Consider the following 56743-nt stretch of genomic DNA (forward strand, 5'->3'; position numbering starts at 1 on the left):
CCGGCGGCGCTGACGTACGACCCGGCCTTCGCCTACGAGGTCGCGACCATCGTCAAGGAGGGTCTGCGCCGGATGTACGGCGAGGCCGCCGAGGGCGAGGACCAGGACGTCTTCTACTACCTCACCGTCTACAACGAGCCGATGCCGCAGCCGGCCAAGCCGTCCGGCATCGACGAGGGCATCATCAAGGGCCTGTACCGCTTCAACACCGCGGAGTCGGCCGGTCTCGACCTGCCCGCGAACGCCTCGCGGATCCAGCTGCTCTCCTCCGGCACGGCGATCCACTGGGCCCTGGAGGCGCAGAAGCTGCTCGCCGCCGAGTGGGGCGTGGCCGCCGACGTGTGGTCCGCGACCTCCTGGACGGAGCTGCGGCGCGACGCCCTGGACGCCGACGCGGCGCTCCTGCGCGGCGAGGAGCAGGTGCCGTACATCCGCAAGGCCCTGGACGGCATCACCTCCCCGGTCCTCGCGGTCTCCGACTACATGCGCCAGGTCCCCGACCAGATCGCGCAGTGGGTCGAGCAGGACTGGTCCTCGCTGGGCGCCGACGGCTTCGGCCTCTCGGACACCCGCGACGCGGCCCGCCGCCACTTCGGCGTCGACGCCCAGTCGATCGTCGTCGCGGCGCTCGCGCAGCTGGCGCGACGCGGCGAGGTCCAGGCGACGGCCGTGAAGGAGGCGCGCGAGCGCTACGGCCTGTAGTCCGGCCGGCTTGATCGGTCCGAGGGGCCGCGCCTGTACTTCTCGTACGGGGGCGGCCCCTCGGCGTACCTGTACTTCTCGTACGGGGGCGGCCCCTCGGCGTACCTGTACTTCTCGTACGGGGGCGGCCCCTCGGCGTGCCCGTACTTCTCGTACGGGGGCGGCCCCTCGGCGTGCCCGTACTTCTCGTACGGGGGCGGCCCCTCGGCGTACCCGCGAAATAGGCTCCTTCCATGCGTGCCGCCCGCCTCATCAAGTTGGTCCTGCTGCTCCAGTCGCGTCCGTCGATGACGGCGGCCGAGCTCGCCGCGGAGCTGGAGGTGTCGGAACGGACCATCACCCGTGACGCCCTCGCCCTCTCCGAGGCGGGGGTTCCCGTGTACGCGGACCGGGGGCGGGCGGGTGGATACCGGCTGATCGGCGGCTACCGGACGCGGCTCACGGGGCTCGCGCGCGGTGAGGCGGAGGCGCTGTTCCTCTCCGGGCTGCCGGGCGCGCTGCGCGATCTGGGGCTGGCGGACGCGGCGTCGGCGGCCCGGCTCAAGGTGTCGGCGGCGCTGCTGCCCTCGCTGCGGGACGCCCCCGACGCGGTGGGCCGGCGCTTCCACCTGGACGCGCCCGGCTGGTACCAGGAGCCGGAGACGCCGGAGCTGCTCGCCCCGATCGCGGAGGCGGTCTGGGACGACCGGTGGGTCTCGGCCCGCTATCGGCGCGGGGACGGCGAGGAGGTGGAGCGGGAGCTGTGCCCGTACGGCCTCGTCCTGAAGGCGGGCGTCTGGTACGTGTGCGCCCGGGCCGACTCCTCGTTCCGTACGTATCGCGTGGACCGGTTCACGGCGGTGGCCGTGGGCGAGGAGCGGTTCGTCCGGGACGAGGGCTTCGAGCTCTCGGCCTTCTGGGAGGAGCGGGCGGCGGAGTTCGCCCGCTCGCTTCTGCGGGCCGAGGTCGTGGTGCGTCTTTCGGAGGCGGGTGCTCGCAGACTCCCGTACGTGACGGACCGGGCGGCCGCCGAGGAGGCCCTCGCTGCGGGGACGCGGGACGAGGAGACGGGCGGCCGGGTGACGGTGACGCTCCGGGTGGAGAGCGAGGAGGTCGCCTTCTCGCAGCTGCTCGGTCTGGGCGCGGAGGCCGAGGTGCTGGCCCCGGACTCCCTCCGCGCCCGTTTCGAGGCGGCGGCCCGCGCGCTCGGCGAGCTGTACTCCTGACGTGACCGGCGGCTACCGGTAGTCGTTCACGTCCGGCTCGCCCGTCTCGCCGGCGACGATGAAGCCCCAGGCGTCCGGCCGCGAGCCGTCCGCGTCGGTGAAGCCGTACTCCTGGGCCAGCCCGCCGCTGGAGAGCGACCGCCCGTTCCAGCGGTGCCGGTCGGGGTCGGCGGCGAGGGCGGCGACGGCCCGTCCGACGTACGCCGGGGACTCGGCGACGGCGAAGCCGGGGACCTTCTCGACGGCGTCGCGCCAGTTCTCCTCCGTGACACCGAAGGCGGCGAGCATCTGCTCGGACCTGAGCCAGCCGGGGGTGAGGGCGACCGCCGTCGCGCCGTGCTCCTCCAGTTCCCTGCCGAGGCCGAAGGCCATCCGGAGCGGGGCGTTCTTGGCGAGGTCGTAGAAGAGGTTCTCGCGGAACCGGGTGCCGTTGTACTCGGTGGTGCCGTCCGTGACCTCGACGACGAGTCCGCCGGGGTTCCGGATGAGGAGCGGCAGGGCCGTGTGCGAGGTGACGAGGTGTGTCCGCACCCCCAGTTCGAGCATCCTGAGGCCGCCGGTGAGGTCGTTCTCCCAGGTCTTCTTCCCGAAGACGAGGAGGTGCTCGCCGCCCCACACGTCGTTGACGAGGACGTCGAGGCGGCCCCGCTCCCGGTCGATCCGGTCGATGAGCGCCCGGACCTGGTCCTGCTCCAGATGGTCGGTCGGCACGGCGATGCCCTCGCCGCCGGCCGCCGTCACCAGTTCGGCGGTCTCCTCGATGGTCTCGGTGGCCCGGCCGACCTCGCTGACCTGCTCGCGGGTGGTGCGCCCGGTGACGTACACGGTGGCCCCGGCGGCCCCGAGCTGGACGGCGATCCCCCGTCCGGCGCCCCGGGTCGCTCCCGCGACCAGGCAGATCCGTCCGTGCAGCGGCTTCGATTCGGTCGTCTCAGTCGTCATGGGCATCAGACTGGCAGGAAAGCACGCCATCTTCTGTCCGGATTCATTTCGGGCATTCCGGGTGCGTGGCGCTCCGCGAGCCGTGATGCTGGTCCCGTGATGGACGAGACCGAGTTCTGGGAGATCATCGACGCCACCCGCGAGGCCGCCGAGGGCGACCCCGAGGATCACGCCGATCTGCTCGTGGAACGGCTGACCAAGCTGGATCCCGACTCCGTGCTCGACTACGCACGCCATTTCGAGGCCCGCTACAACCGCGCGTACCTCTGGGATCTGTGGGGCGCGGCCGCCGTGCTCTTCGACGGGGCGGGCGACGAGACCTTCGACTCCTTCCGCTGCTGGCTCATCGGCCAGGGCCGGGAGGTCTTCGAGGGCGCGGTGCACGATCCGGACGCGCTCGCCGAGCTGCTCGGCGACTTCGACCTGGAGATCGACGGGGACGGCGAGGAGATCGGCTTCGCGGCGGACGAGGCGTACGAGCAGCTCACCGGCGCCGAAACGCCCGACCTGGGCATTCCCATGCCGGGCGGGGAGCCGCTGGGCGCGCCCTTCGACCTGGAGGACGACGACGTGCTCGCGGCCCGCTTCCCCCGGCTGTGGGAGCGCTTCGGGGCGGGTTAGCCGACCGACCTGGAGTCGACCGGTACGGGCCCCTGGGGAAACCCCCAGGGGCCCGTACCGGTCGACCGCGCCGAAGCGGGTGTACGCGTGGTCGATGGGGGTGTCCCGTCAGAAGTGCGTCCCGCCGTCGATGCGGACCTCGGTGCCGGTGATGAACCTGCCGTCCTCGCTCGCGAGCATCGCCACGACGCCGGCGACGGTCTCGGGGCCGGCGAAGCCCTGGCCGAGGGCGGGGGCGAGCTTCATGAAGAGGGAGAAGTCGGCGTCCTCGGGGAGGCCGGGGCCGACGCTCTGGCGGCTGGCGCCGGTGCCGTCGGTCATGCCGGAGGAGATGGAGCCGGGCTGGACGGCGGTGAAGCGGATGCCCTGCTTGGCGTACTCGGCGGCGAGCGCGTGGGTCATGGACTGGATGCCGCCCTTGCTGGCCGCGTAGGCCGCCATGTAGGGGTGGGCGAACATCGCGGAGGTGGAGGAGAAGTTCACGACGGCGGAGCCGTTGCCCTCCAGGAGGGCGGGTATCGCCTCGCGGATCACGAGGAAGGTGCCGGTGAGGTTGATCCGGATGACCTGCTCGAAGGAGTCGAGGCTCGTCTCGTGGGTGTGCGAGGAGCGCAGGATGCCGGCCGCGTTGACCAGGACGTCCAGTCCGCCGAGCGCCTCGACGGCGGCGGCGACGCCGGCCCGTACGGAGGCCTCGTCGGCGACGTTCACGACGACCGTGGTGAGGCGGTCGGCGGCGTCGCCGGCCTTGGCGACGGTGTCCTTGAGACCGTCCTCGCTGATGTCGGCGGCGACGACCCGGCCGCCCTCCGCGAGCACGCGGAGCACGGTGGCCTGGCCGATGCCGGAGCCACCGCCGGTGATGAGGGCGCGGCGTCCTTCGTAACGGGTCAGCTGGTTCATGGCGGCAACCTCTCGATGTCAAGCTTTCCGTGGAACGCCGCCACCGTACGCCCAAGTGGCACGTTTTGCCATAGTTGCACTTCACGCACTTCCGGCAGGTGCGGGCGTACGCTTCGTACGGTGAGCACCAAGCCCCCCTCCCTGACGCTGACGGAGCGCCGCAAGGCCGCGACCCAGCTGGACATCGCCCGCGCCGCCGCCGAGCTCTTCACCGAGCACGGCCCCGACGGCACCACGGCCGAGGACATCGCCCAGCGGGCCGGGGTCGCCCTGCGCACCTTCTACCGGTACTTCCGCTCCAAGCAGGACGCCGTGGCCCCGCTCCTCGCGGGCGGCGCCGACCGCTGGCGCGAGCGGCTGGCGGCGGCCGCCCCCGGTACGGAGGCCGGGCTCCCCGAGGCGCTGGAGCGCTCGATCGCCGAGTCGCTTGCGGCGGAGGACGAGACGGCTGCCGAGGGGCTGCGCTGGACGCGCGGACTGCTGCGGGCGGCCGCGGAGGACCCCGCCCTCCGGGCCGTCTGGTACCGGGTCAACCAGGAGTCCGAGGAGAAGCTGCGCGAGGTCCTGGCCGGGCTCGCCGGGCCGGGGGCCGACCCCCTGGAGGTACGGCTCGCGGCGGCGGCGGCCACCGACGCCATCCGGATCGCCCTGGAAAGCTGGGCGGAGTCGGACGCGCCGGTGCGCGGCGGGGGCTCACCGGCCGAACTCGCGGTCCGCTGCCTGCGCGAGCTGATGGGCGGGATGCGGTTGCTGGGGGACACGCCGGCGGAGTGACGCCTTGACAGAGTGACGTCTGGCCCGAGCGACGCCTTGGACGAGTGACGTCTCGCCCGAGTGACGTCTTGGCCGAGCGACGCCCGGCCCGAGTGACGCCCGGCCCGAGTGACGCCTCGCCCGAGTGACGTCTCAGTCGAGCAGCGAGCGGCCCATGAGGACGTCGTCCACGTACTCCCCGGCGATCAGGAGCTCGCCCGGCAGGACGCCCTCGACCACGAACCCCTCCGAGGCGTAGAGCGCGCGGGCCGGCGCGTTGTGCGCGAGGACCCGCAGGGTGATCCGGCGGGCGCCCTCCGCGCGGGCCCGGTCCGCCGCGGCCCGCAGCAGCGCCCGCGCCACGCCCCGGCCCCGGGCGGACTCGGCGACGACCAGGCCCTGGATCTGGCGCACGTGGGCGGTGGCGGCCAGCGGGGTCGGCAGCACGAGCCGTACGTAGCCGACGACCTCGCCGCCACCGACGACCTCGCCGCCGACGACGCGCTCTCCGCCGACGACCGCGACGAGGTAGTCCTCGGGCCGGTGGCGGGCGTCGAAGAAGGGCTCGTACGGCTCCGTCGGGGCGGGCAGCACCGCGTGCACGGGCGACCAGCTCGCCCGGTCGAGCTCGGCGAGGGCGCCCTCGTCCCCGGCGTCGGCGATACGAATCTGCGTCTCCGGCACGATCATGGCGGCCACTGTGTCACGCGCGGGGCCGGGAGGGCAGGATGGGCCCATGCAGCGTTCCGCCCCCCGCAAGCGCGTCGCCGTCACCGGCGCCTCCGGACTCATCGGCCGGGCCCTCGTCCGCTCCCTGCGCGCCGACGGCCACGACGTCCTCCGCCTCGTCCGGCGGCCCGCCGCGACCGCCGACGAGGTCGAGTGGGACCCGAAACGGCTGTACGTGGACGCCGCCGGACTCGTCGGCGTGGACGCCGTCGTGCACCTGGCGGGCGCCGGGGTCGGCGAGCGCCGCTGGACCGAGGCGTACAAGCGGGAGATCCGGGACAGCCGGGTCCTCGGCACGACCGCGATCTCCCAGGCGCTCGCCTCGCTCGCCGAGCCGCCGGAGGCCCTGGTCTGCGGCACGGCGCTCGGCTGGTACGGGGACACCGGAAACCGCGCCGTCGACGAGAGCGCGCCCGCCGGGGCGGGCTTCCTGCCGTCGGTGTGCGTGGAGTGGGAGGCCGCCGCGGCCCCCGCCGAGGAGGCCGGCATCCGCGTCACCTACGCCCGCACCGGCCTGGTGGTGGCGCGCGAGGGCGGGGCCTGGGGGCGGCTCTTCCCCGTCTTCCGCGCCGGGCTCGGCGGGCGGATGGGCGACGGTCGCCAGTACTGGTCCCACATCTCCCTCCACGACGAGGTGGCCGCCCTGCGCCATCTGGTCGACACCCCGTCCCTGTCGGGCCCGGTGAACCTCACGGCCCCCGAGCCGGTCACCAACCGGGAGGTGACGGCCGCGATGGGCCGGGTCCTGCGGCGGCCGACGCTCTGCGCGGTGCCCGCGCCCGCCCTGAAGCTGATGCTCGGGGACTTCGCCCAGGACGTGCTGGGCAGTCAGCGTGTGCTGCCGGGGCGGCTGTTGGAGTCCGGCTTCGACTTCGCCTTCCCGACGATCGACGACGCGATCCGGGCCGCCGCGCGCTGAGCCGCACCCGGCCTCCGGGCGCGCGGTCTCCGGGCGGGCGCGGTCTCCGGGCACGCGCGGTCTCCGGGCACGCACGGTCTCCTGGCACGCACGGTCTCCGGTGCACCTGTGGTCGGGCGCGCACGGTCTCCTGTGCGCCCGACCTCTGGTGCGCCCGGCTTCTGGTGCGCCCGGCTTTTGGTGCGCCCGGCCTCCCGTGCACCCGGCCTCCCTTGCGCCCGAACTCCGGTGCACCCGGCCACAGGTACTCCCGCCGCCCCCGGCGCACCGGCCCTCACCTGCGCTCCCCCTGTCCCGCCTCCCCCTGCCCTTCCCCTTCCCTTGCCCTTGCCCTCCCTCTGCGCTCCCCCGTGCTGCGCGCGCACCGGTGCGCGCGGGCCGACTTCCGTGGGAGCGCTGCCTAGGATCGTGGCGAACTCGGGCATTCCGGGGGCCTGTTGGGGGCATGAGCCTCCCACCAGCCGCGCCGACCTGGGGAGGGGCACGTGCTCAGCAGCTCAAATACCGCACAGCGAACGGACGTCGTGGAGACCGTCGACGTCGTCATCGTGGGGGCCGGGATCGCGGGGCTCGCGGCCGCCCACCGGCTGACCGGGGCCGGGCTCTCCGTCGCCGTCCTGGAGGCGGAGCCGCGGGTCGGAGGCCGGATGGCCACCGAGTCCGTCGACGGCTTCCTGCTCGACCGGGTCGGACCGCTGCTCACCCTGTCGTCCGAGGAACTGCGGGCCGTACCGGGGCTCGACGGCCTCGTGCTGCGCCCCTTCGCACCGGGCGTCCTCGTGCACAGCGACGGCCGGTACGCACGGTGGGGCGCCCCCCACCCGCGCCGGACGGCCGGCGCGCACCGGGGCACCGGTCACCGGAGCGTGGGGGGAGCGTTCAGCGTGGCACGCGCCCTCGCGAGCGCCCCCCGTCGCCCGGCCGCCTCGCTCGACCAGGCGCGGCTCGGCGCGTCACTGGTCCGGCTCGCCGCGACGCCGGCGCAGCGCCTGCTCACCCGCCCCGAGCGGACCGCACGCGAGGCCCTGACCGCCCGGCTGCCCGCCCGGACCGTGCAGGGGGTGCTGCGGCCGCTGCTCGCGGCGCTCCTCGCCGACCCGGACCTCGGCACGTCGAGCCGCCGGGCGGACCTGGCGCTGCGCGCCTTCGCCCGGGGCAGGCTCTCCGTACCGGAGGGCGGCTCGGCGGCCCTGCCGGAGCGGCTCGCGGCCACGCTGCCGCCCGGCACGGTCCGTACCGGCGTCCGGGTGACGGAGACGTCCGTCACCCGGGTCGCGACCGCCGCGCACGGGGTGTTCGGCTGCCGCTCGGTGCTGCTCGCGACGGGGGCGCGAACGGCGGCCGAGCTCCTGCCCGGCCTGCGGACGCCCGCCTTCCACGCGGTGACGGTGCTCCACCACACGGCGCCCGTGGCGCCCACCGGGGAGCCGGCGCTGCTCCTGGAGTCCGACCCGGGCGGGCCGGTGGCGCACACGGCCGTGATGAGCGCGGTCGACCCGCGCCGCGCCCCGGACGGCCGGGCCCTGATCACCTCGACGGTGCTCGGGACTCCCCCGGACGACACGGAGCGCCGGGTCCGCAAGCACCTCGCCACGCTGTACGGCACGTCGACCGACGAGTGGGAGCTGCTGGCCCTGCACCACACCCCGGACGCCGTACCGGCGATGCCGCCCCCGCACGACGCGCGCCGCCCGGTCCGGCTGCTCGCGGGCCTCTACGTGTGCGGCGACCACCGGGACACCGGCACCCCGCACGGCGCCCTCACCTCCGGTACCCGCGCGGCCCGCGCCCTCCTCGGCGACCTCGGCGTGCGGCTCCTCGCGGAGGAGCCGCCGGAGTCGGAGGAGGAGGCCGCCTGACCCCGCCCGACCTGGCCTCGCCCGGCCCCGCCTGACCTGACGCCGCCCGGGGCCCCGCCGGGGCCCGCCCGGCCCCGCCCGGCCTCGCTCCGGCGGGGTCAGCCGATGGCGGCGACGCGGTCGCGGTAGGTACGGGCGGCCGCGGCGTCGCGGTACGGCTCCAGGCGGCGCTCGAAGTCGCGCACGTACTCCACGGCGCGCGCCGAGCGCATCTCGGAGGCCTGCTGGGCGGCCTCGGCGCCCAGCGCACAGGCCTGGTCGAGCTCGCCGAGGGCGAGGCGGGAGGTGGCGAGGACGACCCGGCAGAAGAGCCGGCTGCGGGCGAAGCCGGGGGCGCGGAGCTGGAGGGCGCGCTCGGCGTGCTGGGCCGCGGGCCGGTACTGCTGGAGGTCGCGGTGGCAGTGCCCGAGCTCGTCGGCGAGCTGGGCCTCGTCGAACATCCGGGCCCAGTAGGGCACCTCGTCGCCGGGCCTCGCAGCTTCGAGGGCCCGCTCGGCCCTGACCAGGGAGGCGCTGCACGCGCGGGCCTCGCCGAGGACCGCGTGCCCGCGGGCCTCGATGGCGTGCAGCATCGCCTGGACGACGGGCGGCGCGGCGGGGCCGACGCCCTGCTGGGCGACCCGGGCGAGCTGCACGGCCTCCCGCCCGTGGCCGAGGTAGACGGCCTGACAGCTCATGGTGAGGAGTACGTACGAGCCGTAGGCCCGGTCCCCGGCCGCCTGCGCGAGGCGCAGCGCCTGGACGAAGTACCGCTGGGCGAGGCCGTGGGCGGCGATGTCGTACGAGGTCCAGCCGGCGAGCCGGGTGAGGTCGGCCGCGGCGGCGAAGAGGCGGCGTCCGACGGACTCTCCGTAGGTGCCGCGGAGCATGGGTTCGGTCTCGTGCTCCAGGTAGCGGACGAGGGCCTGGCGCGCGTGGCCGCCGCCGTAGGCGTGGTCGAGGGTGCGGAAGAGCTCGCCGACCGAGCGGAGGGCGGCGACGTCACCGCTGGAGACCCGCTGGCCGGGCCCCCGGTCCGTACCCCGCTGCCGGGGCACGGAGAAACGGCCCTGGGACGGGACCCGGGGGTCCTGCGGGATGCGGGGGTCGTGCGGGGCACGGAGGTCGTGCGGGGCCCGAGGGTCGTGCGGGGCACGGGCGTCGTGCGGGGCACGGGGGTCTCCGTGGGTCGCGCCGGGGGAACGGGAGGCGGACGGCCCCGGGGCGAGCTCGCCGCGGGCCACCCGGTCGTCGGCGCGCCCGATGAGCCAGTCACGGCTGGGGACGACGAGCCCCGCCGGGGTGAAGGCGATCTTGCGGAGCTCGGCGTGGCTGCCGGAGTCCTTGCGCCAGAGCCCGCTGACGATGTCGACGGCCTCCTCGGGGGTCGCCGCGAACTCCAGGCCCGCGTAGACCGGCGCGCAGGCGTCGAGGCCGAGGTCCTGCGCGGAGAGCCGGCGGCCGAGGCGCCGGGTGAAGACCTCGGCGATGAGGGCGGGGGTGGTGCCGCGCGGCTGCTGGCCGCGGAGCCAGCGGGTCACGGAGGTCTTGTCGTACCGCAGGTCGAGGCCGTGCTCCAGACCGAGCTGGTCCACCCGTCTCGCGAGACCCGCATTGGAGAACCCGGCTTCGGCGATGAGCGCGGCGAGCTGGCGGTTCGGGATGCGCTGCGGTGGTCGTTCCGTCATCAGCTGTGCGGTCTCCTGCCTTCCGGGCCCACGTGCAGCCCGTTCGGACCTCATGGAACGGCGTGAATTTAGCGGTCCTCACGGCCCGCACCGCCAGCTTCGCCCCACATTCATCCGATCGTGTGAGGATTGACGGCATCGCTGACGTAGGCGCCGTGGGCCCGCTGCCGGAGAAGGGCGTCACGGCACCGCCGTACAGGTGTCCACGGCACCGCCGTACAGTGGCATGGGCGCAAATGACGCACGGTGCCGCGCCGGCCCGGGATGATCCCCGGAACCCGGCCCCGGCACCCAGGAGGAGGCATGGCCGTGAGTGAGCTGCGATTCGTCCGGCTGGGGTTCGGAGCGGACGCCGTCGACTACCAGGTGGCCTGGGACAAGCAGCGCGAGGTGCACGCCGCCCGGTTCGCCGACGAGACCGCCGACACCTGTCTGCTCCTGGAGCACCCGCCGGTCTACACGGCCGGCCGGCGCACGGCGGAGAGCGAGCGCCCGCTGGACGGGACGCCGGTCGTGGACGTGGACCGCGGCGGCAAGATCACCTGGCACGGCCCCGGCCAGCTGGTCGGCTACCCGATCATGAAGCTGCCCCGCCCGGTGGACGTCGTCGCGCACGTCCGCCGCCTGGAGGAGGCCCTGATCCGCACGGCCGCCGAGTTCGGCGTGGAGACGAGCCGGGTCGAGGGCCGCAGTGGCGTGTGGGTCCTGGGCGATCCCGTGGAGGAGCGGTCGTCGCTCGGCGGCCTCTCCCTCGACTTCGACCCCCGGCTCACCGACGAGGAGTTCGACCCCCGGCTGAACGGCCCGGAGTACGCCCCGTCCAACGCCGGGCAGCGCCGCGAGGACCGCAAGCTCGCCGCCATCGGCATCCGCGTCGCCAAGGGCGTCACCATGCACGGCTTCGCCCTCAACGTGAACCCGGACAACACCTGGTTCGACCGGATCATCCCGTGCGGCATCCGAGACGCCGGTGTGGCCTCGCTCGCCAACGAGCTGGGCCGTGACGTCACGATCGAGGAGGTGCTCCCGGTGGTGGAGCGCCACCTGCTGGAGGTCCTGGAGCAGGCGGAGCTGAAGCCGCGCGAGATCGAGCGTCCGGCGGAGCCGGCCTCGGTCTGAGGACGACCGGAAGGAATGCAGGGCCCTGGCCAGAGGTTGGCCAGAGGTAGTAAGGCATGGGAACCAACGGCGTACCCTGGTGTGCGCCGAAGAATCGAAGCTACAGGAGCCGATGTGTCCGCAGTCGCCCCCGACGGACGCAAGATGCTGCGCCTGGAGGTCCGGAACGCCCAGACCCCCATCGAGCGCAAGCCCGAGTGGATCAAGACCCGCGCGAAGATGGGTCCGGAGTACACGAAGATGCAGAGCCTCGTGAAGAGCGAGGGCCTGCACACGGTCTGCCAGGAGGCGGGCTGTCCCAACATCTTCGAGTGCTGGGAGGACCGCGAGGCGACCTTCCTCATCGGCGGTGACCAGTGCACCCGGCGCTGCGACTTCTGCCAGATCGACACGGGCAAGCCCGAGGCGCTGGACCGTGACGAGCCGCGCCGCGTGGGCGAGTCCGTCGTCACCATGGACCTGAACTACGCCACCATCACGGGCGTCGCGCGCGACGACCTGGAGGACGGCGGCGCCTGGCTGTACGCGGAGACCGTGCGCCAGATCCACCAGCAGACGGCGGAGCGCGCCGACGGCCGCACCAAGGTCGAGCTGCTCGCCCCCGACTTCAACGCGGTGCCGGAGCTCCTGGCCGAGGTCTTCGCCTCCCGCCCCGAGGTCTTCGCGCACAACGTGGAGACGGTGCCGCGGATCTTCAAGCGGATCCGTCCGGGCTTCCGCTACGAGCGCTCGCTCGACGTCATCACCGCGGCGCGTGACTACGGTCTGGTCACGAAGTCCAACCTGATCCTCGGCATGGGCGAGACCCGCGAGGAGATCAGCGAGGCGCTCCAGCAGCTGCACGACGCGGGCTGCGAGCTCATCACGATCACGCAGTACCTGCGCCCCTCGGTCCGGCACCACCCCGTCGAGCGCTGGGTGAAGCCGCAGGAGTTCGTGGAGCTGAAGGAGGAGGCCGACGAGATCGGCTTCTCCGGCGTGATGTCGGGCCCGCTGGTCCGTTCCTCGTACCGGGCGGGGCGTCTGTTCCAGCAGGCGATCGAGAAGCGTGGCGCCGTTGACAACGCCACTCAGGCTGTGTGAATCGGAGCACAAGTAGTTACCGGTCGGTAGTGGCCGGATTCGACGCGGTTCGTACACCCCCGCAGCTCAGCGGGGACGTACGGGCCGCGTCGGCGTTTCTCCCGTCCCACGAGTGGCCGCATCAACGTTTCATCAGTGTTTGACCACCGGGTCACGCCCTGGTAACACCAATCTGTGAGCCTGGTTTCACTCACCGCACTCACCGCCACCATCCGCTCGCTCCCCCCACCTCGTCTCATCCGCAATCGAGAGAGGACCCCGCCATGTCGGCCGCATCGACGCACGTCCGCGTCACCGCGATCCCGTCCGTCACCGACGCCCTGAAGGCCGTGGAGGCCCTGCTGCTCGGCGCCGGACAGCGCACCGCCCGGCGCAACGCCTGGACCTCCGTCCTGGAGGACCGCCGCCACGCCAGGGACCGGGTCGAGGCCCAGCATGTGATGGAGGCCGCGTCGGGCCACGCCTCGCGGGCCACGTAAACTTCAGGACATGGCGAGGAAGGCAAACACTGGCAGCGCTGACGCTGCGAACCAGGGGCGGCTCAAGCAGATCGCCCTCACGTACAAGATGACCCGAAAGGCTGACCCGAAGGTCGGACTTGTCGTCGCAGGCGTGGGCATCGTCGTACTCGGTGTCCTCCTCGCGATCGGCTTCCTCATCGGTCATCCGGTCTATCTGGGCATCCTGGGCTTCGTCCTGGCGCTCCTGGCGGCGGCCATCGTGTTCGGGCGGCGCGCCGAGCGCGCGGCCTTCGGACAGATGGAGGGCCAGCCGGGCGCGGCGGCGGCGGTGCTGCAGAACGTCGGACGCGGCTGGACGACGACCCCCGCGGTCGCGATGAACCGCAGCCAGGACGTCGTGCACCGCGCGGTCGGCCGGGCCGGCATCGTGCTCGTGGCGGAGGGCAACCCGAACCGGGTGAAGCCTCTGCTCGCGGCCGAGAAGAAGCGCATGAGCCGCGTCGTGGTGGACGTGCCGGTGCACGACCTCATCGTCGGCGACGGCGAGGGCCAGGTGCCGCTGAAGAAGCTCCGTACGACCATGCTCAAGATGCCCCGCGTGCTCACCGGCCCGCAGGTGACCGCGGCCAACGACCGGCTGCGGGCCATGGGCGACCTGATGAGCAACATGCCGCTGCCGAAGGGTCCGATGCCGAAGGGCATGCGGATGCCGCGCGGCGGAAAGATGCGCTGACGCGCCCGACCGAACGACCGCCTCGACGGACTCGACGGAGAAGGGCCCCGGACCACACGGTCCGGGGCCCTTCTCTCGTGCTCGGGTCTCGCGTGCCCGGGTCTCGCGTGCTCGGGTCTCGCGTGCCGGGTCTCGCGCTCAGGAGATCAGATACGGACCTGGACGGCGCCGGAGAGGCGGTCGTGGAGGCCGCGGCCGTCGCGGTCCCAGATGAGGGCCGGGATGGCGAGGCAGACGAGCACGGAGCGGATCACGACGCGCGGGAAGCTCAGCCGCCCCCCGTTCGCCGAGACGACGCGCAGTCCGAGGAGGCGCTTGCCGGGCGTCGAGCCGATGGTGCCCACGGTCAGCACGCTCAGGACGAGCAGGATGACGAGGGCCCAGTTGCCGGTGGCCTGGCTGTAGCCGTCGGTGATCAGGCCGTATGCGATCAGGAGACAGAGGGCCCAGTCGGTGGCGAGGGCGCCGAGCCGACGCCCCGGGCGGGCGATCGAGCCGGGCCCCTCCTCGGGGAGTCCCAGCTGCTGACCCCGGTAACCGAAGTCCACGCCTGCTTGCTCCGCCGCGGCACGGGGGCCGGAGAGCCACGATCCGAGTGCTTGCCTGTTGTCCACCCGACCACGGTACTGCGCCCGTTTTCGATCACTTCGGTCCGGGTCGGTGTAGGCACGCCACGATGCGGCACACACCCGCTCCGGTTAACTTCGACGAAACAAATGGGTCATGCTTGAGAAATCCCGTCTGCCTATGGTCGGGTCCAGCGTGTGCCACCGCACTGGCCGCACGACCGAGCTGCAACCCCGCCCCTCCCCGGGCCGGGAGTAGGAGGAGTTGGATGTCCGAGAAGCACGGGTTCCAGAACGCCGACGAGGTCCAGAAGTTCATCAAGGACAACGACGTCAAGATGGTCGACGTCCGGTTCTGCGACCTTCCGGGCGTGATGCAGCACTTCACGATCCCGGCGACGGCCTTCGACCCGGCGGAGGAGCTCGCCTTCGACGGCTCGTCGATCCGCGGCTTCCAGGCGATCCACGAGTCCGACATGGCGCTCCGCGCCGACCTGTCGACGGCCCGCGTGGATCCCTTCCGCCGCGACAAGACGCTGAACATCAACTTCTTCATCCACGACCCGATCACGGGCGAGCAGTACAGCCGTGACCCGCGCAACATCGCGAAGAAGGCCGAGGCGTACCTCGCCTCCACCGGCATCGCCGACACCGCCTACTTCGGCCCCGAGGCGGAGTTCTACGTCTTCGACTCGGTGCGCTTCGAGACCTCGGCGAACCAGGGCTTCTACCACATCGACTCCGAGGCCGGCGCCTGGAACACCGGTGCGGAGGAGAACAACCGCGGCTACAAGGTCCGCTACAAGGGCGGCTACTTCCCGGCCCCGCCGGTCGACCACTTCGCCGACCTGCGTTCGGAGATCTCCCTGGAGCTGGAGAACGTCGGCCTCCAGGTCGAGCGCCAGCACCACGAGGTCGGCACCGCCGGCCAGGCCGAGATCAACTACAAGTTCAACACGCTGCTCGCCGCGGCCGACGACCTGATGCTCTTCAAGTACATCGTGAAGAACGTCGCCTGGCGCAACGGCAAGACCGCGACCTTCATGCCGAAGCCGATCTTCGGCGACAACGGCTCGGGCATGCACGTCCACCAGTCGCTGTGGGCGAACGGCGACCCGCTGTTCTACGACGAGACGGGCTACGCGGGCCTCTCGGACACCGCCCGCTACTACATCGGCGGCATCCTCAAGCACGCGCCGTCGCTGCTCGCCTTCACCAACCCGACGGTGAACTCGTACCACCGTCTGGTCCCGGGCTTCGAGGCCCCGGTCAACATGGTGTACTCGCAGCGCAACCGCTCCGCCGCCATGCGCATCCCGATCACGGGCTCGAACCCGAAGGCCAAGCGCGTCGAGTTCCGCGCGCCGGACCCGTCCTCGAACCCGTACCTCGCCTTCTCGGCGCTGCTCCTCGCGGGCCTCGACGGCGTCAAGAACAAGATCGAGCCGATGGAGCCGATCGACAAGGACCTGTACGAGCTGGCTCCGGAGGAGCACGCCAACGTCCCGCAGGTCCCGACCAACCTCGAGGCCGTCCTCTCCGCCCTGGAGGAGGACAACGAGTACCTGCAGGCCGGCGGCGTCTTCACCTCCGACCTGATCGAGACCTGGATCGACTACAAGCGCACCAACGAGATCGCCCCGATCCAGCTGCGCCCGCACCCGCACGAGTTCGAGCTCTACTTCGACCTCTAAGCCGGACGCGCCACACGTGGCGTACGAACGAAGGCCGTCGCACCCGGAACTCCGGGTGCGACGGCCTTCGCCGTCTCCTCGGTCCAGCCCGGGATCAGCGGCCGTAGCGGATCAGGGCGCGGACCATGCGGCAGGTGGTGTCGGAGGGCGGGTGGATACCGATGCCGGCGGCCGTCGTGCGTATCGTCGCGTTCGTGGCCTTCGACGGGACGTAGACGCCGGCGTCGAGGAGGGCGATCGCGAGACGCATGGCCTTCAGGCGGCGGTTGTGCGTCACGTACCACTCGCGGGGGCGGCCCGCGGGGAGCGGCTTCCTCTGGAGCGGCTTCCAGGGTTCGAGGGACGGTGTCCGGATCACGGCGAGAGCCATGGGCAACCTCCTGGCGAACGGTGGGGTGCGGGCCCTCCCCGGGACCCTCACCTTCACCCCCTATTTTAGAGGCCCCCACTGACAATCGCCCCTGGCCAGACAGGGTTTGGGGGGTACTGGAGCGGGGGCTGGGGGGTACCGTGGACGGCATGGAGATCTGGATCAATCCCGCCTGTTCCAAGTGCCGCAGCGCCCTCACCCTGCTCGACGCGGAGGGCGCCGACTACACCGTGCGGCGCTACCTGGAGGACGTGCCCTCACCGGACGAGATCCGGCAGGTACTCGACCGGCTTGGACTCGAACCCTGGGACATCACGCGGACCCAGGAGGCCGTCGCCAAGGAACTCGGCGTGAAGGAGTGGCCCCGGGACGCGGCCCACCGCGACCGGTGGATCGAGGCGCTCGCCGGGCACCCCAAGCTGATCCAGCGGCCCATCATCACCGCGGAGGACGGCACGGCCGTCGTGGCCCGGTCGGAGGAGGCCGTGCGGGACGCCCTGTCCCGCTGAGACGACTGAGACGCCTGAGACGCCGGTGGGAGGAGACAGGGTGAGCGGGGCGGTGAGCCGGGTGGGCAGAGACGGTTCGGAGGGGTCTGACGGGTCCGCGGCGGCTGTCGGGCGGGGTGTCGGCGGGCTCGGGGTCGATCTGCATCTGGAGCTCGCCGGGGGCGGCAGTCGGCGCGCCGCGCTCATCGGGGCCCTGCGCGAGGCCGTGCGCGGCGGGCGGCTGGCCCCCGGGACCCCGCTGCCGCCCTACCGGTCGCTCGCCGCCGACCTCGGGATCGCCCGGAACACCGTCGCCGACGCCTACGCCGAACTGGTCGCCGAGGGCTGGCTTACCTCCCGCCAGGGCTCCGGGACCCGGGTCGCCGACCGGGTCGCCGCCCCCGCCCCGGGGCCGGCCCGCCCGGCCGCGCCGCCGCCGCTCCCGTACGACCTCGTCCAGGGCAAGCCGGACCCCGGCGCCTTCCCGCGCACGGCCTGGCTCGCGGCGGCCCGGCGGGCGCTGACGGCGGCGCCGCACGAGGCCTTCGGGATCGGGGACCCGCGCGGCCGGATCGAACTGCGCCGGGCCCTCACCGCGTACCTCGCGCGCGTCCGGGGCGTACGGACCACCCCGGACCGGATCGTGCTCTGCTCCGGCGCCGCACACGCCCTGCGGCTCCTCGCGCGCGTGACCCGCGAGACACCTCCCAGGCCCTGGGCCGTCGAGGCGTACGGGCTCCCCTTCCACCGCGGGCTGTTCGGCGAGGCCGGCGTCGGTACGGTGCCGGTGGCCGTCGACGAGGACGGGGCGCGGATCGCGGAGATCCCCCCGACGGCGGGCGCCGTGCTGCTCACCCCCGCCCACCAGTTCCCCACCGGCGGGCCGCTGCACCCCGAGCGCCGGGCCGGTGTCCTGGAGTGGGCGCGGCGGTCCGGCGGGCTGGTCGTGGAGGACGACTACGACGGGGAGTTCCGCTACGACCGGCGGCCCGTCGGAGCCGTCCAGGGCCTCGACCCCGAGCAGACGGTCCTCCTCGGCTCCGTCAGCAAGAGCCTCTCCCCCGCCCTGCGGATCGGCTGGATGTGCCTGCCGGCGCAGCTCGTCGACCGAGTCGTCGCGGCGAAGGGCGAGCGCGAGCCGTACGCCTCGGCGACGGAGCAGCTCACCCTCGCGGACTTCCTCGACTCCGGCGCGTACGACCGGCACGTCCGGCGGATGCGCCAGCGGCACCGCGGGCGGCGCGACCGGCTGGCCTCGGTGCTCGCGGAGCGGGTGCCGGGAGTACGGGTCACGGGGATCGCCGCAGGGCTGCACGCCGTCGTGGAACTGCCGACCGGTACGGAACGGGCGGCCGTCACCGCCGCGGCCCGGCACGGGGTCGCCGTGGAGGGCCTGGCCGGCTACCGGCACCCCGAGGCGCGGGGCCACACCCGCCCGGACGGCCTCGTCGTCGGCTACGCCACGCCTCCGGAGCGGCTGTACGGGGCCGCCCTGGACGCGCTGTGTCAGGCCTTGTCGGACGTTCTCTGATCGGACCGGGCCGCGGATGCGGATGTGTCTGAGGATGTGGCTGCTGTGTCTGAGGATGTGACTGCGGATGCGGGGGCGGCTGCGGATGCCGTCGCGGATGCCGCCGCGAGCTGTTCCGCCTCCGTCAGGATCTCCGTCAGGCGAAGACCGAAGCCGGCGTCGCACGCGTGCGCCTCGCCCGTGCGGGCCGCGGCGAGCAGGGCGTCGACGGCCGCGCCGAAGGCTCCCACCGCCCCGTCCCAGCGGGGCAGTTCCGCCCGGCCCCGGGTGCCGTACAGGGTGAGCGCCGCCTCCGCCGCCTCCGGCGGGGCGCTGAGCGTCAGGGTGGCCGTGCTGCTCGCGCCCGAGGTGTGGCGCAGGACCAGGTGGTGGGTGTCGTCCGGGCCCCGCACCGCCGTGATCGCGGTGACGTCGCCGAGGACCGGCAGGAAGACGGAGAGGACGTGCGGGCCGACGTCCCACAGGCCGCCCTTCTCCCGCCGCCACGGAGAGTCCGCGTACGCGCTGGCGGAGCCCGGCCCGTAGAGCGAGCCCAGCCAGTGCGCCTCGCCCAGGAACCAGCCGTCCGCCGCCGCCCGCTCCTCGATCCAGCGGGCCGTCGGCTCCGCGAACCGCAGCGTGCAGAACACCACCGAGGCGACCCCCTCCGCCTCGACCGCCCCGGCCACCTCGCGGGCCGCCGCCACCGTCGTGGCGACCGGCTTGTCGAGCAGGACATGGCAGCCGGCCTCCGCCGCCCGCACCGCCAGCGGGGCCTGGACGTCCGGCGGGAGCGCGAAGGCGACGGCGTCGCTCGCCGCGAAGAGGGCGTCCACGTCCTCGTACGCGCGCGTGCCGGACGCGGCGGCGAGCGCGGCGGCCGCCTCCTGCCGTCTGCCCCACACCCCGCTGAACTCGATGCCCGGGTGTCCGGCGAGCGCGGGCGCGTGCGTGCGGGCCGCCCAGGGGCCGGTGCCGAGGAGTCCGATACGGGGCTTCACGCCCAGGTGCTTCGCCATGGACCCAGTCTGCCGGGTGCCAGTGACAGCCAGGGGGGCGGGCGGTCGGAGCGGGCGGTCGGAGCGGGGCCCCGTAAACCGCTGGCCGTCCTCCCCCTCCCCGGTGTTAGCGTTCCCCCGCCGGCCGCGGGACTCCGGTGCGACTTCCGGAACCTGCCTCTGAAGCAACGTCTTCGCTGTTCGCGCCCCCATTCCCCGGCCGGCACCCACGAGAGGGGAAGAGCCTTGTCCGAGCTCGTCGCCGCCGAGGACGTGCTCCTCTTCGTCAACGCCGCCGTGACCGCCACCGGCCAGCGCGAGTTCCGTTCCTCCGCCGCCGAGCAGCGGTTCTCGCTCCGCTTCCTCCACGAGTACGTACGGGTCAACTACCGCCCCGTGTACGCCGCCGCGCTCGCCCTCGACATCAACCACCACAACGCCGCCCTGATCGTCGAACAGCTGCTGCGCACCGCCCACGAGGCGGGCGGGCCCGAGGCGAAGCGGGCCGAGGGGCGGCTGATCGCCGCACGGCTCGCGCAGCTGCCGCCGCAGCGGGTCTACCGGCTGTTCCGCGCGCTGCGCGCCGCCGGGGTCAACAACCGCCGCACGCGCGCGATCGTGCGCGCGTGGCTCGCCGCCCGGCCCGATCCGGCGCTGGACGCCGTGAAGTACCGGCCCGGGTTGAAGGCCGCCCTCCGGCACGTCCACGGGCGGCTGCCCGACCCCGAGACCGGCGACTTCCTCTTCGCACCCGGCCGCCGCGTCCGGTACGAGAACGCCACGCTCAACGCGTACCGCCGCGCGCACTACGAGCAGGGCGCGCTGTACGAGCTGCCGTTCACGGTCGCCGAGGGGTTCGCCGCGAAGCACAAGGTGCCCCGCGCGGTGTTCCTGGAGCGGATCGCGCCCCGGATGACGCGGCTTGAGCAGCTCAGGACGGCGCGGGCCTCCGACCTGTCCGTCATGCCGCTCACCCGGCTCGCGCTGTACGTCCTCTCGCTCCCGTTCGGCGAGCGCGTGGAGCGGCGGGCCGAGCTGACGCGTGCGCTGCGCGCCGCCGCCCGGCGCGCGGCGGGGCCGTACGCCGGGAGCTGGGGGCGGGTCGCCGCCGTGCTCGACGACAGCTTCTCCTCCTCCGGTTCGGCGGTGAAGCGGCGCCGTCCGCTGGCCGTCGCACTGGGCTGCCACTACCTCCTGGAGGCCCTCGCGGCGCCGGGGGCGTACACCGCGCTGTGGACCTCGGGCGGCTCCGATCCGCTGCTCGTCCGGCCGTACGGGCCCACCCCGCTCGGCCTGCGGATCCTGGACGCGCTGGAGACCGGACCCGACCGGGTGGTGATCGTCTCGGACGGCTGGGACAACGCGCCGCCGGGGCTCGCGGGCGAGGTCCTGCGGGTGTGGCGCTCGCGGCTCGATCCCGGGCGCCGGACGAGTGTCGTGCACCTCAACCCCGTATACGACGCGGAGGGCTTCGACGTGCGCCGCCTCGCCCCGAGCGTGCCGACGGCCGGGATCCGCGACGCGGAGGACCTGGCGGCCCTGGTGGAGATCGCCCAGTTCGCCGAGGGACGGACCGGTTTCGCGGAGCTGCGGGCCTATCTGGACCGGCGGGTGGAGCTCTTCCTGAAGGGGGCCGGGGGATGACCCGGATCGATCTGACCGGGCTCGACGTCCGGCCGGCGCAGGTGTGGGGCGGGGTGCGGATCGTGCCGCTGGTGCGGGCGGAGCCGGTACCCGGGCTCCGGCTGCGGCGGGAGCTCCACGAGGGCTCGGGCTTCGGTGCCGTGGACCTCGGCGACCGCACGACCTACACCTCGTACATCCCGCACGGCTTCGTCGCCGACTGGACCGGGGCGGGGGCGAGTACGGGGGCGGGAGCCGGCACGGAGTCCGCCGCCTACGGGACCCGGCTCGGCGACGAGAACGGGCCGCCCCCGTGCGTGCCCGTGCGCCGCCTGCACCGGCTGGCCAAGCGGCGGCAGGGCGAGCGGCGGCTGCGTTTCCTGCCGCTCCACCTCGCCCTGGAGGGGTACCTCGCACTGCACTTCGGCGGGCCGTCCGTGGTCTGGGACGACTGGTCCCGGGCGGCCCTCGGCCACGGCCTCTCGCCGCGCGCGGAGGCGGCGTACGCGGGGTGGACGGTGCCGGGGCTCGCGGAGGCGCTGCGGATCTTCGAGCTCCATCCGGGCCAGTGCGGGCTGCTCCTGTACGTGGCCGACGCCCTGGCCGCGAGCTTCGTGGTGCCGCATCCGGAGGACTACCGCGTCCTGCATCCGACGCTGGTGGAGGACCTGTACGGGGAGCTGGTCCACCAGTACGCGTACTACGGCGGTCCGGTGCCGGAGTTCACGGCGCGGATCCGGGACGGTGCCGGCGGCATCCGTACGCTCGCGGACCTGCGGGCGGCGGCGCGGGAGCAGGAGCGGGCCTGGGCCGTGGCGCACGACGGGCTGATGGCGCGGGACCTCCTGGAGACCTCGTACGCCTTCGAGCGGGTCTACCGGGCGGGGGACTTCGACCTGTACCGGTTCCTGCCGCCGTTCCTGCGGGACGGGCGGGAGCAGCACATCGGCGAGCTGATCACCGACCACAAGGGTCGGGCGGCCTATCTGAAGACCTTCCGGCTCTCCGAGAAGCAGATCAGGAAGGGGCATCTGCTGCGGCGCCTCGCGGACGCCGACTGGCACCTCGGCCGGACGGCGGAGGCCCTCGGCACCTCGTACGCGGAGATCGTGCGGCGGATCGAGGCGGCGGGGCTCGGGGCGCTGCTCGATTCGCACGTCGTCGCACGGCGCCTGCGGGAAAAAGAGGAAAGCTGAGTAACACGGGGTTCACAAACGGGCAACCGACGGGAAATCCCGTGTTGCGAAGCTGCGACCGGACACAGACACCGCAGCTTCTCGCAGCGCCGCGAGCCGCAGCGCACCCGCAGCAGCACGCCCAAAGGATGAGGCCCGTGACCTTCAAGGCTGAGTACATCTGGATCGACGGCACCGAGCCGACCGCGAAGCTTCGCTCGAAGACGAAGATAATCGTGGGCGGGGGCGCCACGCTCGACGAGCTGCCGATCTGGGGCTTCGACGGTTCCAGCACGAACCAGGCCAAGGGCCACGCCTCGGACCGTGTTCTCAAGCCGGTCTTCGTCTGCCCGGACCCGATCCGCGGCGGCGACGACATCCTGGTGCTGTGCGAGGTCCTCAACACGGACATGACGCCGCACGACTCCAACACGCGTGCCGCGCTCGCCGAGGTCGCCGCGAAGTACGCCGCCCAGGAGTCGATCTTCGGCATCGAGCAGGAGTACACCTTCTTCGACGGCGAGCGTCCGCTCGGCTTCCCGGTCGGCGGCTTCCCGGCCCCGCAGGGCGGCTACTACTGCGGTGTCGGCGCCGACGAGATCTTCGGCCGTGACATCGTCGAGGCGCACCTGGAGAACTGCCTCACCGCGGGTCTGGGCATCTCCGGCATCAACGCCGAGGTCATGCCGGGCCAGTGGGAGTTCCAGGTCGGCCCGCTGGCGCCGCTCGAGGTCTCGGACCAGCTGTGGATTGCCCGCTGGCTGCTGTACCGCACGGCCGAGGACTTCAAGGTCTCCGCGACGCTGGACCCGAAGCCGGTGAAGGGCGACTGGAACGGCGCGGGCGCGCACACCAACTTCTCCACCAAGGCGATGCGCGAGGGCTACGACGCGATCATCACCGCCGCCGAGTCCCTCGGCGAGGGCTCGAAGCCGCTCGACCACGTCAAGAACTACGGCGCCGGCATCGACGACCGCCTGACGGGTCTGCACGAGACCGCCCCGTGGGACAAGTACTCCTACGGTGTCTCGGACCGCGGCGCCTCGGTCCGCATCCCGTGGCAGGTCGAGCAGGACCAGAAGGGCTACATCGAGGACCGTCGCCCGAACGCGAACGTCGACCCGTACGTGGTGACCCGCCTGATCGTGGACACCTGCTGCGAGGCCCTGGAGAAGGTCGGCCAGGTCTGATCCACGGGTCGAACGGGTCGAGGGGACTCGATCCGCGCGCACTCCTGAAGGGGCGCCCACCGTTTCGTACGGTGGGCGCCCCTTCCGTCATGTGGAACCTCACGCAGGAGCGATTACCGAACACGCTTTTCACTCGTCACGCGATCCGCTGAGTCGTCCGGGGAATCCCGCTCCGTCAAGCAGTACGGCGGATAGCGTCGCCGCCGTGAAGCTGGTGGTGCGCGTGAAGCTGCTGCCGACGCCTGAGCAGACGGTGGCCCTCGAAGCGACCCTGCGTGCGTGCAACGACGCGGCGAGCCGGCTCTCGATCCGAGCTTTCGAGAGTGGCCGGACGTCACGGGCCGCGCTCCAGGCATTGGCGTATGCGGATCTGAAGGCGCGGGGCCTGTCGGCGCAGCCCGCGCTGCACGTGCTGCGAAAGGTCGCCGACGCGTACACCGCGCCGAGGGCGAATCTGAAGGCCGGGAACCTCGGCAGGCGGGGTTCGAAGCGCTACGGCAGGGCGACCGGCAAGGCGGTGGTGTTCCGGCCGGATGCGGCTCAGCCGTTCGACGATCGGTGCCTGTCCTGGCAGTTGGACGAGCGCACGGTTTCGATCTGGACGACGTCCGGGCGGATGAAGGGCCTCGCCTTCACCGGGCAGGGCGAGCAGCTGGCGATGCTGACCGCGTATCGCAAGGGCGAGTCCGATCTCTTGTGCCGGGACGGCCGGTGGTACCTGGTCGCGACCTGCGAGATCCCCGAGGGTGCCCGGAATACCGACCCCGACGGGTTCGTGGGGGTGGATCTGGGGATCGTGAACATCGCCACGACCTCCACCGGTATCCGGCACAGCGGTCGACGCCTCAACCGGCGCCGGAAGGCAGATCGTCGGCTGCGGGCGAAGTTGGAGAGGAAGGGCACGAAGTCCGCCAGGCGGCGGGCGAAGCGACATGCGGGCAAGGAGGCCCGCCGGGCACGGGACATCAACCACAAGATCAGTAAGCGCATCGTGGCGGAGGCTCAACGCACCGATCGCGGAATCGCCCTGGAAGACCTCACGGGCATCCGCGAGCGGGTACGGCTACGGAAGCCCCAACGCGTCACCCTGCACTCCTGGTCCTTCCGCCAACTCGGCACCTTCATCGCCTACAAGGCGCAGCGGGCCGGAGTCCCGGTCGTGTACGTCGATCCCGCCTACACCAGCCGGGAATGCTCCCGGTGTCATCACGTCGACCGTCGCAACCGGCCTTCGCAGGCCGTGTTCGTCTGCCAGGCCTGCGGCTTCGTTGAGCACGCGGACCTGAACTCGTCCCACAACATCGCCGCCCGCGGCTGGTGGACGTGGGTCCGCGGGGCCGAGTCACAGGTCCCTGCCCTCACGCTCACGGCGTAGAAGGCTGGACGCAGCGGGACATCGTCGAAGCCATCGACGAACCGAGCCGCAAACGCGGGGACCGATTCGTTTCCCGAGTAGTAGACTAGGGATATGGCCAACATGAAGAACGACACCGCGACGGGTCGTCACGACCTCGAGCCGTTCTGGCCTTCCCGGCAGCATCACGACTTCGACCGGGTGTGTTGCCGCGCGAGGAACGCGTCGGCCCTCTAAAGCCCCGATCGGTACGGTCCGATCCACGGCCTTCGGCCGACGCGCACGACGACTGACGTACGACGCCTGTCCGTTCGTTTCTCCGCGCGAAAGAGCTGACCTTCCATGGCCCACACCCAGATTGCCTCCCTCGCCGCCGTCCGTCCCGGTCGACACCGTCTGCGTGCCGTCGATCCGAACGAGGTCGCCGGTCTCTCCCCGCTCTCCCAGCTCTCCCAGCTCGCCCAGGTGGCGGACTTCCTGCCGCCCGGCGCCACCCTGCTGCCCGCGCCGCAGCACTCGCTGCCCGCGCTGCCGGGGCGTCCGCCGATGGTCGGGTACCTCGTGCTCGTACCGGCCGATCAGCAGACGCAGCCGCCCGCTGCCGCCGCCGTCCCCGCGCCGCCCGTGGCGGCGGCGGAGGAGGGGCCGGTGGCCATCGACGGGGTCCGGCGGATCGCCGTCGTGGGCGGGGAGGCGCTCGATCTCACCTACCTGGAGTTCGAGTTGCTCGCCCATCTGGTGGCCAACCCCCACCGGGTGCACACCCGCGACCAGTTGGTCACGACGGTGTGGGGGTACGGGCACGTCGGCGACGGCCGTACGGTCGACGTGCACGTGGCCCGGCTGCGGCGGAAGCTGGGCGCCGAGCACCGCCACACGATCCAGACCGTGCGGCGGGTCGGCTACAAGTACACGCCCTGATCCTGATCAGGCGGTTCGGTTGGTCCTCGCCCCGGCCCTCAGCTTCGCCACGAGGGCGAGGGTGAGGTCCACCGCGAGGAACAGCAGCAGGCTGAGGCCGAGCAGCGGGACGAACCAGCCGACCAGCGCCGTGACCGCCGCGAGCGGCAGCAGCATCGTCACCGGCACCTTCCGCCAGGCCCCGCGCGCCACCGGACGGCCCGGGCGGCGCAGCCACCACATGCGGTAGCCCCAGAGGATCAGCAGGATCAGGGCGAGCCCGAGGGCCGCGAGCGCCAGCTGGTTGAACAGGCCGAGGAAGACGCCGGTGTGCGCGTCGATGCCGATGCGGGTCAGCTTGGCGAGCAGCGGGTAGTCGGCGAAGGCGAGGCGGTCGAGGACCGTGCCGTCCGCCGGGTTCACCGCCACCGAGTCCAGCTGGAGCGGGAACTGCGTGTCGGTCTCCTTGACCACGTACCCCTTGCCCTCGGCGGGCAGGACGACCGAGATCCTCGGGCTGTCGATGCCGGCCGCGCGGGCCGCCTCGACCGCCTTGTCGAGGCCGATGTCGGGGCCCTGGGCGGTGGTGCCCTGCGCGTGGCCGGCGCCGTGGCCCTCGTGTTCCGAGGAGGAGCCGGCCGCGCCGTCGAGGGTCGCGGTGAGGGTGGGGGTCGCGCCGCCGAGACCGTCCTGCACGGTGCCGATGTTCTCGCCCGCGTACCGCGACCAGGTCAGGCCCGTCGCGGAGAGCAGGACCAGTCCGGTGACCGCCCACAGGCCGACCGAGCCGTGCCAGGACAGGGTGCGGCGGCGGGAGGCGGGGCCGCCCTCCGGGACGAACAGCGCGCGGCGGTTCTTCCTGCGGCGGCCGAGCCAGAGCAGCAGGCCGCCGAGCGCGATCACCCACAGCCAGCTCGCGGCGAGTTCGCTGTAGTTGCGGCCGAGTTCGCCGAGGTGCAGATCGGCGTGGAGTCCGTCGATCCAGGTGCGCAGCGGGAGGGCGCCGGAGCTGCCGAAGCTGGGCAGCTGTCCGCGTACGTCCCCGGTGTACGGGTCGACGAAGACGGCGAGCGAGGTGCCCTCGGGGACGTCCGGGTCGGCCATCAGGACCCGGGTGGTCGCGCCGGGTTCGGCGCCGGGCCAGACGGCGGTGACGGTGCCGTTCGGGTTGACCTTGCCGGCGGTGTTCACCTGCTGCGAGAGCGGCAGGGTGGTGTCACCGACCGGGACCTCCAGCTCGTGCGCGTAGATCACCTTCTCGGCCTGGAAGGAGAGCGCGTAGAGGAGGCCGCTGGCGGCGGCGACGAGGAGGAACGGGGCGACGAGGACGCCCGCGTAGAAGTGGAGGCGCATGACGAGGGGGCGCAGGGCGCTCCAGGTGCTTGCCTTGCTCGGAGCGGTGGAGGTCTCGGGGGTTGCGGGTATCTCCGACGGAGGCGCCTCGGTGGTTTCCGGGCGTGCGGGATCGTCGATGGTCATGGCTGACTGTCCTTGGAGTCGACGTGGACAACGGGAGGCGACCCCCGGTGTCAGACGTGTGCTCCGAGGGCCGTGGCGCGGGGTACGGACAGCCGGGGCGGGCCGCGCCGGGAGAGGGTGTGCGCGAGGACGACGGTGTGGAGGCGGTGGGCGTTCCGGCGTGCCCTGCGGACCGGGCCGCGCGGGGCGTCGGGGACGCGGACGCGTGCGAGCAGCAGGCGCAGTGGGGTGAAGGCGTACGCCAGGGCCGCCTCGGCGAGCGTGAAGAACGCGGCCTCGCCGTGGGCCAGCCAGAGGCCACAGAGGAGTGCGGCGACGAGGTGGACGGCGAGCATGCCGGTGCCGGAGCCCATCACGGCGGAGTCCAGGGCGGTGGAGCTCGTGGCGTTCATGGCGTCCGCCGTGTCCATGGACGCCATGGCGGCGTTGCTCGTCGTGGCGTGTCCGGTCGCCGCGCCGGTCATGGTGTGCCGGTGCGCCGTGTCCGCCGCGCCGCTCGCGGCGTGCGCCGCCGGGTGCGAACCGGCCGTCGAGAAGAGCAGGTGCAGCGCGCCCTGGAGTACGAGCACGGTGCCCGTGATCGTCGGCGTTCCCCGGCGTCGTCCGGCCCCGGCCCAGGCCACGGCCGCCGTCATGGCGAAGGCGCCGAGCAGTCCGAACGTCGGGAGCTGGTGCGCAGACATGGACGAATGCCCCACGGCGGCCAAGGTCACGCACACCACCGCGAAAAGCGCGGCTCGCAGGGCGCGCAGTGGCGACCGGGCATCCGTCATCGCCCGCTATGGTGCCATCCCGCCATCTGGCCGAACAGACCCCCTCCCCCGGCGTCTTCCGCGCCGTCGCGTTCCTCCCCCGGCGTCTTCCGCGCCGTCGCGTTCCTCCCCCGGCGTCTTCCGCGCCGTCGCGTTCCTCCCCCGGCGGAATCCTCCGGGAGCGGAATCCCCTGGCACCGGCCGCCGCCGCCCGGCAGGCTTCCGATCATGAAATTGCTGATTCTCGGTGGTACGGAGTTCGTGGGTCGCGCGGTCGTCGAGGCGGCCCTCGACCGGGGCTGGGAGGTGACGGTCTTCCACCGGGGCCGCCACGCACCCCCGGCCGGAGTCCACTCCCTGCTCGGCGACCGCACCGCCCCGGACGGGCTCGCGGCGCTCGCCACCGGTTCCTGGGACGCCGTCGTGGACACCTGGTCCGGCGCGCCCTCGGCGGTCCGGGACGCCGCCCGGCTGCTCGCCGACCGCGCCGGACGGTACGCGTACGTGTCGAGCCGTTCCGTCTACGCCTGGCCGCCGGCCGCCGGTCTCGCGGAGGACGGCCCGCTGGTGGAGGGTTCGCCGGACGCCGGGGACGTGCCGTACGCCGAGGCCAAGCGCGGCGGTGAGCTCGCCGCGACGGCCGCCTTCGGCTCGGACCGTACGCTGCACGTCCGCGCGGGCCTGATCATCGGCCCGTACGAGAACATCGGCCGGCTCCCCTGGTGGCTGAGCCGGATCGCGCGCGGCGGACCGGTCCTGGCCCCCGGGCCGCGCACGCTCCCCCTCCAGTACGTCGACGCCCGCGACCTCGCCGAGTGGACGCTGGACGCGGTGGCGGCCGGGCTCTCGGGGCCGTACAACCTGGTCTCGCCGCCCGGGCACACGACCATGGGCGAACTGCTCGACGCCTGCGTGCGGGCGACCGGCGCGGACGTCGAACTGTGCTGGGCGGAGCCGGAGGCGCTCGTCGCGGCCGGGGTGGAGCCCTGGTCCGAGCTGCCCGTGTGGCTGCCGCCGGGCGAGATGTACGACGCGATGCACACCGCCGACGTCTCCCTGGCGGTCTCGGCCGGGCTGCGCTGCCGGCCGGTGACGGAGACGGTCGCGGACACCTGGGCGTGGCTGGAAACGCTCGGCGGGGTCGCACCGAGGCGGCCGGACCGGCCGGAGGTCGGCCTCTCCCCCGAGCGGGAGGCGGAGTTCCTGGCGAAGCACTTCCCCGACGTCACGGGCTGAGGCGGGGCGACGGGGCGCGGGCCTGCCGCCCGGCGCGGCGGCGGGCGTCGGGGCCGGGGCCGGGGGGCGCCGGGGCCGGGGCCGGGGCCGGGGGGCGCCGGGGCCGGGGCCGGGGCCGGGGGGCGCCGGGGCGGCGAACTGCCCCACTTCGGGCGATCCACTACGGTCGACAGGAAAGTGGACGAACCGGAGGAGTCGACGCCGTGCCCGCCATCCCCGCCACCTCCGTCGCCAACCTCCGCGACCTCGGCGGACTGCCCCTCGGTGGGCTGTCCCTCGGCGCCGGACGGTCGGTCCGTCCGGGTCTCGCCCTCCGCTCCGCGCAGCTCGACCGGCTCGACCCGGCCGATCCCGCGGTGGCGGCGCTGGGCATCCGCACGGTCGTCGACCTCCGGACGGAGAGGGAGCGCGGCGAACGGCCGGACCGGCTGCCGGCCGGTGTGCAGCTGCTGATCGCGGACGTGCTCGCCGACCGCCTGGCCATCAGCGGGCTGCCGCCGGCCGCGCGCCTGAAGGTGCTCCTGTCCGACCCGGCGCTCGCCGAGGAGCACCTCGGCGGGGGCCGGGTGCGGGCGGCCTTCGCCCGGACCTACCGGACCTTCGTGTCCGGCGACTCCGCCCGCGCCGCCTACCGCACCCTGCTGACCGCGCTGGGGACGCCGGGCGCGGGCCCCGTGCTCTTCCACTGCTCGGCGGGCAAGGACCGGACGGGCTGGGCGGCGACGGTCGTCCTGTCGCTGCTCGGCGCGGACGAGGAGACGGTGCGGGCCGAGTACCTGGCGGTCAATCCGGCGGTGCGGCAGGCGTTCGCGCCGATGATCGAGGGGTTCACGGCCCAGGGCGGGGACCCCGAGCTGGCGCTCGACCTGATCGGCGTCCTGCCGGAGTACCTGGAGGCGGCGCTCGACGAGGTGGCGGTCCGGCACGGCTCGATGGAGAAGTACGTACGGGAGGGGCTGGGGGTTCCGGACGAGGTGACGGAGCTGATCCGCGAGCGGCTGACGGTCCACGCGGCCTGAGCGGGCCCTGGGGCGACACACGCCCCAGGGCATGGCGTCTTGCCGATCAGACCGGGGTGACCATCGGAAGAATCGCTCGTTCTGCTGAACGTGAGCACCCAGGATCTCGTCCCCTCGCCCGTGGGCCCCGTCGACGTCGAGCAGGCCGAGGCCGCGCTCGTCGAGCGCTATCCGCGCCTCGTCCGCATCGCCTATCTCGTGCTGCCGCCGACGCTCGGCCGCAACCGCCGGGTGCTGACCGCGCACGCGCTCGTCCAGCGCTCGCTGCCGCGCCGCCGGGTCCCCGGTCCGGCGGTTCCGGCGGCGCGGCGCCCCGAGGACGCGGTCGATCCGGGCTACGCGTACGTCCGGGGCGAGGTGCTGCGGCAGGCCCTGGTCGCCGGGCTGCCGCTGCGGCGGTGGGCGCTGCCGCGGCGGGCCCAGTTCCCGCCGCTGCTGCCGCAGGTGTGGGGGCTCCGGGTCTTCCCCCGGGTGGGCGGGGCGGACGAACTCGCCCTGGACCAGCACCTGTCCGCCCTCTCGGGTCCCGGCCGGGCGGCGTACGTGCTGCGTGGCCTGGAACGTCAGGGCGACCCGGAGGTGCTGCGGGTCCTGGCCGCGGCGGGCGTCACCGACCCGGCGGCGGCCCTCGCGGAGGCGGACGCGCTCGACGCGACGCGGGACGACGCGCACGGGCCCGGGGGCAGCGGGCCGGACACCCCGGTCGGATCCGCCGCCGACGGAGGCGGGCCCGGACCCGCCGGCCGGGGCGTCCGCGCCGCGAGGGTGGGCGAGCAGGGCGGACCCGGCCGGGCGGCCACGGGCCCTGGCAGGGCGGGTGCCGCCGGGGGCACCGGGCCTGCCGGGAGCACCGGGAGGACCGGGAGGGCCGGTCGTCCCGAGGGCGTCGGAAGCGACGGGCTTCCCGGCGACGGCGGTGCGGCGGCGGGCGGAGTCCGGGCCGGTGGGTCGGCCGCCGGGGGCGGGTCCGCCGCCGGGGGCACCGGGCCTGCCGGGAGCACCGGGAGGACCGGGAGGGCCGGTCGTCCCGAGGGCGTCGGAAGCGACGGGCTTCCCGGCGACGGCGGTGCGGCGGCGGGCGGAGTCCGGGCCGGTGGGTCGGCCGCCGGGGGCGGGTCCGCCGCCGGGGTCGAGGGGTCGGCCGCCGAGGCCGGGTCCGCCCGGTCCGGTACGTCCGAAGGGGCCGGTGCGTCCGGCAGGGCCGGCGGGGCCGGTTCGCCCGGTGGGGCCGGTTCGCCCGGTGGGGCCGCCAGGTCCGGTGCGCTCGGTGCGCCCGGTGGTGCCAGTGCACCTGGTGGCGTCGGCTCGCCCGGTGGTGCCGGATCGTCCACCGGCCCCACCGGAGCCCGTCGCTCCGTGCGGCGCAGCGGGGTCGCTCTGCTGGAGTCCCCCGAGTTCGATCCCTGTTCGCTTCAGGCCCGGCCGACCGATCTGCTGCGGCGGCGGCAGCACGGCCGAGCCGCGCTCGTCGCCGTCGCCGCGCTCGTCGTGTGCGGGACGCTGCTCGGGCTGCCCGGGGACGGTTGGGGGAGAAACGGTGCTGCGCCCACGTACGCCCGTAACCCGGCCGCCGAGGCCGCGCTCGACCCGGGGGCCGTCAAGCGGGTGCCCGCCGGCGCCTGGCCGGGGGCGACCCGGCAGGACTTCTCGGTGTGGCCCGCGCGCGGCGGTCTCACCGCCGACCGTGCGCTGCTGCGGCGGGCGCTCGCCGTGTGGGCGCGGCCCGGTCTCTCCGTGCGGTCCTCGGCGACGCCCGGGACGCCCGTCGGGCCGCCGATGGGCCCGCCGCAGCTGCTGTTCGCGGGGCTGGTGGACGGGGCCCGGGTGGTGCTCTTCCACGACGGGCTGCGGGCCGTGCGGTACGCGGAGCCGACGGCGGGCGGGACGGTCGCGGCGCTGGACTTCGCGCGGACGGACGCGGCCGACACCACCGGTTCGGCGGCCCTCGTCCTCTCCCGGGCCTCGGGCAACGTCCGTTATCTGACGGCGCCCTGGGTGCGGGAGGCGTCCGTACGGGATCTGCTCGCGCCCGCGAAGGAGCCGTGGCCGCTGGCCCGGGACGCGAACGGGGTGACGGAGCCGGTGCCGAGCCCGGCGCAGGCGAAGGACTGCGAGCGCTGGAACAGCCTTCAGGTGCGGGACGGTTCGGGTCTGCGGCTCCTCACCGACCTGGGTGAGCTGGCGCCGGCCCGGTTGCTGTGGGGGCCGCCCGCCGTTCCGGTGGACGCGACGGGGAGGGAGGCGCGGGAGGCGTGGGCGCGGACGGCGTGCCAGCTGACGGCCGTACGGGCGCACGGGGTGCGGTCGGTGAACGCCTGGCGGTTCGCGCGGCAGCCGCTGCCCGAGGGGGCCGGGCGCGGTACCTGGGTGTGCACGCGCGCGGAGACCTGGCGGGGTACGGGCAGCCGGGTCCTCGCGCAGTTCCTGGTGCCGTCCCCGGGCGCTCCGGCGGCGCCGGCGGCCCGCTCGGAGGGTTCGCCCGCGTGCGGCGTGCGGGAGCCCCGGGTGCTCGCGGGCGTGTTGTGGCGGGCTCCGAGCGGTGGGTGGTACGTGCTGGCGGCGGGCAGCCCTGACATCGTGTCCCTGGAGACCTCGGGTGGGGTGAAGGGCCGTTCGGAGGGTCCGCTGCTGGCGGTGAAGGCGAAGGCGGGGGCACGGGCGGACCTGGACGGCGCGCTGCGGGACGGCACGCGGGTGGGCGCCCTCCGCTGATCCGGGGGCGAAGAAGGGGGAAGGGGGGTGAAAAAGGCCGCGCGCAGGCCTGTCGCCATCCCCCTACCCCTCAGTACATTGACGTCATGTCTAATACGCAGCCTGCCCCGGTGGCGTCGGAACACGTCGAGCTCAAGGCCCGCAAGGTCTCCTTCGACTGGGAGGAGACCCCGCTCCACTGGGTTCCCGGCGACCCCTTCACCACGCACACGATCAACGTGCTTCACCTGCTGCTCCCGGCGGGCGAACGCTGGTTCGTGCACGTCTACAAGCAGGCGCTGCCGTACATCACCGACGACCGGCTGCGCGAGGACGTCATCGGCTTCATCGGCCAGGAGGCGATCCACTCCCAGGCCCACGACGACGTCCTCCCCCATCTGAGGAAGCTGGGCCTCGACCCCACCCCGTACACCGCGCAGGTCGACTGGTTCTTCGAGAAGCTCCTCGGGGACCGGACCCTGCCGCCCGGCCGGCCGCGCCGCTGGTGGCTGATGGAGCGGGTCGCGATGATCGCCGCCATCGAGCACTACACCGCCTTCCTCGGCAACTGGATCCTCAACGCCGAGGAGCTCGACCGGCGCGGCGCCGACCCCGTCATGCTCGATCTGCTGCGCTGGCACGGGGCCGAGGAGGTCGAGCACCGCTCGGTCGCCTTCGAGCTCTTCATGCACCTCGACGGCGGCTACCGGCGCCGCGCCCGCACCTGGGCGCTCGCCTTCTCCACGCTCCTCTTCCTCTGGCAGCGGGGCGCCCGCTTCTTCATGGAGAACGACCCGAGCCTCCTCGACGGCAAGGCCTCCTTCGGCCAGTTCTTCCGCAAGGGCCGGCAGGGCGTGCTGCCCTCCACCCCGGACATGCTGCGCTCCGTACCCCGCTACCTGAGCCGCGCCTACCACCCCTCCCAGGAGGGTGACACCGCGCAGGCGCTGGCCTATCTCGCGTCCTCCCCCGGCGCCAACGGAGGCCACTGATGCCCCGGTTGACCACCGTCGCCCTCGTCGCCGGGGCCGCTCTGCTCGTCCGCCGTGCCGTGCGCGGCCGGATGTCCACGGCCCCGCTGTGGCCGATGCCCGCCCTCGACGTGCCCGTGTCCGGTTACGGCCGGGGCAGTACGGTCCCCCGCAAGGTCCTCGTGACCGGGCGCTCCACCCCGGCCGACGGGGTCGTCGAACTGCGCCTGGAGGGTGCCGGGTTGCCGTCCTGGCAGCCGGGTGCCCATGTCGACCTGGTGCTGCCCTCCGGGCTCGTGCGGCAGTACTCGCTCTGCGGCGATCCGGCCGACACCGGTACGTACACCGTCGCGACCCGCCTGATCGAGGATGGCCGGGGCGGCTCGCGCGAGGTGCACGAGCAGCTCCACGAGGGCACGGAGGTCGAGATCCGGGGGCCGCGCAACCGCTTCCCGCTGGTCGACGCCCCCGCCTACGTCTTCGTCGCCGGCGGCATCGGCATCACCCCGGTCCTGCCGATGGTGCGTGCCGCGGAGGCGGCCGGGGCGGACTGGCGGCTCGTGTACTGCGGGCGGAGCCGGGCCACGATGCCGTACCTGGCCGAGGCCGAACGGGTGGGCGGCGACCGCGTGACGGTCGTCGCCGAGGACGAATCCGGCTTCCCCGAGCTGGACTTCCTCGCGCACGTGCCCGTCGAGACGGCCGTGTACTGCTGCGGCCCCGACGGCCTGATGGACGCGGTGGGCGCGGCGATGCCGGAGGGCCGGGCGCCGCGCCTGGAGCGCTTCTCGGCGGCCGCGGCGGCCGGCGGCTCCGCCTTCGAGGTGGAACTGCGGCGTTCCGGGCGTACGTTGACGGTGGCGGCCGACCAGTCGGTGCTGGCGGCGGTCCGCGAGGAGCTCCCCGGGATCACGTACTCCTGCCAACAGGGCTTCTGCGGGACCTGTCAACAGCGGGTCCTGGAGGGGGAGATCGACCACCGGGACGAGCTGCTCACCGATGCGGAGCGGGACGACTCGATGCTGATCTGCGTCTCGCGCTGCGCGGGGAAGCGGCTCGTCCTCGACCTGTAGCCGCTAGGGCCTGTCCGGCCCTGATCCGCCGGACAGGCCCTACGGCGGGGTCACGGCAGGATCAGCCAGTCGAAGGCGAGGGCGGCGAGCAGGCCGCCCACCAGGAGCCAGGTGGCCAGTCGCGTACGGCCGTTGCGGGAGAGTTCGATCACGACGCCGCAGAGGATCATCGCGAGCCCGTACACGCCGACGACCAGGACGGACGTCCGGCTCGCGAGGCGGACCACCAGGACCACGGCGAGCGCGACGAGCAGGACGGACGCGGCGGCGACGCGAAGCCGCCGCGCCTGCTTGGGGGTGAGACCCGAGGTGGAGACCTCGGGTATCTCGTCGATCTCGTCGATCTGTTCGGCCTCTTCGATCTCGTCGGCCTTAGCTGCTTCCTGGTCGGAAGCGCTCGTGACTCCTCCCCCCTCGCGAACGGGGGGCTTCTCCCTTGGGACCGAAGTCGCGCAGGACGGCCAAGCCCTGACCGCTGCTGGAAGCAGATACTCAGCCTACTACGCCGTAGGAGCCTAACGGACCCGGTTAGGCTGTTCGTATGACGACCGGGGTACGCCGCAGGATGGGCGTCGAGGAGCGCAAGCAGCAGCTGATCGGGGTTGCCCTCGAACTCTTCAGCCACCGCTCTCCCGACGAGGTGTCCATCGACGAGATCGCCGCGGCCGCGGGGATCTCCCGACCGCTGGTCTACCACTACTTCCCCGGCAAGCAGAGCCTCTACGAGGCGGCGCTGCGGCGGGCCGCCGACGAGTTGGCGGCCCGGTTCGTGGAGCCGCCGCAGGGGCCGCTGGGGGCGCGGCTGCTGCGGGTGATGGGCCGGTTCTTCGACTTCGTGGACGAGCACGGCCCGGGTTTCGCCGCGCTCATGCGGGGTGGGCCCGCGGTGGGCTCCTCCACGACGAACGCGATGATCGACGAGGTGCGGCAGGCCGCCTACGAGCAGATCCTGGCCCATCTGGAGGTCGACAGGCCCTCGGCGCGGCTCGAACTGGTCGTGCGCTCCTGGGTGTCGCTCGCCGAGTCGACGGCCCTGCTCTGGCTGGACGGCCGCCGGGTCCCGCGCGCGGAGCTGGAGTTGCAGCTCGTGCACGACTTCGCGGCGCTGGCCGCGGTGAGCGCCGCCTACGACCCGGAGATGGCGGAGATCCTCGTCGGCATCCTGGCCGACGAGCCGGCCGACGGCCCGTTCGGGGACCTGGTCGCCCGGCTCGTCTCCCTCGTCCCCCCGGTCGGGGCCGCGCCCGTCGTTCCCGATCAGCGCTTGCGGTAGGACGATTCGAGGTCGCGGATCTCGACGGAGAGGCGGACGCCCTCCGCCGACGTGAGGTACTTCGGCAGCAGGTCGAGGACGGACTCCGAGAGCCGTGCCTTGACGTCGTCTGTGCGGCCGGAGAGCAGGGCGATCTCGACGTGCACGACGACGTCCTCGGTCGAGCCGTCTCCGACGACGGTCTCCTCGACCTCTCGGAAGCGGGTCTTGCAGGAGTCGAGCTTGGTGTCCACGGTCTCGACGACGAGCGGGTGCAGGGCGAGTGCGAAGCCGCGCCGGTCGAGGGGCGCGGAGTAGTCCACGGTGATCTGCGGCATGAGGGTCACTCCCGGCCAGAGGAATACGGATGTCGGATGTCTGGCCACACCTTTACGGTGATCGCCATGACGACACAAGTGACCTTCCGACAGGCGGACGACCGGGATCTGGACCTTCTGGTGGGGCTGTTCGACGGGGCGGCCGACTGGATGGTGCGGAACGGGATCGACCAGTGGAAGCCGGGCGGGAAGGGCGCGGAGCACTTCCGGGGGCGCATCGCCGCCGGTGAGGTGTGGCTGGCCCTCGACGGGGGCCGGGCGGTCGGCGCGTACGAGCTGTGGTGGGAGGACGAGCAGGCCTGGGGGCCCCAGCCCCCGGTCGCCGGCTATGTCCACCGGCTGATGACGGACCGGGAGTCGGCGCCCGCCGGGACGGGGCGGGCGCTGCTGGCCCACGCGGAGGAGCGGATCGCGGCCGGTGGGCGGGCGGTCGCCCGCCTCGACTGCGTGTCGGGCAACCCGCGGCTCCGTACGTACTACGAAGCCGCGGGCTACCGGGTCGTCGGCGAGGAGCCGGGAAAGCTCGCCGCCGACGGCACGCGGTACGGGGTCACGCTCCTGGAGCGGGCGGTCGCCCGGCCGTGAGCGTCGCGCCGGACCGTCAGTGGGCCTTGAAGACCGCCACCGTCCGGGCCGGGACCGTGAAGGTGCCCGAACCGGCCTCGTAGGAGGAGGACTTCACCACGGTGTCCGAGCCGTTCGCCTGGACCGGGTGGAGTGCGTATCCCTGGCCCGCCAGGTCGGCGACCTTCTGCGTGCGCTCCTGCGGGGTCGCGTTGAGGACGACGACCAGTTCGCCGAGGCGCATGGTGATGACGCCCGGGGTCTCCTCGGTGCCGGAGAGCGGGAACGACAGGGCGGACTGGACCCGGCCGGCCGTGGCCAGTGAGAACACCGGCTCGGTGGTGCGGATCTTCTGCAGGTCGCGGTAGGCGGCGGAGGCTCCGTCGATCTGCTCGCAGCCGACCGTCAGGGCCGGGTTCACGAGCAGCGGCTTGCCGTGGGACCACTTGGCCTTGTTGTCGGGGGCCGGCGGCAGGCCGCGGCCGAAGCCGTTGCCGTCGCGGCAGTCCCAGTGGATGGCGTTGAACCAGTCGCCGCTGTCGTAGGAGTTGCGGTCCAGGGACTTGGAGCGCAGCAGGTCTGAGCCCGCCTGGGAGAGCGCCGGGCCCTGCGAGAGGGTGGCCGTCGCCATGGCGAGGACCTGCATGCGGGCGCGGTCCGTGGCCGACGTGCCGGCCGGGAGCTTGAAGGCCAGCGCGTCGTACAGGGTCTCGTTGTCGTGGGCGTCGGCGTAGGCGAGGGCGTCGCCCGGGGCGGCGGCGTAGCCGGCCGGGGCTCCGTTGTAGTCGACCTCGGAGCCCTTGACCGTGCGCCCGGAGGTGTCGGTGAAGGTGTACGAGGCGAGGTTGCCGGTGAGGCCGACCTTGATCAGGTCCTGGTAGTGGAGGAGTCGGGCCTTCTGCTGCTCCGGGGTGCCGTTGGCGGTGGAGGCGTTGGGGTCGGTGAAGAGTCCGGAGGCGAAGCCCTGGACGCCGGGGTCCTCGTCGAAGGGGCCGCCGCCGCGGACGGCGTCGCGGGCGCGGTCGGAGAAGGTGGCGATGCCCGTTCCGGCCATGTTCTTCTGGGTGGCCTGGACGAAGCGGGAGTCGTCGGCGATCTCGCCGAAGTTCCAGCCCTCGCCGTAGAGGACGATCTTCTTGCCGTCGACGCCGTCCTTCTCGACGGTCAGGGCGTCGAGGGCCTCGCGCACCGCGAGGATGTTCTCCTTCGGGTGGTGGCCCATGAGGTCGAAGCGGAAGCCGTCGACCTTGTAGTCGCGTGCCCAGGTGACGACCGAGTCGACGACGAGCTTGCCCATCATGGCGTTCTCGGGCGCGGTGTTGGCGCAGCAGGTGGAGGTGGCGACGGTGCCGTCGGCCTGGAGGCGCTGGTAGTAGCCGGGCACGATCCTGTCGAGGACGGACTTGTCGGACTGTCCGGCGGCGACGGTGTGGTTGTAGACGACGTCCATGACGGTGCGCAGGCCGTTGCCGTTGAGGGCCTGGACCATCTGCCGGAACTCGACCGTGCGGCGGGTGCCTTCGGGGTCGGTGGCGTAGGAGCCCTCGGGGACGGTGTAGTGCAGCGGGTCGTAGCCCCAGTTGTACGCGTCCTTGGCCGCGGCGGCGGCGACGCAGGCCTGCTGCTCCTCGGAGTCGGGGGCGTAGATCTTCAGGTCGCAGGCGGGGGTGGTCTGTTCGGACTTCTTCTCGGGGATGGTGCCGATGTCGAAGGCCGGGAGGAGGTGGACGTAGGAGGTGCCGGAGGCGGCGAGCGCCTTCAGGTGCTGGGAGCCCTTGCTGTCCTTGTCGGTGAAGGCGAGGTAGGTGCCCTTGTGGTCGGCCTTCGCCGTGGGGTCCGCGATCGAGAAGTCGCGGATGTGGAGCTCCTGGATCTGGGCGTCCCGCAGCGGTACGGCGGCGGGCTTCTTCAGGGACGTCCAGCCCTTGGGTGCGAGCCGGGTGTCGGTGAGGTCGACGGCGAGGCTGCGGGCGGAGTCGGTGGTGAGGGCGGTGGAGTAGGGGTCGGTGACCTTGTTGGTGACGACCTTCTGGACGCTGGGGGCCCAGACCTTCACCACGTAGCGGTACGGCTTGCCGGTCCAGGACTTCGGGCCTGTGACGGACCAGACGCCGGAGCTGTCGTCGCGCCGCATGGGCACGGTCCGGCCGTCGAGTTCGAGGGCGACCGACTCGGCGGTGGGGGCCCAGAGGGAGAGGGTGGGGCGGCCGTCGCGGAAGACCGGGCCGAGGGCGGCGCCGGTGGCCTTCTTCGCGTACAGGTCGTCGAGGACGCCGGCGGTCTGGACGCCGGTGGCGGCGAGCAGGGCGCCGTTGGCGGCGCGCTGGGTGGCGATGAGCTGGCCGCGCAGGGAGGCGCGGACGCGGTCGGCGTCGCGCGGGTCGAGGGTGAAGGCCGGGTACTCCTTGAGGTGCGGGTACGTGGCCTTCTGGGCGTCGGTGAGTGCGGCCGGGTTGAGCCGGAGCCACTGGCCCTCGCTGTTGAGGGCCCCGTCGGTGACGGTGATCCCGCCGTCCTTCGCGTACACCAGCTGCTGGCTGGTGGCGTCGGTGGTCTTCACCTTCCAGACGACGGTGTTCCGGTCGATCCACTGGGCCTCGGCCTTGGTGAGGTCGAGGTTCGGGGCGCCGCCGACGGTCGGGAGCAGGTACTTCTGCTGTCCGGAGAGCGTCCAGATCTCGTGGCCGTAGGTGGCGAGGTCGAGGGACTGGTCGGTGGGGAGGTCCTTCTCGTCGCCCTTGTGGAGGATGTACGAGAGGGAGCTCGCGCCCTCGGTGAGGGGCACCTCGTAGACGGCGCCGTACGCGTCGACGCGGACCGGCATGAGCGGCCTGGACCAGTCGGTGGGCTGGGCGGCGCCGGTCCAGGTGTGGAGGCCCCAGCCGTCGTAGTTGCCGTCGGGCCGCTGGTAGTGGATGACGGCCTTGGTCTTGTCCTGCGGGGCCGGTGCCGGGTTCGTGTCGGACTGGCCGTCCTGGCCCTGCGTGATCCAGACCTCGCCGGTGCGGCCGAGGGTGATGCTGCGCTGCGGGCCGTCGGCGGTGCCGTCCTTCTCGACGGTGTACGTGACGGTGGAGGCGCCTTCGGGGACCTTGACCCAGGCGAAGGCGCCGTGGGCGTCGCGGCCGGTGAAGGCGGCTTCCTGGTCGGCGCCCTTCAGGGTCCAGCCGTCGTAGTTCCCGTCCTCGCGCTTGTAGTGGACGACGGCGTACGTCCGCTCGACGGCGACCGGCTTCTCGGGCGCGGGGACCTGTCCGGCGGTGGTGGTGGCGGTGGCGCTCGCGGTGCGGCCCGTGCTGTCGACGGCGACGGCCTTGTAACGCAGGGCGGTGCCGGCGGCGGCGGTCACGTGCTGGGTGACCTTGTAGGGGGCGTGGTCGGCGGTGCCGAGGACCTGCCAGGGGCCGTTGCCGGTCTGGGCGGCGAAGACGACGCGGTTGAGGCCGCCGCCGGTGACGTCGGCGGTGAGCTCGACGGTGCCGGTGGCTCCGGCGGCCGGGGCCTTGAGGCTGACGGACGGCTTCACGGCCGGGGCGGGGATCGCGCGGTCGGCCTTGAGGACCAGGGAGGAGAGGGCCGGGACGGTGACGGTGACCTTGCCGTCCGTGGCCGCGACCGTGCCCTGACCCCCGTACAGGGCGCGGAAGGTCGCCGAGTCGACCGGGACGGTGACGGTCTTCTCGGTGGTGGCGCTGTTGGTGGCGACGAGGTACTCGGTCCGCGTCTTCGCGTCGGTGCGGGAGAAGGCGTAGACGGAGCCCTCGGCGTACCGCTCCTGCTGGACGCCGTCGCGGAGGGCCGGGTGGGCCTTGGTCAGGCGGGAGAGTTCGGCGACGGACGTGTAGACGGGGTGCTTCGTGTCGTACGCGTCGGTGGCGTGGGTGCGGTCGGTGCCGAGCTGGTCGTCGTCGAGGTAGTCGGCTGCCTGGGCGGCGAAGAGGGGCTGGCGGGCGTCCTTGTCGCCGCCGGCGCCGGTGAAGCCCTGCTCGTCGCCGGAGTAGATCACCGGGTTGCCGCGGGAGAGGAACATCAGCTCGTTGGCGAGCCGGGCCCGGCGGAGGAGTTCGGCGTCGGAGGCGTTCGGGTTGTCCTGCTTGAGGAAGGCGCCGAAGCGGCCCATGTCGTGGTTGCCGAGGAAGGTGACCTGCTCGTAGGCGTTGGCCTTGTCGGTGGTGTAGCGGTAGTCGTCGGCGAAGACCCTGGCGAGGCGGTCGGCGCCGGCGCCCTGGGAGGCGAAGGCGCGGGCCGCGTCCTGGAAGGGGAAGTCGAGGGTGGCGTCGAGGCGGCCGCGGGTGACGTAGGGGGCGGTGACGGTGGTGTCGGCGGAGTAGACCTCGCCGAACATGAAGAAGTCCTCGCGGCCCTGCTTCTTGGCGTACGCGTCGAGGGCGGTGGCCCACTGGGTCCAGAAGTCGAGGTCGACGTGTTTGACGGTGTCGATGCGGAAGCCGTCGATGTCGAAGTCGCGGACCCACTTCTCGTAGATCTTCCTCATGCCGTCGACGACCTCGGGGCGCTCGGTCCACAGGTCGTCGAGGCCGACGAAGTCGCCGTACTCGGCGGACTCGCCGGCCCAGGTGGAGTCGCCCCGGTTGTGGTACATCGTCGGGTCGTTGAGCCAGGCCGGGACCTTGGTGTTCGCCTTCTCGACGGGGGTGTACGCGAACGAGTCGGCGTCGACCCCGCCGATCGCGGCGCGGTCGTCGAAGGGGCGGCCGTCCTTGTCGAGGTACGGGTAGGCGCCCTTGGGGCGGTAGCCGTACTTCTTCTCGGCGTAGTCGACGGTGTCGGCGGTGTGGTTGGTGATGACGTCGAAGAAGACCTTCATGCCCTTGGCGTGGGCGGCGGCGATCAGCTTCTTCAGGTCGTCGTTGGTCCCGAAGTGCGGGTCGACCTGGGTGAAGTCGGTGATCCAGTAGCCGTGGTAGCCGGCGGAGGCGTCCTTGCCGACGCCCTGCACGGGCCGGTTCTTGAAGATCGGGGCCATCCAGATGGCGGTGGTCCCGAGGCCCTTGATGTAGTCGAGCCGCTGGGTCAGGCCCTTGAGGTCGCCGCCCTGGTAGAAGCCCTTGTCGGTGGGGTCGAAGCCGGTCTGCGTACGGCTGCCGGTGAGACCGCCGCGGTCGTTGGAGGCGTCACCGTTGGCGAAACGGTCCGGCAGGACGAAGTAGAACTGCTCACGGGTGAGGTCCTGGCGCGCGGGCTGGGCCGCGAGCGCCCGGTCCGAGGGCGGGGCGGGGGGCCGGGGCACTGCGGCCGCGGGGACGGCGGGCACGAGGGCCGCGCACAGGGCGGCGGCCAGCGCCACCGCAGTTCTCTTGGGTGTCACAGGGGTGCTCCCTGGAGGAGGGACGGGGTACGGGGGTACGGGTGGGAGGGCCGCCCCGGGTGGGGGCGGCCCTGGAAGGAAGAGAGCCTCAGCTGCGGAAGGTGTCGTTCAGGACGATCTGGCCCGAGGCGGGGACGGTCGCGGTGCGGTTGGCACCGGACTCCCAGGTGACGTTTCCGGCGGCGTCCTTGCGGATGTACTTGTACTCGAAGGACGTTCCGGCGGGCAGGCCGACGGTCAGCTTCCAGACGGGGTACGTGGCCGGGTCGAGCTTGAGGGCGGAGGCCGGGGCCCAGTTGCCGAGCTCGGCGCGGCTGCCGGTGACGTAGATGTTCTGGCCTGTGACCGTGGTGGCGTTCACGTTGAAGGACGCGCCCGAGGTGGCGGGCGGGGTCGTCGGCGGCGTGGTCGGGGTGGTGCCGCCGCAGCCGGTGGCGTTCACGTGCAGGGCCACCGCGGTGTTCGCCGCGAGGGTGGCCGTGAACTGGCCGGACGAGTTCACCGTCACGGCGGTGTTCGACTGGACGTCGCAGTAGGCGCCCGGGGCGAGCTGGGTCTGGAAGGTGCGGGTGAGCGCCGAGGACTCGTGGTTGATCGCCACGTAGGCCTTGGAGCCGCGGCCGAACGCGATCGCGTTGTTGCCGTTGTCCCACCAGCCGGTGACGGACTGGCCGCGCGCCGCGTTGCGGAAGCCGACCATGGAGGAGATCTCGCGCCAGGCGTGCTGGCACTTCCAGCCGTCGCTGTAGCAGGCGTTCACCTGGCCGCCGTTGGGCGGTCCGGCGTCCTTGTCGGTCCACTCGTAGCCGGAGTGGACGTCGGGGGATCCGTAGGGCCAGGCGAGCATGAAGACGGAGGCGAGGGTGTAGTTCGCGCCGTCCTTGTAGCTGAGGGTGTCGCCCCCGCGCTCGGTGTCGTGGTTGTCGACGAAGACGCCGGACTGGCCGGAGGGCATGTAGCCCCAGGCCTCGCCGAAGTTCTTCAGGTAGGAGAGCTTCTCGCCCTGGACGATGCGCTTGAGGTCGCGGGCGTAGCGGAACTCCTGGACGTCTCCGCTGCCGAGGTACTCGCTCGGGGAGACGGCCTCGCCGGCGCCGTGGATGGCCTCCAGCTTCCAGAAGACGTTGGGGTTGGAGAGCCGGGACTTGATGTTGGCCAGGTCGGCGGCCGGCATGTGCTTGGCGGCGTCGATGCGGAGGCCGTCGACGCCGAGCGAGATCAGGTCGTTGAGGTAGCCCGCTATCTTGCCTCGGACGTACTCCTCACCCGTGTCGAGGTCGGGGAGCTGGACCAGTTCGCAGTTCTGGACGTTGCCGCGGTCCTGGTAGTTGGAGATCGAGGAGCGGCAGTCGTCCATGTCGGAGCCGGAGTAGAGGCCCGGGTAGTCGTACTTGGAGAACGGGGTCCCGCCCGTTCCCGTGCCGGATCCGTTCGCCATGTGGTTGATGACGGAGTCGGCCACGACCTTGACGCCGGCCGCGTGGCAGGTGTCGATCATGTTCTTGAAGGCGGTGCGGTCGCCGAGACGTCCGGCGATCTTGTAGCTGACCGGCTGGTACGAGGTCCACCACTGGCCGCCCTGGAGGTGTTCCTGGGGCGGGGAGACCTGGACGTATCCGTATCCGGCGGGGCCGAGGCGGTCGGTGCACTCGCGGGCCACCGAGGCGAAGTTCCATTCGAACATCACCGCGGTGACGTCCTTCTCGCCGGGCGGTCCGGCCTGCGCCGGGGCGTTGCCCGTGACGGCCACAGCGGCTCCCGCCACGAGGGCGAGTGCAGCTGCCACGGTCTTTCTGGCCATGATTCCTCCTGCTGACTTCACTGTCGCAAGAAGTTGCCGAAAGTATCAGCAACTGTTTTCAGCCGTGACCGTACGAGTGCCCCGACGCCCGGTCAACCCTCCGGACGCCCCTCCTGACCCCACAACGCAAGTTGTTACGAAAGGGCTTGCGGGACCCTGCCGGGCGGCTGCGCAGTGGAGCCGCGGACCACCAGCTCCGGCTGGAAGACGAACTCCGTGCGCTGCACGGGGTTCCCCTCGATCTCCTCCAGGAGCGCGCCGACCGCCGCCGTCGCCATCGCCTGCACCGGCTGGCGCACGGTGGAGAGCGGCGGGCTCGTGAAGGCGATCAGGGGCGAGTCGTCGAAGCCGACCACGGATACGTCCCCGGGCACGTCGAGGCCCCGGGCGCGGACGGCCCGGATCACACCGAGCGCCATCAGGTCGGAGGCGCAGACGATGCCCGTGCACCCCTCGCGGAGCAGGATGTCGGCCGCCGCGTGGCCGCCCTCGACGCCGAACAGCGTGGGCCTGATGAACCGTTCGGCCTCGGCCCGCTCGATGCCGAGGGACTCGTACAGCTCGGCGGTGAAGCCCTCGGCCTTGCGGCGCGAGGGCACGTACCGGGTGGGGCCGATGGCGAGCCCGATCCGTTCGTGGCCCAGCTCGACCAGGTGCCGCACGGCCATGCGGGCCGCGGCACGGTCGTCCGGGGAGACGAAGTTGGCGTCGATGTTCTCGTTGTAGCCGTTGATGAGGACGAACGGCACGCCGCGGGCGGCGAGGCGCGCGTAGCGGGCCGGGTCGGCGGTGGCGTCCGCGTGCAGCCCGGAGAGGAAGACGATGCCGGCCACCCCGCGCTCCACGAGCTGTTCGACGAGCTCGTCCTCGGTCGCGCCGCCGGGCATCTGCGTACAGAGGACCGGGGTGTAGCCGTAGCCGGCGAGGACCTGCTCGACGACCTGCGCGAAGGCCGGGAAGATCGGGTTGATCAGCTCCGGCACGACGAGCCCGACGAGGCCCGCGCTGCGGCGTTTGAGCCGTACGGGACGCTCGTAGCCGAGCACGTCGAGCGCGGCGAGCACCTTGTGCCGGGTCGCTCCGGCCACCCCCGCCTTGCCGTTGAGGACACGGCTGACGGTGGCCTCGCTGACCCCGGACTGGGCCGCGATGTCCGCGAGCCGCGGAGCGCCGTTCCCGGCGCCCCGCGGCAGGGGAATCGTCACACCGCCCACCAGACGGTGGTGTCCGCGGGGAGTTCGATCTCGTCGTCGACGATCCGGACCTCCCCGCTGGAGAGGAGGAACCGGCCGGGCAGCGGGACGGAGATGGCCCGGCCGGTGGTGTTGGCGGTGCAGACGAAACCGTCGCGCCGGAAGGCCAGGACGCCCTCGGGCGCCTCCAGCCACTCCAGGGACTCGCCCGCACCGAGTTCGGGTCGCTCGCGGCGCACGGCGAGCGCGCTGCGGTACAGCTCCAGGGTGGAACCGGGGTCGCCGGTCTGTGCCTCGACGCTCAGCCCGCCCCAGCCGGCCGGCTGCGGCAGCCAGGAGCCGCCGTCGCCGAAGCCGTACGAGGAGCCCTCGACGGCCCACGGGATCGGCACCCGGCAGCCGTCGCGGAAGCCGTCCTGGCCGCTGGCCCGCCAGAAGGACGGGTCCTGACGGACCTCGTCGGGCAGGTCGGTGACGTCCGGCAGGCCGAGCTCCTCGCCCTGGTAGACGTAGGCCGAACCGGGCAGGGCCAGCATCAGCAGGGTCGCGGCCCGGGCCCGGCGCAGGCCGAGCTCGCGGTCGCCGGCCTCGCGCAGCTGCGTGCCGAGGCCCGCCGGGTTGGCGAAGCGGGTGGCGTGCCGGGTGACGTCGTGGTTGGAGAGCACCCACGTGGTGGGGGCGCCGACCGGGCGCATCGCGGCCAGCGACTCGTCGATGACCCGGCGCAGCTCGGCCGCGTCCCAGTGGGTGCCCAGGTACTGGAAGTTGAAGGCCTGGTGCATCTCGTCGGGGCGCACGTAGTTCGCGGTGCGGTCCACGGTCGGGGTCCACGCCTCGGCGACGAGGACGCGCTCGCCGTCGTACTCGGAGAGCACCTGCCGCCAGGAGCGGTAGATCTCGTGGACGCCGTCCTGGTCGAAGAAGGGCATGACGTCGTTGCCGAGCAGCTTCAGCTGGTCGTGGGCGCCGATGTCGGGCAGGCCCTCGGCCTTGACGAGGCCGTGGGCGACGTCGACGCGGAAGCCGTCGACGCCCATGTCGAGCCAGAAGCGCAGGATGGAGCGGAACTCGTCGCGTACGGCCGGGTGCTCCCAGTTGAAGTCGGGCTGCTCCGGGGCGAAGAGGTGGAGGTACCACTCACCGGGGGTGCCGTCCGCGTCCACTGTGCGGGTCCAGGCGGGGCCGCCGAAGATGGACTCCCAGTCGTTGGGCGGCAGTTCGCCGTCCTCGCCCTTGCCGGGGCGGAAGTGGTAGCGCTCGCGCAGCGGCGACCCGGGGCCCTCGCGCAGCGCGCGCTGGAACCACTCGTGCTGGTCGGAGGAGTGGTTGGGGACGAGGTCGACGATGATCCGGAGCCCCAGGTCGTGGGCCTCCCGGATCATCGCGTCGGCGTCGAGGAGCGAGCCGAACATCGGGTCGATGGCCCGGTAGTCGGCGACGTCGTAGCCGGCGTCGGCCTGCGGCGAGGCGTAGAACGGGGAGAGCCAGACGGCGTCGACGCCGAGTTCCTTGAGGTACGGCAGCCGGCCGCGGACACCCTCCAGGTCGCCCATGCCGTCGCCGTTGCCGTCGGCGAAGCTGCGCGGGTAGACCTGGTAGATCACCGCGTCTCTCCACCAGCCCGTGTGCGTGCCGGTGGTGGGGGCGTCGGCCGGGGTGGCGAGATGCTGGGTCATGTCTTCCCTGGGAGGTAAGGAGATGCGTACAGGAGGCTTGCTCAGGGCCGTCAGCCCTTGACGGCACCGGCGGACATGCCGGTGACCAGGTGCCGCTGGGCGAAGAGGAACACCAGGGCGGCGGGGACGGCGATGAGCACGGAGGCCGCGGCCATCGGGCCCCACTGGGCGCCGTACTGGTTGACGAACTTCTGGAGTCCGCCGGCGAGCGTCAGGTTCTCGTCGCCGACCATGAAGGCGGAGGCGTAGGCGACCTCGCCCCAGGCGGTGATGAAGGAGTAGAAGGCCGTCACCGCGATGCCCGGCTTGGCGAGCGGCAGGATGAGCCGCCAGAAGGTGCCGAACGGGGTGAGTCCGTCGACGTAGCCGGACTCGTCGATCTCGCGCGGGATGGTGTCGAAGAAGCCCTTCATCATCCAGGCGCAGAACGGGACGGCGATGGTCAGGTAGGTGATGACCAGGCCGGCCGGCTCGTTGAGCAGGCCCATCGACGACATGATGTTGTAGATCGGCACGATGAGGACGGCGACCGGGAACATCTGCGTGATGAGCAGGGTCCACATCAGTCCGCGCTTGCCGGGGAAGCGGAAGCGGCTGACGGCGTAGCCCGTGGTGGCGGCGATGAAGACGCCGACGACGGTGGTGAGACCGGCGACGAGCAGCGAGTTGGCGAACCAGGTGAGGAACGGGGTGTCCCGCAGCAGGTTCGTGTAGTTCTCGAGCGTCGTCTCCTTGAAGAAGTCCGTGGTGATCGCGAACTTGGCGGGCTTGAGCGAGGTCAGCAGGACCCACAGCACCGGGAAGACGGCGATCACGGAGGCCAGGATCAGGGTGACGTGCAGGGCGACCGAGGCGAGCGGCGAGCGGCGGCCGCGCAGCGGGGCGTTGGTCACGGTCTGGGGGTTGGGGGTCGTGGTGGTCACCAGACTTCTCCCTGCTTGCGGAGGACTCGCCGGTAGACCGCGGCGAAGAGCATCAGGAGGACCAGGATGAGGACGCCCCAGGTGGACGACTGGGCGAAGTCGCGCGGACTGACCTCGAAGGAGAACTTGTAGGCCTGGGTGACGAGGATCTGGGTGGCCTCGCCGGGCCCGCCCCGGGTGAGCAGGAAGATCACCGGGAACATGTTGAAGGTCCAGATGGTGGAGAGCAGGATCACCGTCGTCGAGACCGAGCGGAGCCCGGGCATGGTGATGTGCCGGAAGCGCTGCCAGGCGTTGGCGCCGTCCATCTCGGCGGCCTCGTACATCTCGCCGGGGATGGACTGGAGTCCGCCGAGGAGGGCGACCATCATGAACGGGACGCCGAGCCAGACGTTCGTCGCGATGACGGAGATCTTGGCCCACATGGGGTCGTTGAGCCACGGGACGGCGTCTATGCCGCCGCCGGCGAGGACCTTGTTGAGCAGTCCGTTGTCCTGGTTGTAGAGGAAGCGCCAGGCGAAGACGGAGACGAAGCCGGGCACGGCCCAGGGCAGGATCAGCAGCAGCCGGTAGAAGGAGCGGCCGGCGATCTTGCGGTTGAGGATGTTGGCGAGGGCGAGACCGAGGGCGAAGGTCAGCGAGACGCAGGACACCGTCCACACCAGCGTCCAGCCCAGGGTGGAGAGGAACTGACTGCCCGTGAGCGCGTCGGCGTAGTTGTCCAGGCCGACGAACTCGTAGGTGGCCGGGATCTCGTTGACGCCGATGGACCGCGCGACGTTGCGCTCGTTGGCGTCGGTCAGCGACAGGTAGATGCCGCGGATCAGCGGGTAGCCGATGATCACGGCGATCACGACGGTCACCGGGGCGACCATCGCCCAGGCGTACCAGTGGGTGGAGAGTGAGCGCTTCGCAGCGCGCCGGGACTTACCAGTTCCGCGGCTCCGGCCGCGGGCGACACTGTCGCCCGCGGCCTTCGCCACCGACTGGCTGGGGGTGTCCACAGCCATCAGCCGGCCTGCCTTCCTTCTTCTTCCTGCGTCTTTCCTGCGTTTTCCTGCTACTTCCAGTCCTTCAGAAGCTTGCGGTAGGCGTCACCCGTCGCCTTGGCGCCCGCGTCGGGGCTGGTCTGGCCGGTGAGGACCTTGGTGTACTCGGTGACGAGCGGCGCGAAGAGGCTGCCGGTCTCCGGGATCCAGGGGCGCTCGACGGCCTTGTCGACGACCGGCTTGAAGAAGGTGATCATCTCGTTGGTCGCGACGTCCGACTTGATGTAGACGGACTCACGGGTCGGGAGGAGGCTGAGCTCCTTCGCGACCGTCGCCTGGGTCTCGGCCGAGGTCATGTACTCGGCGAAGGCGTAGGAGGCGTCGAGGTTCTTGGAGCCCGCGTAGACGGCGAGGTTGTGACCGCCCTGCGGGGCGCCCTGGCCGGCGGAACCGGCCGGGACCGGGGCGATGCCCAGGTTGGCCTTGTCCGTGAACTCCTTGCCGGCGTAGGTGTCGGCGACGGCCCACGGGCCGTTGATCATCATGGCGACCTTGCCTTCCTTGAAGGCGGTCTGCATGTTGTTCCAGCCGTCGGTCGCGTCGGTCTTGGCCGCGCCGGAGTCCACCAGGTCCTTGACGACCTTGAAGCCCTTCACACCGGCCGGGTTGTCGACGGTGATCGTCTTCTTCTCGGCGTCGACGAGGTTGCCGCCCTCGCCGTACAGGAAGGAGAGGAACCAGTACGCGTCGTCGCCGCGCAGGTACAGGCCGGTCTTGCCGGTCTTCTGCTTGATCTTGGCGGAGACGGTCTTGAGCTCGTCGATGGTCTTGGGGACCTCGACGCCGGCCTCCTTGAAGATCTTCTTGTTGTAGAAGATGCCCATGGAGTCGATGACCTGCGGGACGCCGTAGGTCTTGCCCTTGTAGTGGGTGGAGGCCGAGGCCTGCTTCAGGAAGTCGTCCGCGTCCTTGAGGGCGGGGGTGCCGTCGAGGGGGGCGAGGTAGCCGAGGTCCGCGAACTCGGGGGTCCAGGCGACCTCGGAGCGGATGACGTCGGGCGCGCCGGAGCCGGACTGAGCGGCGTTCTTGAACTTGTTCTGCGCCTCACCGAAGGGCACGTTGACGTACTTGACGGTGACCTTGGGGTGCTTCTTCTTGAAGTCCTCGGCGACCTTCTTGAAGACCTTGTCCTCGGAGCCGACCGTGGAGGTGTCCCACCAGGTCACGGTGCCGGAGAGCTCGCCGGAGCTCTTCGAGCCGCCGCCGTTCGAACCGCTGTCACTACCGCACGCCGCCAGGGTCACGCCCAGGGCCGCGACCAGCGCGGTGGCCGCTATGCCACGCCGCATGTGAACTCCTTCAGTGATCCCGGGGAGACGAGGGGCTGGAACCTTCCTCATTGCGACCGCTCCCTCGCGGCGCTCCGGGTTGGCAGGAACGTAACAGGGATGAAAACTCGCCGAAAGACCTTGCGTGAAATTTCTGCAAGACCCGGGGATCGTTACATCCGCGTGTCCCTAAGGTTGCCGAAGGGTCTGTTGACACCGCCCAGAGCAGGCCTCTTCCGGCCAGAACGGCCCCAAGGCGCCCGCCACGCCCCACGCGACCATCTCCGCAAGCCTTGCAAGACCTTGCGGAATGCCTCAAAACCTTCTGCGCCGCCTTGCGGATCCGGCCGCTATGGGCGTTCGGTGGGCAATACGCGCTGTGACCGGTACAGTCCATCCTCATGACCGCGCGGCTTGCCGACATCGCAGCCCAGGCGGGGGTCAGTGAAGCCACAGTCAGCCGCGTGCTCAACGGCAAGCCCGGTGTGGCCACCGCCACCCGTGAATCCGTTCTTGCCGCACTCGACGTGCTCGGCTACGAGCGGCCCGTACGACTGCGGCAGCGCAGCGCCGGGCTCGTCGGTCTCATCACCCCCGAGCTGGACAACCCGATCTTCCCCGCGCTCGCGCAGGTCATCGGGCAGGCCCTGACCCGGCAGGGGTACACGCCGGTCCTCGCCACCCAGACCCCCGGCGGGTCCACCGAGGACGAGCTCACCGACATGCTGGTGGAGCGGGGGGTGGCCGGCATCATCTTCGTCTCCGGTCTGCACGCCGACACCACCGCCGACATGACGCGCTACGACCAGCTGCGCGGCAAGGGCGTCCCGTACGTCCTCCTCAACGGCTTCTCCCCCAAGGTCCAGGCGCCCTTCGTGTCGCCCGACGACCGGGCGGCGATGCGGCTCGCGGTGACGCACCTGGCCGCGCTCGGCCACACCCGGATCGGGCTCGCCGTCGGCCCCAAGCGCTTCGTCCCGGTGCTCCGCAAGATCGAGGGCTTCCAGAAGGGCATGGAGGAGCGCTTCGGCCTCGGCCCCGAGGAGTCCGAGGCGCTGATCCAGCACTCCCTCTACACCCTGGAGGGCGGCCAGGCGGCGGCCGGCGCGCTGATCTCCCGCGGCTGCACGGCGGTCGTGTGCGCGAGCGACATGATGGCGCTCGGCGCGATCAGGGCGGCCCGCCAGCAGGGGCTCGACGTGCCCCGGGACGTCTCCGTCGTCGGCTTCGACGACTCCCCGCTCATAGCCTTCACGGATCCGCCGCTGACCACGATCCGCCAGCCCGTGCAGGCGATGGGACAGGCCGCGGTCCGCGCGCTCCTCGAAGAGGTCGGGGGCACCCCGGCCCCGCACTCCGAGTTCGTCTTCATGCCTGAGCTGGTCGTTCGCGGTTCCACCGCGTCGGCCCCCTCCCCTTCCTGAGGGAGAGGCGTCCTTCTTGAGGGGGACCGGGTGCGCCGGGAACCCGACCGAGGGATGATCGGTCGGGGGGACGGGATCTGGCAAACTCTCTGCCTATGGGTGAAACGACCGTGAAGAGTTTGGACGACCGGACGACCCCGTCGTCACCCACCGTGGTCGACGGCAGGTTGGCACGCCTCCGTGCGCGCGCCCCGCGGCGCCCCACGATCTGGTTCGAGATCGTGCTGATCGCGGTGAGCTACTGGACGTACTCGCTCATCCGCAACGCGGTGCCGGAGCAGAAGGCCCAGGCCTTCAAGAACGCCGACTGGATCTGGGAGACCGAGCAGTCCCTCGGCCTCGCCTTCGAGCACGCCGTCAACCACGCCGTGAATTCGGTGACCTGGCTGATCGTCTCGATGAACTACTACTACGCCACGCTGCACTTCATCGTGACCATCGGTGTGCTCGTGTGGCTTTACCGCTGGCATCCGGGCCGTTACGGGGCGTTCCGTACCGTGCTGTTCTCCACCACCGGTGTGGCACTGGTCGGTTACTACCTGTACCCGCTCGCGCCGCCGCGGCTCATGACCAGCCAGAACTTCATCGACACGGTCCTCGTCCACGAGACCTGGGGCTCGATGGCCTCGGGCAACCTCAAGCACGTGTCGAACCAGTACGCGGCGATGCCGTCGATGCACATCGGCTGGTCGCTCTGGTGCGGCGTGACGATCTTCCTCCTGGCGAAGGCGCCCTGGGCGAAGATCCTGGGCCTGCTCTACCCGACGTTCACCCTCGTCGTGATCGTCGCGACCGCCAACCACTTCTGGCTGGACGCGGTCGGCGGCATGATCTGCCTGGCCTTCGGCTTCCTCGTCTCGTACTTCTGGTACGGCTCCCGGCCGCACCGGCTGCCGAAGCTGGTGGAACCCTCCGTGACCGTGGCCCGGGGCGGTCCGCGCCCGTCGAAGGACGCGGACCGGGAACCGGACGCGGAGCAGGAGCCGGACGCGGAGCGTCCTGTCGGCTCCCGCAGGTGACCCTGCCGGGCAGTTGGTGACCCTGCCGGTCACGCCTGTCGGTACGTGATCCGGCCGCCGGCGACGGTGAGCCGGATCGGGGCCTGCTCGACCTCGTCCGCCGGGGCCTCCACCGGGTCCACGGTGAAGGCCGTGAGGTCGGCCCGGTAGCCCGGGGCGATCCGGCCCGCGACCGCCTCCTCCCCCGCCGCGAGCGCCGCGTGCGTGGTCATCCCCTCCAGGGCCATCAGGCCGGTGAGCCCGTGCCGGGCCGAGGCCGCGCCGCGCGGGGCCCGCGCGGTGGCGAGGACCTGCCGGGCGTCGTGGTGGGCGATGGGCCAGTCCGAGCCGAGCGCGAGGTGCGCCCCGGCCTCCCGCAGGTCGCGGCAGCGCCAGGCCCGGGCCGCCCGCTCCTCGCCGAGCCGCTTGGACCACTCGTCGGTGTGGTCGGCGCGGGTGTACGCGGTGTGCGGCGGCTGCATGGAGGCGACGACACCGAGCGCGGCGAAGCGGCCGAGCTGGTCGTCGGGGACGGTCTCGATGTGCTCGATCCGGTGGCGGGGACCGCCCGTACCGAGGGCTTCCACGGTGTCCAGGACGTGCCGGACGGCGGCGTCGCCGATGGCGTGGGTGGCGGTGCCGACCCCGGCGCGGTGGAGGTGGCGTACGGCGGCGGAGTAGGCGGCCGGGTCGGGCCAGAAGGCGTCGGTGCCCTGGCCGTGGCAGTCGGCGTGCTCCAGCCAGGCGGTGCCGCCCTCGACGGTGCCGTCCATGAAGAACTTGACGCCGCCGATCGCCCACAGACGTCCGGCCCGCTCCTGGAGCCGGACGAACCCGTCCAGCTCCTCGTCGGTGGCGCCGGGCATGCACCAGGGGGCGAGGCGCAGACGCAGCGGCAGCTCGCCGTCCTCCTCCAGGGCCGTGAGCAGTGCGGGTACGTCGTGGCCGCCGAGGTCCATGACGTGGGCGCCGGTGAGACCGGTCGCGGCCATGGCGGTGAGCAGCTCCACGAGCCGGTCGCTGCGCTCGGCGAAGGGCTGGGCGGGCAGGAACGGGGTCAGCAGGTCCATGGCGGCGTGCTCGACCAGATGCCCGGTGGGGCGTCCGTCGGCGTCGCAGACGATCTCGGAGCGCTGGGTGAAGGCGCGGGGCCCGTCGATGGCGGCGGCCCTGAGGGCGGCCTCGCTGACCAGCGCGGAGTGTCCGTCGTACAGGCGCAGGTGGGCGGGGGCGCCGGCGAGGACGTCCTCGATCAGCTCGCGGTGGACGGGGCGGCCGCCGAAGACGTTGTGGTCGAGGCCGAAGCCGAGGATCCAGCCGTCGCGGCGCTCGGCGTTCCGGAGGGCGGCACGGAGCCCTTCGAGGTCGGTGACGCCTGACAGGTCGGTGCCGGTGAACATCTCGAGCCCCCACACGGGGTGGCTGTGGGCGTCGGTGAGGCCGGGGGTGAGGGTGGCGCCGGCCAGGTCGACGGTCTCGGTGCCGGTTCCGGCCCAGGCGCGGGCGTCGGTGTCGTCGCCGAGGGCGGTGATCACTCCGTCATGGACGGCGACGGCGGTGGCGCCGGTGAGCTCGGGGTCGCGGACGCGGGCGTTGACGAGGACGAGGTCGGGTGCGGACACGACGGTTCTGCTCCTTCGGTGGGCGGTTCGGCGGCGAAGCCGGCGTAGATGGAGACCGCCGGCGCAGATGGAAACCTAAAGGCTTTCGGTTTGCGCAATGTAGCCTCGCGTTCGACGATTCGGGAAGACCTGAACAGGGAGTGACGATTCATGGGCCGGCCTCGCAGACCCCTCCTCGACCGGGATCGCATCGCCACCACGGCGCTCGACATCGTCGACGAACAGGGCGAGTTCAGCGTCCCGCAGATCGCGAAGCGCCTCGGCGTGCAGACGGCCTCCGTCTACCACCACGTGGACGGCCGGGACGGGATCGTGGAACTCCTCCGCGAACGGGTGGCCGCCGGCATCGACGGCGACACCCTCGACGAGACGCCCTGGGACGCTGCCCTGACCGCCTGGGCCCGCTCCTACCGCTCCGCCTTCGCCGCCCACCCGCGCGCGATCCCGCTGCTCACCACCTCACCGGTCCGCGCGCCGAAGGTCCTGCTCCAGTACGAGAAGGCCGTCGGCCGGCTGCTCGACGCGGGCTTCGCCCTGCCGGACGTCATGCCCGTCATCATCGCCCTGGAGAACCTGGTCCTCGGCTCGGCGCTCGACCTGGCGGCCCCCGAGGCGATGTGGGAACTCGCCGACGAGACGGCCACCCCCCGACTCGCGCGCGCGCTCGGCGCGGTCCCCGAGGGCCGCGCGGACCAGGCCTTCGAGCTGGCGCTCACGGGGTACCTGGCGCACGTCCGGACACTGCTCGACGCCCCGTAGCCACCGCGCCCGACGCCCGTGGCCACCGCCACGGCGTGCGCGTGCCCGCACAGGTGGGCGGGCCTATCCTGAGGCTGTACGGCCTCGGGTCGGCCACCCTCGACTCCCTCCCCGGCGCGAGGAGACGAGTGCCCTCGAAGCGGACCGTTGTGTGCCGTGACCCCGCGGCAGGAGGCGCAGATGCGATTCCACCGGAGATGGGCCGCCGCCCTGGCCGCCGCGGCCGTGCTGTCGGTCGGCGCGTCCACCGCGACCGCCGCACCGGCCGTGCCGGGCCCGGGACTTCTCGTCGTGGAGTACGGGGACGCCGCGACCGCGCAGGACCTGACGGAGCAGCGCTTCCTCCAGCTGAACGAGGTCCTGGAGAGCTCCGCCGCCCACACGAACGCCCTGATCGGGCTGCCGCACGACGTGCCCCTGATCGCCCTGAGCTGCGGCGAGGCCAACGCCTTCTGGGATCCCGAGAGCCAGGGCATCGGCTTCTGCTACGAACTGGCCGCGTACTACCGGGGCGTCTTCGAGCAACTGAACACGGCCGGCACCGAGGCCCAGCAGGCGCGGGCCACCGAGGACGACCTCATCGGCATCTCCAACAGCGTGGTCTTCCACGAGCTCGGGCACGCCCTGATCGACCTCTACGACCTGCCGGCCACCGGCCGGGAGGAGGACGCGGCCGACCAGCTCGCCACCCTCATGCTCGCGGGCGACTCCCTGCACCAGGAGTACGCCGTGAGCGCCATCCGGGCTTGGGAGGCCCTCGCCATCGCCACGGAGCAGGGCGCCCTCGAGGACCAGCCCGCCGGCGAGCACTCGCTCAGCTCCCAGCGGTACTACAACGCCATCTGCTGGCTGTACGGTTCCGACCCGGGCGCGTACCAGGGCGTCGTACAGACCGAGACCAACCCTGACGGGCCGCTGCCCGCGGAGCGGGCCGCCCAGTGCCCCGAGGAGTACGAGAAGATCTCCAAGGCGTGGAACACCCTGCTCGCCCCCTATCTGAAGGGGTGACGGCCCCGGGACACCTGAAGGGGGGCCGCCCGGGACCGAGTCGGCGCATGGACCGAGTCGGCGCATGGGTCGGGCCGGCGCACGGGTCGGGCTACGCGCCGTAGAAGAGCTCCTCCACGACGGCCCTGGCCCGGCGGGTGATGCGGCGGTAGTCGTCGACCAGCTCCCCGACATGGCCGGGGCCGTACCCCAAGTACCGCCCGACCGCCGCGAGTTCGCGCGGATCCGAGGGGAAGGTGTCACCGGCGCGGCCGCGCACCAGCATCACCGCGTTGCGGACGCGGCTGGCGAGCACCCAGGCCTCGTCCAGGATCTGCGCCTCGTCCGTCGGGATCAGGTCCGCCGCGTGCGCGGCGGCGAGCGCCTCGCGGGTACGGGTCGTCCGCAGCCCCGGTTCCGCCCAGCCGTGCCGCATCTGGAGGAGCTGGACCGTCCACTCGACGTCGCTCAGGCCGCCGCGCCCCAGCTTGGCGTGGAGCGTCGGGTCGGCGCCGCGCGGCAGCCGTTCGGACTCCATCCGGGCCTTGAGGCGGCGGATCTCGCGGACCGCGTCCTCCCCCAGGCCCTCGGCGGGATAGCGCAGCGGGTCGACGAGTTCGATGAACCGTCCGGCCAACTCCAGGTCACCCGCCATGGGTTCGGCGCGCAGCAGGGCCTGGCTCTCCCAGACGAGCGACCAGCGGCGGTAGTAGGCCGCGTACGACTTCAGGGTGCGGACCAGGGGGCCGCTCTTGCCCTCCGGCCTGAGGTCCGC

At 72.4% G+C, this 56743-nt stretch carries 49 protein-coding genes (2 of these 49 cut by a window edge); 29 read left to right on the top strand and 20 right to left on the bottom strand.

The window, feature by feature from the left end; all coding sequences use genetic code 11:
* Both aceE and OG361_RS11355 read left to right on the top strand, forming a co-directional pair.
* Positions 1-702: the final stretch of a pyruvate dehydrogenase (acetyl-transferring), homodimeric type gene (gene aceE, locus OG361_RS11350; protein ID WP_405853204.1), read on the top strand. 2004 nt of this gene lie to the left of the window's left edge; only the last 702 of its 2706 coding nucleotides appear in the window; the start codon falls outside the window, past its left edge; its stop codon occupies positions 700-702.
* Positions 703-935: 233 nt separating this feature from the next.
* Positions 936-1907, top strand: coding sequence for a helix-turn-helix transcriptional regulator (locus OG361_RS11355; protein ID WP_405853205.1), 972 nt, complete (start codon positions 936-938; stop codon positions 1905-1907).
* A gap of 12 nt (positions 1908-1919) precedes the next feature.
* Here OG361_RS11355 and OG361_RS11360 read toward each other — a convergent pair whose 3' ends face one another.
* Complete coding sequence (locus OG361_RS11360; protein WP_405853206.1) at positions 1920-2849, bottom strand: SDR family oxidoreductase; 930 nt, start codon at positions 2847-2849, stop codon at positions 1920-1922.
* A 99-nt stretch (positions 2850-2948) separates the two neighbouring features.
* On the opposite strand from OG361_RS11360, the gene OG361_RS11365 reads away from it, so the two are divergent.
* Positions 2949-3470: a DUF4240 domain-containing protein gene (locus tag OG361_RS11365; protein ID WP_405862192.1), complete on the top strand. Its 522-nt coding sequence runs from the start codon at positions 2949-2951 to the stop codon at positions 3468-3470.
* 108 nt (positions 3471-3578) lie between these two features.
* Here the strand turns inward: OG361_RS11365 and OG361_RS11370 are convergent, their stop codons facing one another.
* Positions 3579-4373: an SDR family NAD(P)-dependent oxidoreductase gene (locus tag OG361_RS11370; RefSeq protein WP_405853207.1), complete on the bottom strand. Its 795-nt coding sequence runs from the start codon at positions 4371-4373 to the stop codon at positions 3579-3581.
* Between the two features lie 120 nt (positions 4374-4493).
* On the opposite strand from OG361_RS11370, the gene OG361_RS11375 reads away from it, so the two are divergent.
* On the top strand, positions 4494-5147 hold the full coding sequence (locus OG361_RS11375) for a TetR/AcrR family transcriptional regulator (RefSeq protein WP_405853208.1): 654 nt from the start codon (positions 4494-4496) through the stop codon (positions 5145-5147).
* Positions 5148-5279: 132 nt separating this feature from the next.
* On the opposite strand, the gene OG361_RS11380 is transcribed toward OG361_RS11375, so the two are convergent.
* A complete protein-coding gene (locus OG361_RS11380) occupies positions 5280-5816 on the bottom strand; it encodes a GNAT family N-acetyltransferase (protein WP_405853209.1) in 537 nt (178 codons plus the stop codon).
* Between the two features lie 46 nt (positions 5817-5862).
* Between OG361_RS11380 and OG361_RS11385 the strand changes: the two genes are divergently transcribed.
* Positions 5863-6774: a TIGR01777 family oxidoreductase gene (locus OG361_RS11385; protein WP_405853210.1), complete on the top strand. Its 912-nt coding sequence runs from the start codon at positions 5863-5865 to the stop codon at positions 6772-6774.
* 485 nt (positions 6775-7259) lie between these two features.
* Positions 7260-8633, top strand: a complete 1374-nt coding sequence (locus tag OG361_RS11390) for an NAD(P)/FAD-dependent oxidoreductase (protein WP_405853211.1) — start codon at positions 7260-7262, stop codon at positions 8631-8633.
* 98 nt (positions 8634-8731) lie between these two features.
* On the opposite strand, the gene OG361_RS11395 is transcribed toward OG361_RS11390, so the two are convergent.
* Positions 8732-10300, bottom strand: a complete 1569-nt coding sequence (locus OG361_RS11395; RefSeq protein ID WP_405853212.1) for a regulator — start codon at positions 10298-10300, stop codon at positions 8732-8734.
* A gap of 309 nt (positions 10301-10609) precedes the next feature.
* On the opposite strand from OG361_RS11395, the gene lipB reads away from it, so the two are divergent.
* The 4 genes from lipB (at position 10610) to OG361_RS11415 (ending at position 13696) form a co-directional block, all read left to right on the top strand.
* Positions 10610-11419, top strand: coding sequence for a lipoyl(octanoyl) transferase LipB (lipB, locus tag OG361_RS11400; protein ID WP_405853213.1), 810 nt, complete (start codon positions 10610-10612; stop codon positions 11417-11419).
* 114 nt (positions 11420-11533) lie between these two features.
* Positions 11534-12502, top strand: a complete 969-nt coding sequence (gene lipA, locus OG361_RS11405; RefSeq protein ID WP_405853214.1) for a lipoyl synthase — start codon at positions 11534-11536, stop codon at positions 12500-12502.
* Between the two features lie 263 nt (positions 12503-12765).
* Complete coding sequence (locus OG361_RS11410; protein ID WP_384566115.1) at positions 12766-12981, top strand: hypothetical protein; 216 nt, start codon at positions 12766-12768, stop codon at positions 12979-12981.
* A gap of 10 nt (positions 12982-12991) precedes the next feature.
* Complete coding sequence (locus OG361_RS11415; RefSeq protein ID WP_384566118.1) at positions 12992-13696, top strand: DUF4191 domain-containing protein; 705 nt, start codon at positions 12992-12994, stop codon at positions 13694-13696.
* A 146-nt stretch (positions 13697-13842) separates the two neighbouring features.
* On the opposite strand, the gene OG361_RS11420 is transcribed toward OG361_RS11415, so the two are convergent.
* Positions 13843-14310, bottom strand: a complete 468-nt coding sequence (locus OG361_RS11420) for an RDD family protein (protein ID WP_405853215.1) — start codon at positions 14308-14310, stop codon at positions 13843-13845.
* A 221-nt stretch (positions 14311-14531) separates the two neighbouring features.
* Between OG361_RS11420 and glnA the strand changes: the two genes are divergently transcribed.
* On the top strand, positions 14532-15956 hold the full coding sequence (gene glnA / locus OG361_RS11425; protein WP_384566123.1) for a type I glutamate--ammonia ligase: 1425 nt from the start codon (positions 14532-14534) through the stop codon (positions 15954-15956).
* 94 nt (positions 15957-16050) lie between these two features.
* Here the strand turns inward: glnA and OG361_RS11430 are convergent, their stop codons facing one another.
* Positions 16051-16326 (bottom strand): hypothetical protein, encoded by a 276-nt coding sequence (locus tag OG361_RS11430; protein WP_384566125.1) that lies wholly within the window; start codon positions 16324-16326, stop codon positions 16051-16053.
* Between the two features lie 149 nt (positions 16327-16475).
* Between OG361_RS11430 and OG361_RS11435 the strand changes: the two genes are divergently transcribed.
* Together OG361_RS11435 and OG361_RS11440 are read left to right on the top strand one after the other, a co-directional pair.
* Entirely contained in the window at positions 16476-16835 is a 360-nt protein-coding gene (locus tag OG361_RS11435; RefSeq protein WP_384566128.1) for an ArsC/Spx/MgsR family protein, read from the top strand.
* A 145-nt stretch (positions 16836-16980) separates the two neighbouring features.
* Positions 16981-18345, top strand: a complete 1365-nt coding sequence (locus OG361_RS11440; protein ID WP_405862194.1) for a PLP-dependent aminotransferase family protein — start codon at positions 16981-16983, stop codon at positions 18343-18345.
* Here the strand turns inward: OG361_RS11440 and OG361_RS11445 are convergent.
* Positions 18321-19343 carry a Gfo/Idh/MocA family protein gene (locus tag OG361_RS11445; protein WP_405853216.1) on the bottom strand — a complete coding sequence of 341 codons (1023 nt, stop codon included), beginning with the start codon at positions 19341-19343 and terminating at the stop codon, positions 18321-18323. The genes OG361_RS11440 and OG361_RS11445 overlap by 25 nt on opposite strands.
* 225 nt (positions 19344-19568) lie before the next feature.
* On the opposite strand from OG361_RS11445, the gene OG361_RS11450 reads away from it, so the two are divergent.
* The 5 genes from OG361_RS11450 to OG361_RS11470 all read left to right on the top strand — a co-directional run bounded on the left by OG361_RS11450 (position 19569) and on the right by OG361_RS11470 (position 25585).
* On the top strand, positions 19569-20966 hold the full coding sequence (locus tag OG361_RS11450) for a hypothetical protein (RefSeq protein WP_405853217.1): 1398 nt from the start codon (positions 19569-19571) through the stop codon (positions 20964-20966).
* Positions 20963-22141 (top strand): ARPP-2 domain-containing protein, encoded by a 1179-nt coding sequence (locus OG361_RS11455; RefSeq protein ID WP_405853218.1) that lies wholly within the window; start codon positions 20963-20965, stop codon positions 22139-22141. The genes OG361_RS11450 and OG361_RS11455 overlap by 4 nt, the downstream gene beginning before the upstream one ends.
* Before the next feature lie 137 nt (positions 22142-22278).
* Positions 22279-23310 carry a glutamine synthetase gene (gene glnII / locus OG361_RS11460; protein WP_405853219.1) on the top strand — a complete coding sequence of 344 codons (1032 nt, stop codon included), beginning with the start codon at positions 22279-22281 and terminating at the stop codon, positions 23308-23310.
* Between the two features lie 205 nt (positions 23311-23515).
* Positions 23516-24685, top strand: coding sequence for an RNA-guided endonuclease InsQ/TnpB family protein (locus OG361_RS11465; RefSeq protein WP_405853220.1), 1170 nt, complete (start codon positions 23516-23518; stop codon positions 24683-24685).
* Positions 24686-25006: 321 nt separating this feature from the next.
* Complete coding sequence (locus OG361_RS11470) at positions 25007-25585, top strand: winged helix-turn-helix domain-containing protein (RefSeq protein ID WP_405853221.1); 579 nt, start codon at positions 25007-25009, stop codon at positions 25583-25585.
* Between the two features lie 6 nt (positions 25586-25591).
* Here OG361_RS11470 and OG361_RS11475 read toward each other — a convergent pair whose 3' ends face one another.
* Both OG361_RS11475 and OG361_RS11480 read right to left on the bottom strand, forming a co-directional pair.
* Positions 25592-27043: a PepSY-associated TM helix domain-containing protein gene (locus OG361_RS11475; RefSeq protein WP_405853222.1), complete on the bottom strand. Its 1452-nt coding sequence runs from the start codon at positions 27041-27043 to the stop codon at positions 25592-25594.
* A gap of 50 nt (positions 27044-27093) precedes the next feature.
* A complete protein-coding gene (locus tag OG361_RS11480; RefSeq protein ID WP_405853223.1) occupies positions 27094-27726 on the bottom strand; it encodes a hypothetical protein in 633 nt (210 codons plus the stop codon).
* A 297-nt stretch (positions 27727-28023) separates the two neighbouring features.
* Here OG361_RS11480 and OG361_RS11485 point away from each other — a divergent pair, with 297 nt between their 5' ends.
* The 5 genes from OG361_RS11485 to OG361_RS11505 all read left to right on the top strand — a co-directional run bounded on the left by OG361_RS11485 (position 28024) and on the right by OG361_RS11505 (position 34785).
* On the top strand, positions 28024-29031 hold the full coding sequence (locus OG361_RS11485) for an NAD-dependent epimerase/dehydratase family protein (RefSeq protein WP_405853224.1): 1008 nt from the start codon (positions 28024-28026) through the stop codon (positions 29029-29031).
* A gap of 203 nt (positions 29032-29234) precedes the next feature.
* Positions 29235-30050, top strand: a complete 816-nt coding sequence (locus tag OG361_RS11490; protein ID WP_405853225.1) for a tyrosine-protein phosphatase — start codon at positions 29235-29237, stop codon at positions 30048-30050.
* An 81-nt stretch (positions 30051-30131) separates the two neighbouring features.
* The gene (locus OG361_RS11495) at positions 30132-32762 is read left to right on the top strand and encodes a hypothetical protein (protein WP_405862196.1); all 2631 of its coding nucleotides are present in this window, start codon (positions 30132-30134) and stop codon (positions 32760-32762) included.
* A gap of 86 nt (positions 32763-32848) precedes the next feature.
* Positions 32849-33733: a metal-dependent hydrolase gene (locus OG361_RS11500; RefSeq protein ID WP_405853226.1), complete on the top strand. Its 885-nt coding sequence runs from the start codon at positions 32849-32851 to the stop codon at positions 33731-33733.
* Entirely contained in the window at positions 33733-34785 is a 1053-nt protein-coding gene (locus tag OG361_RS11505; protein ID WP_405853227.1) for a PDR/VanB family oxidoreductase, read from the top strand. Before OG361_RS11500 ends, OG361_RS11505 begins: the two co-directional genes overlap by 1 nt.
* Before the next feature lie 50 nt (positions 34786-34835).
* Here OG361_RS11505 and OG361_RS11510 read toward each other — a convergent pair whose 3' ends face one another.
* Positions 34836-35147, bottom strand: a complete 312-nt coding sequence (locus tag OG361_RS11510; RefSeq protein ID WP_405862198.1) for a hypothetical protein — start codon at positions 35145-35147, stop codon at positions 34836-34838.
* A gap of 179 nt (positions 35148-35326) precedes the next feature.
* On the opposite strand from OG361_RS11510, the gene OG361_RS11515 reads away from it, so the two are divergent.
* Positions 35327-36058 carry a TetR/AcrR family transcriptional regulator gene (locus tag OG361_RS11515; protein WP_405853228.1) on the top strand — a complete coding sequence of 244 codons (732 nt, stop codon included), beginning with the start codon at positions 35327-35329 and terminating at the stop codon, positions 36056-36058.
* Here OG361_RS11515 and OG361_RS11520 read toward each other — a convergent pair.
* Complete coding sequence (locus OG361_RS11520; RefSeq protein WP_405853229.1) at positions 36043-36375, bottom strand: 5-carboxymethyl-2-hydroxymuconate Delta-isomerase; 333 nt, start codon at positions 36373-36375, stop codon at positions 36043-36045. The two genes, OG361_RS11515 and OG361_RS11520, sit on opposite strands and share 16 nt — an antisense overlap.
* Before the next feature lie 66 nt (positions 36376-36441).
* Between OG361_RS11520 and OG361_RS11525 the strand changes: the two genes are divergently transcribed.
* Positions 36442-36960, top strand: coding sequence for a GNAT family N-acetyltransferase (locus OG361_RS11525; RefSeq protein WP_384566171.1), 519 nt, complete (start codon positions 36442-36444; stop codon positions 36958-36960).
* Positions 36961-36976: 16 nt separating this feature from the next.
* Here OG361_RS11525 and pulA read toward each other — a convergent pair whose 3' ends face one another.
* From pulA to OG361_RS11560, 7 genes are all read right to left on the bottom strand, one after another.
* The gene (gene pulA, locus OG361_RS11530) at positions 36977-42268 is read right to left on the bottom strand and encodes a pullulanase-type alpha-1,6-glucosidase (RefSeq protein ID WP_405853230.1); all 5292 of its coding nucleotides are present in this window, start codon (positions 42266-42268) and stop codon (positions 36977-36979) included.
* A gap of 88 nt (positions 42269-42356) precedes the next feature.
* Positions 42357-44069, bottom strand: coding sequence for a carbohydrate-binding module family 20 domain-containing protein (locus OG361_RS11535; RefSeq protein ID WP_405853231.1), 1713 nt, complete (start codon positions 44067-44069; stop codon positions 42357-42359).
* 134 nt (positions 44070-44203) lie between these two features.
* A complete protein-coding gene (locus OG361_RS11540) occupies positions 44204-45283 on the bottom strand; it encodes a LacI family DNA-binding transcriptional regulator (protein WP_405853232.1) in 1080 nt (359 codons plus the stop codon).
* Positions 45271-46938, bottom strand: a complete 1668-nt coding sequence (locus tag OG361_RS11545) for a glycoside hydrolase family 13 protein (RefSeq protein ID WP_405853233.1) — start codon at positions 46936-46938, stop codon at positions 45271-45273. Before OG361_RS11545 ends, OG361_RS11540 begins: the two co-directional genes overlap by 13 nt.
* Positions 46939-46988: 50 nt before the next feature.
* Positions 46989-47861: a sugar ABC transporter permease gene (locus tag OG361_RS11550; RefSeq protein WP_405853234.1), complete on the bottom strand. Its 873-nt coding sequence runs from the start codon at positions 47859-47861 to the stop codon at positions 46989-46991.
* Positions 47858-48871 carry a carbohydrate ABC transporter permease gene (locus OG361_RS11555; RefSeq protein WP_405853235.1) on the bottom strand — a complete coding sequence of 338 codons (1014 nt, stop codon included), beginning with the start codon at positions 48869-48871 and terminating at the stop codon, positions 47858-47860. The genes OG361_RS11550 and OG361_RS11555 overlap by 4 nt, the downstream gene beginning before the upstream one ends.
* 50 nt (positions 48872-48921) lie before the next feature.
* Positions 48922-50199, bottom strand: a complete 1278-nt coding sequence (locus OG361_RS11560; RefSeq protein ID WP_405853236.1) for an extracellular solute-binding protein — start codon at positions 50197-50199, stop codon at positions 48922-48924.
* A gap of 380 nt (positions 50200-50579) precedes the next feature.
* On the opposite strand from OG361_RS11560, the gene OG361_RS11565 reads away from it, so the two are divergent.
* Positions 50580-51602 carry a LacI family DNA-binding transcriptional regulator gene (locus tag OG361_RS11565; RefSeq protein WP_405853237.1) on the top strand — a complete coding sequence of 341 codons (1023 nt, stop codon included), beginning with the start codon at positions 50580-50582 and terminating at the stop codon, positions 51600-51602.
* A 95-nt stretch (positions 51603-51697) separates the two neighbouring features.
* Complete coding sequence (locus OG361_RS11570) at positions 51698-52621, top strand: phosphatase PAP2 family protein (protein WP_405853238.1); 924 nt, start codon at positions 51698-51700, stop codon at positions 52619-52621.
* A 29-nt stretch (positions 52622-52650) separates the two neighbouring features.
* Here OG361_RS11570 and OG361_RS11575 read toward each other — a convergent pair whose 3' ends face one another.
* Positions 52651-54222 (bottom strand): amidohydrolase, encoded by a 1572-nt coding sequence (locus OG361_RS11575; RefSeq protein ID WP_405853239.1) that lies wholly within the window; start codon positions 54220-54222, stop codon positions 52651-52653.
* Between the two features lie 150 nt (positions 54223-54372).
* Here OG361_RS11575 and OG361_RS11580 point away from each other — a divergent pair, with 150 nt between their 5' ends.
* Both OG361_RS11580 and OG361_RS11585 read left to right on the top strand, forming a co-directional pair.
* Positions 54373-54981 carry a TetR/AcrR family transcriptional regulator gene (locus OG361_RS11580; protein ID WP_405853240.1) on the top strand — a complete coding sequence of 203 codons (609 nt, stop codon included), beginning with the start codon at positions 54373-54375 and terminating at the stop codon, positions 54979-54981.
* Positions 54982-55161: 180 nt separating this feature from the next.
* Positions 55162-55989 carry a DUF4344 domain-containing metallopeptidase gene (locus OG361_RS11585; RefSeq protein ID WP_405853241.1) on the top strand — a complete coding sequence of 276 codons (828 nt, stop codon included), beginning with the start codon at positions 55162-55164 and terminating at the stop codon, positions 55987-55989.
* A gap of 91 nt (positions 55990-56080) precedes the next feature.
* On the opposite strand, the gene OG361_RS11590 is transcribed toward OG361_RS11585, so the two are convergent.
* On the bottom strand, positions 56081-56743 hold the 3' end of the coding sequence (locus tag OG361_RS11590) for a bifunctional [glutamine synthetase] adenylyltransferase/[glutamine synthetase]-adenylyl-L-tyrosine phosphorylase (RefSeq protein WP_405853242.1). 2325 nt of this gene lie beyond the right edge of the window; the window shows 663 of its 2988 coding nt (coding positions 2326-2988); its start codon lies beyond the right edge, outside the window; the stop codon is at positions 56081-56083.

The sequence above is a fragment of the Streptomyces sp. NBC_00090 genome (genome assembly GCF_045160815.1).
Lineage (GTDB): Bacteria > Actinomycetota > Actinomycetes > Streptomycetales > Streptomycetaceae > Streptomyces.

Bases quoted from the DNA above. Each gene is read 5' to 3' on its own strand.
- OG361_RS11355 (WP_405853205.1), top strand. From the start codon at position 936: ATGCGTGCCGCCCGCCTCATCAAGTTGGTCCTGCTGCTCCAGTCGCGT.
- OG361_RS11360 (WP_405853206.1), bottom strand. From the start codon at position 2,849: ATGACGACTGAGACGACCGAATCGAAGCCGCTGCACGGACGGATCTGC.
- OG361_RS11365 (WP_405862192.1), top strand. From the start codon at position 2,949: ATGGACGAGACCGAGTTCTGGGAGATCATCGACGCCACCCGCGAGGCC.
- OG361_RS11370 (WP_405853207.1), bottom strand. From the start codon at position 4,373: ATGAACCAGCTGACCCGTTACGAAGGACGCCGCGCCCTCATCACCGGC.
- OG361_RS11380 (WP_405853209.1), bottom strand. From the start codon at position 5,816: ATGATCGTGCCGGAGACGCAGATTCGTATCGCCGACGCCGGGGACGAG.
- OG361_RS11385 (WP_405853210.1), top strand. From the start codon at position 5,863: ATGCAGCGTTCCGCCCCCCGCAAGCGCGTCGCCGTCACCGGCGCCTCC.
- OG361_RS11395 (WP_405853212.1), bottom strand. From the start codon at position 10,300: ATGACGGAACGACCACCGCAGCGCATCCCGAACCGCCAGCTCGCCGCG.
- OG361_RS11410 (WP_384566115.1), top strand. From the start codon at position 12,766: ATGTCGGCCGCATCGACGCACGTCCGCGTCACCGCGATCCCGTCCGTC.
- OG361_RS11415 (WP_384566118.1), top strand. From the start codon at position 12,992: ATGGCGAGGAAGGCAAACACTGGCAGCGCTGACGCTGCGAACCAGGGG.
- glnA (WP_384566123.1), top strand. From the start codon at position 14,532: ATGTCCGAGAAGCACGGGTTCCAGAACGCCGACGAGGTCCAGAAGTTC.
- OG361_RS11430 (WP_384566125.1), bottom strand. From the start codon at position 16,326: ATGGCTCTCGCCGTGATCCGGACACCGTCCCTCGAACCCTGGAAGCCG.
- OG361_RS11435 (WP_384566128.1), top strand. From the start codon at position 16,476: ATGGAGATCTGGATCAATCCCGCCTGTTCCAAGTGCCGCAGCGCCCTC.
- OG361_RS11445 (WP_405853216.1), bottom strand. From the start codon at position 19,343: ATGGCGAAGCACCTGGGCGTGAAGCCCCGTATCGGACTCCTCGGCACC.
- OG361_RS11455 (WP_405853218.1), top strand. From the start codon at position 20,963: ATGACCCGGATCGATCTGACCGGGCTCGACGTCCGGCCGGCGCAGGTG.
- OG361_RS11470 (WP_405853221.1), top strand. From the start codon at position 25,007: ATGGCCCACACCCAGATTGCCTCCCTCGCCGCCGTCCGTCCCGGTCGA.
- OG361_RS11475 (WP_405853222.1), bottom strand. From the start codon at position 27,043: ATGACCATCGACGATCCCGCACGCCCGGAAACCACCGAGGCGCCTCCG.
- OG361_RS11480 (WP_405853223.1), bottom strand. From the start codon at position 27,726: ATGTCTGCGCACCAGCTCCCGACGTTCGGACTGCTCGGCGCCTTCGCC.
- OG361_RS11485 (WP_405853224.1), top strand. From the start codon at position 28,024: ATGAAATTGCTGATTCTCGGTGGTACGGAGTTCGTGGGTCGCGCGGTC.
- OG361_RS11500 (WP_405853226.1), top strand. From the start codon at position 32,849: ATGTCTAATACGCAGCCTGCCCCGGTGGCGTCGGAACACGTCGAGCTC.
- OG361_RS11505 (WP_405853227.1), top strand. From the start codon at position 33,733: ATGCCCCGGTTGACCACCGTCGCCCTCGTCGCCGGGGCCGCTCTGCTC.
- OG361_RS11515 (WP_405853228.1), top strand. From the start codon at position 35,327: ATGACGACCGGGGTACGCCGCAGGATGGGCGTCGAGGAGCGCAAGCAG.
- OG361_RS11520 (WP_405853229.1), bottom strand. From the start codon at position 36,375: ATGCCGCAGATCACCGTGGACTACTCCGCGCCCCTCGACCGGCGCGGC.
- OG361_RS11525 (WP_384566171.1), top strand. From the start codon at position 36,442: ATGACGACACAAGTGACCTTCCGACAGGCGGACGACCGGGATCTGGAC.
- OG361_RS11535 (WP_405853231.1), bottom strand. From the start codon at position 44,069: ATGGCCAGAAAGACCGTGGCAGCTGCACTCGCCCTCGTGGCGGGAGCC.
- OG361_RS11545 (WP_405853233.1), bottom strand. From the start codon at position 46,938: ATGACCCAGCATCTCGCCACCCCGGCCGACGCCCCCACCACCGGCACG.
- OG361_RS11555 (WP_405853235.1), bottom strand. From the start codon at position 48,871: ATGGCTGTGGACACCCCCAGCCAGTCGGTGGCGAAGGCCGCGGGCGAC.
- OG361_RS11560 (WP_405853236.1), bottom strand. From the start codon at position 50,199: ATGCGGCGTGGCATAGCGGCCACCGCGCTGGTCGCGGCCCTGGGCGTG.
- OG361_RS11565 (WP_405853237.1), top strand. From the start codon at position 50,580: ATGACCGCGCGGCTTGCCGACATCGCAGCCCAGGCGGGGGTCAGTGAA.
- OG361_RS11570 (WP_405853238.1), top strand. From the start codon at position 51,698: ATGGGTGAAACGACCGTGAAGAGTTTGGACGACCGGACGACCCCGTCG.
- OG361_RS11580 (WP_405853240.1), top strand. From the start codon at position 54,373: ATGGGCCGGCCTCGCAGACCCCTCCTCGACCGGGATCGCATCGCCACC.
- OG361_RS11585 (WP_405853241.1), top strand. From the start codon at position 55,162: ATGCGATTCCACCGGAGATGGGCCGCCGCCCTGGCCGCCGCGGCCGTG.